The 56,168-nt window shown below is 73.8% G+C and carries 48 protein-coding genes and 2 tRNA genes (2 of these 50 only partly in view); 32 read left to right on the top strand and 18 right to left on the bottom strand.

Translation table 11 applies throughout. The features are described from left to right. From NPS70_RS21270 to NPS70_RS21255, 4 genes are all read left to right on the top strand, one after another. Window positions 1-52: the 3' end of a SpdD-like protein gene (locus NPS70_RS21270; RefSeq protein ID WP_256525945.1), read on the top strand. 284 nt of this gene lie to the left of the window's left edge; the window shows 52 of its 336 coding nt (coding positions 285-336); the start codon falls outside the window, past its left edge; the stop codon is at window positions 50-52. Between the two features lie 90 nt (window positions 53-142). After that, window positions 143-1,510 (top strand): replication initiator protein RepSA, encoded by a 1,368-nt coding sequence (repSA, locus tag NPS70_RS21265; RefSeq protein ID WP_256525944.1) that lies wholly within the window; start codon window positions 143-145, stop codon window positions 1,508-1,510. Next, window positions 1,507-1,695 carry a helix-turn-helix domain-containing protein gene (locus tag NPS70_RS21260; protein WP_256525943.1) on the top strand — a complete coding sequence of 63 codons (189 nt, stop codon included), beginning with the start codon at window positions 1,507-1,509 and terminating at the stop codon, window positions 1,693-1,695. The genes repSA and NPS70_RS21260 overlap by 4 nt, the downstream gene beginning before the upstream one ends. Next, window positions 1,695-2,846, top strand: a complete 1,152-nt coding sequence (locus NPS70_RS21255) for a site-specific integrase (RefSeq protein WP_256525942.1) — start codon at window positions 1,695-1,697, stop codon at window positions 2,844-2,846. The genes NPS70_RS21260 and NPS70_RS21255 overlap by 1 nt, the downstream gene beginning before the upstream one ends. Window positions 2,847-2,917: 71 nt before the next feature. On the opposite strand, the gene NPS70_RS21250 is transcribed toward NPS70_RS21255, so the two are convergent. Further along, window positions 2,918-2,990 (bottom strand) — tRNA-Arg (locus NPS70_RS21250). Between the two features lie 316 nt (window positions 2,991-3,306). On the opposite strand from NPS70_RS21250, the gene NPS70_RS21245 reads away from it, so the two are divergent. From NPS70_RS21245 to NPS70_RS21230, 4 genes are all read left to right on the top strand, one after another. Beyond that, on the top strand, window positions 3,307-3,813 hold the full coding sequence (locus NPS70_RS21245; RefSeq protein WP_256525941.1) for a hypothetical protein: 507 nt from the start codon (window positions 3,307-3,309) through the stop codon (window positions 3,811-3,813). A gap of 60 nt (window positions 3,814-3,873) precedes the next feature. After that, complete coding sequence (locus NPS70_RS21240) at window positions 3,874-5,355, top strand: flotillin family protein (RefSeq protein WP_256525940.1); 1,482 nt, start codon at window positions 3,874-3,876, stop codon at window positions 5,353-5,355. A 512-nt stretch (window positions 5,356-5,867) separates the two neighbouring features. Beyond that, window positions 5,868-7,880 carry an NAD-binding protein gene (locus NPS70_RS21235; RefSeq protein ID WP_256525939.1) on the top strand — a complete coding sequence of 671 codons (2,013 nt, stop codon included), beginning with the start codon at window positions 5,868-5,870 and terminating at the stop codon, window positions 7,878-7,880. Window positions 7,881-8,061: 181 nt separating this feature from the next. Further along, complete coding sequence (locus tag NPS70_RS21230; protein ID WP_256525938.1) at window positions 8,062-9,798, top strand: class I adenylate-forming enzyme family protein; 1,737 nt, start codon at window positions 8,062-8,064, stop codon at window positions 9,796-9,798. Here the strand turns inward: NPS70_RS21230 and NPS70_RS21225 are convergent. Further along, window positions 9,785-11,083, bottom strand: coding sequence for a M6 family metalloprotease domain-containing protein (locus tag NPS70_RS21225; RefSeq protein ID WP_256525937.1), 1,299 nt, complete (start codon window positions 11,081-11,083; stop codon window positions 9,785-9,787). The genes NPS70_RS21230 and NPS70_RS21225 overlap by 14 nt on opposite strands. Before the next feature lie 412 nt (window positions 11,084-11,495). On the opposite strand from NPS70_RS21225, the gene NPS70_RS21220 reads away from it, so the two are divergent. From NPS70_RS21220 to NPS70_RS21210, 3 genes are all read left to right on the top strand, one after another. Further along, window positions 11,496-12,152, top strand: a complete 657-nt coding sequence (locus NPS70_RS21220) for a TetR/AcrR family transcriptional regulator (RefSeq protein ID WP_256525936.1) — start codon at window positions 11,496-11,498, stop codon at window positions 12,150-12,152. Between the two features lie 229 nt (window positions 12,153-12,381). Next, window positions 12,382-13,905, top strand: a complete 1,524-nt coding sequence (locus NPS70_RS21215) for an MFS transporter (RefSeq protein WP_256525935.1) — start codon at window positions 12,382-12,384, stop codon at window positions 13,903-13,905. Between the two features lie 579 nt (window positions 13,906-14,484). Further along, the gene (locus tag NPS70_RS21210; RefSeq protein WP_256525934.1) at window positions 14,485-15,480 is read left to right on the top strand and encodes an RNA polymerase sigma factor RpoD/SigA; all 996 of its coding nucleotides are present in this window, start codon (window positions 14,485-14,487) and stop codon (window positions 15,478-15,480) included. 209 nt (window positions 15,481-15,689) lie between these two features. Here the strand turns inward: NPS70_RS21210 and NPS70_RS21205 are convergent, their stop codons facing one another. Then, on the bottom strand, window positions 15,690-16,658 hold the full coding sequence (locus NPS70_RS21205; RefSeq protein ID WP_256525933.1) for a YafY family protein: 969 nt from the start codon (window positions 16,656-16,658) through the stop codon (window positions 15,690-15,692). A gap of 62 nt (window positions 16,659-16,720) precedes the next feature. Between NPS70_RS21205 and NPS70_RS21200 the strand changes: the two genes are divergently transcribed. After that, complete coding sequence (locus NPS70_RS21200; protein WP_256525932.1) at window positions 16,721-18,298, top strand: MFS transporter; 1,578 nt, start codon at window positions 16,721-16,723, stop codon at window positions 18,296-18,298. Window positions 18,299-18,447: 149 nt separating this feature from the next. Here NPS70_RS21200 and NPS70_RS21195 read toward each other — a convergent pair whose 3' ends face one another. Together NPS70_RS21195 and NPS70_RS21190 are read right to left on the bottom strand one after the other, a co-directional pair. Then, window positions 18,448-19,230 carry a DUF6227 family protein gene (locus NPS70_RS21195; protein ID WP_256525931.1) on the bottom strand — a complete coding sequence of 261 codons (783 nt, stop codon included), beginning with the start codon at window positions 19,228-19,230 and terminating at the stop codon, window positions 18,448-18,450. 306 nt (window positions 19,231-19,536) lie between these two features. Beyond that, the gene (locus NPS70_RS21190) at window positions 19,537-20,631 is read right to left on the bottom strand and encodes a P1 family peptidase (protein WP_256525930.1); all 1,095 of its coding nucleotides are present in this window, start codon (window positions 20,629-20,631) and stop codon (window positions 19,537-19,539) included. Between the two features lie 411 nt (window positions 20,632-21,042). On the opposite strand from NPS70_RS21190, the gene NPS70_RS21185 reads away from it, so the two are divergent. Beyond that, entirely contained in the window at window positions 21,043-21,243 is a 201-nt protein-coding gene (locus NPS70_RS21185; RefSeq protein ID WP_256525929.1) for a hypothetical protein, read from the top strand. A gap of 55 nt (window positions 21,244-21,298) precedes the next feature. Here the strand turns inward: NPS70_RS21185 and mscL are convergent, their stop codons facing one another. From mscL to NPS70_RS21155, 6 genes are all read right to left on the bottom strand, one after another. Next, window positions 21,299-21,787, bottom strand: coding sequence for a large conductance mechanosensitive channel protein MscL (mscL, locus tag NPS70_RS21180; RefSeq protein WP_256525928.1), 489 nt, complete (start codon window positions 21,785-21,787; stop codon window positions 21,299-21,301). Window positions 21,788-21,925: 138 nt separating this feature from the next. Then, window positions 21,926-22,375 (bottom strand): hypothetical protein, encoded by a 450-nt coding sequence (locus NPS70_RS21175; protein ID WP_308315036.1) that lies wholly within the window; start codon window positions 22,373-22,375, stop codon window positions 21,926-21,928. A 541-nt stretch (window positions 22,376-22,916) separates the two neighbouring features. Continuing rightward, the gene (locus NPS70_RS21170) at window positions 22,917-23,786 is read right to left on the bottom strand and encodes an S-methyl-5'-thioadenosine phosphorylase (RefSeq protein WP_256525926.1); all 870 of its coding nucleotides are present in this window, start codon (window positions 23,784-23,786) and stop codon (window positions 22,917-22,919) included. Window positions 23,787-23,959: 173 nt separating this feature from the next. Continuing rightward, a complete protein-coding gene (locus NPS70_RS21165; protein ID WP_256525925.1) occupies window positions 23,960-24,268 on the bottom strand; it encodes an FmdB family zinc ribbon protein in 309 nt (102 codons plus the stop codon). Between the two features lie 67 nt (window positions 24,269-24,335). After that, complete coding sequence (locus NPS70_RS21160) at window positions 24,336-25,601, bottom strand: MFS transporter (protein WP_256525924.1); 1,266 nt, start codon at window positions 25,599-25,601, stop codon at window positions 24,336-24,338. Between the two features lie 335 nt (window positions 25,602-25,936). Continuing rightward, window positions 25,937-27,430 carry a potassium/proton antiporter gene (locus NPS70_RS21155; protein ID WP_256525969.1) on the bottom strand — a complete coding sequence of 498 codons (1,494 nt, stop codon included), beginning with the start codon at window positions 27,428-27,430 and terminating at the stop codon, window positions 25,937-25,939. 217 nt (window positions 27,431-27,647) lie between these two features. Here NPS70_RS21155 and NPS70_RS21150 point away from each other — a divergent pair, with 217 nt between their 5' ends. Then, complete coding sequence (locus tag NPS70_RS21150; protein ID WP_256525923.1) at window positions 27,648-30,428, top strand: penicillin acylase family protein; 2,781 nt, start codon at window positions 27,648-27,650, stop codon at window positions 30,426-30,428. Here the strand turns inward: NPS70_RS21150 and NPS70_RS21145 are convergent. After that, window positions 30,394-31,011: a 5-formyltetrahydrofolate cyclo-ligase gene (locus NPS70_RS21145; RefSeq protein WP_256525922.1), complete on the bottom strand. Its 618-nt coding sequence runs from the start codon at window positions 31,009-31,011 to the stop codon at window positions 30,394-30,396. The genes NPS70_RS21150 and NPS70_RS21145 overlap by 35 nt on opposite strands. A gap of 94 nt (window positions 31,012-31,105) precedes the next feature. Here NPS70_RS21145 and galU point away from each other — a divergent pair, with 94 nt between their 5' ends. The 7 genes from galU (at window position 31,106) to NPS70_RS21110 (ending at window position 36,626) form a co-directional block, all read left to right on the top strand. Continuing rightward, window positions 31,106-32,020 carry a UTP--glucose-1-phosphate uridylyltransferase GalU gene (galU, locus tag NPS70_RS21140; protein ID WP_256525921.1) on the top strand — a complete coding sequence of 305 codons (915 nt, stop codon included), beginning with the start codon at window positions 31,106-31,108 and terminating at the stop codon, window positions 32,018-32,020. 5 nt (window positions 32,021-32,025) lie between these two features. Next, window positions 32,026-33,327 carry a gephyrin-like molybdotransferase Glp gene (gene glp / locus NPS70_RS21135; RefSeq protein ID WP_256525920.1) on the top strand — a complete coding sequence of 434 codons (1,302 nt, stop codon included), beginning with the start codon at window positions 32,026-32,028 and terminating at the stop codon, window positions 33,325-33,327. Window positions 33,328-33,401: 74 nt separating this feature from the next. Next, entirely contained in the window at window positions 33,402-33,893 is a 492-nt protein-coding gene (gene moaC / locus NPS70_RS21130) for a cyclic pyranopterin monophosphate synthase MoaC (protein ID WP_256525919.1), read from the top strand. Further along, on the top strand, window positions 33,890-34,432 hold the full coding sequence (locus tag NPS70_RS21125) for a molybdenum cofactor biosynthesis protein B (protein ID WP_256525918.1): 543 nt from the start codon (window positions 33,890-33,892) through the stop codon (window positions 34,430-34,432). The genes moaC and NPS70_RS21125 overlap by 4 nt, the downstream gene beginning before the upstream one ends. Window positions 34,433-34,446: 14 nt before the next feature. Then, window positions 34,447-35,151 (top strand): GNAT family N-acetyltransferase, encoded by a 705-nt coding sequence (locus NPS70_RS21120; RefSeq protein WP_256525968.1) that lies wholly within the window; start codon window positions 34,447-34,449, stop codon window positions 35,149-35,151. 136 nt (window positions 35,152-35,287) lie between these two features. Beyond that, the gene (glpR, locus tag NPS70_RS21115; RefSeq protein WP_256525917.1) at window positions 35,288-36,379 is read left to right on the top strand and encodes a gephyrin-like molybdotransferase receptor GlpR; all 1,092 of its coding nucleotides are present in this window, start codon (window positions 35,288-35,290) and stop codon (window positions 36,377-36,379) included. Between the two features lie 173 nt (window positions 36,380-36,552). Then, a tRNA-Ala gene (locus tag NPS70_RS21110) sits at window positions 36,553-36,626 on the top strand. A 374-nt stretch (window positions 36,627-37,000) separates the two neighbouring features. Here NPS70_RS21110 and NPS70_RS21105 read toward each other — a convergent pair. The 3 genes from NPS70_RS21105 to NPS70_RS21095 all read right to left on the bottom strand — a co-directional run bounded on the left by NPS70_RS21105 (window position 37,001) and on the right by NPS70_RS21095 (window position 40,286). Then, window positions 37,001-38,428: an MFS transporter gene (locus NPS70_RS21105; RefSeq protein ID WP_256525916.1), complete on the bottom strand. Its 1,428-nt coding sequence runs from the start codon at window positions 38,426-38,428 to the stop codon at window positions 37,001-37,003. Between the two features lie 284 nt (window positions 38,429-38,712). Then, window positions 38,713-39,714 carry a DMT family transporter gene (locus tag NPS70_RS21100; protein ID WP_256525915.1) on the bottom strand — a complete coding sequence of 334 codons (1,002 nt, stop codon included), beginning with the start codon at window positions 39,712-39,714 and terminating at the stop codon, window positions 38,713-38,715. A gap of 92 nt (window positions 39,715-39,806) precedes the next feature. Further along, window positions 39,807-40,286, bottom strand: coding sequence for a GNAT family N-acetyltransferase (locus tag NPS70_RS21095; protein WP_256525914.1), 480 nt, complete (start codon window positions 40,284-40,286; stop codon window positions 39,807-39,809). 111 nt (window positions 40,287-40,397) lie between these two features. Here NPS70_RS21095 and NPS70_RS21090 point away from each other — a divergent pair, with 111 nt between their 5' ends. Next, the gene (locus tag NPS70_RS21090; RefSeq protein ID WP_256525913.1) at window positions 40,398-41,195 is read left to right on the top strand and encodes an exodeoxyribonuclease III; all 798 of its coding nucleotides are present in this window, start codon (window positions 40,398-40,400) and stop codon (window positions 41,193-41,195) included. 85 nt (window positions 41,196-41,280) lie between these two features. Here the strand turns inward: NPS70_RS21090 and NPS70_RS21085 are convergent, their stop codons facing one another. After that, the gene (locus NPS70_RS21085) at window positions 41,281-41,916 is read right to left on the bottom strand and encodes a MerR family transcriptional regulator (RefSeq protein ID WP_256525967.1); all 636 of its coding nucleotides are present in this window, start codon (window positions 41,914-41,916) and stop codon (window positions 41,281-41,283) included. Between the two features lie 197 nt (window positions 41,917-42,113). On the opposite strand from NPS70_RS21085, the gene NPS70_RS21080 reads away from it, so the two are divergent. The 3 genes from NPS70_RS21080 to NPS70_RS21070 are packed head-to-tail and all read left to right on the top strand — an operon-like array spanning window position 42,114 to window position 45,456. Next, the gene (locus NPS70_RS21080) at window positions 42,114-43,673 is read left to right on the top strand and encodes an NAD(P)/FAD-dependent oxidoreductase (RefSeq protein WP_256525912.1); all 1,560 of its coding nucleotides are present in this window, start codon (window positions 42,114-42,116) and stop codon (window positions 43,671-43,673) included. Then, the gene (locus tag NPS70_RS21075) at window positions 43,670-44,578 is read left to right on the top strand and encodes an alpha/beta fold hydrolase (protein WP_256525911.1); all 909 of its coding nucleotides are present in this window, start codon (window positions 43,670-43,672) and stop codon (window positions 44,576-44,578) included. The genes NPS70_RS21080 and NPS70_RS21075 overlap by 4 nt, the downstream gene beginning before the upstream one ends. Continuing rightward, the gene (locus tag NPS70_RS21070; RefSeq protein WP_256525910.1) at window positions 44,575-45,456 is read left to right on the top strand and encodes an SDR family oxidoreductase; all 882 of its coding nucleotides are present in this window, start codon (window positions 44,575-44,577) and stop codon (window positions 45,454-45,456) included. Before NPS70_RS21075 ends, NPS70_RS21070 begins: the two co-directional genes overlap by 4 nt. A 61-nt stretch (window positions 45,457-45,517) precedes the next feature. Here the strand turns inward: NPS70_RS21070 and NPS70_RS21065 are convergent, their stop codons facing one another. Continuing rightward, window positions 45,518-48,907, bottom strand: coding sequence for a S41 family peptidase (locus NPS70_RS21065; protein WP_305886148.1), 3,390 nt, complete (start codon window positions 48,905-48,907; stop codon window positions 45,518-45,520). A gap of 177 nt (window positions 48,908-49,084) precedes the next feature. Here NPS70_RS21065 and NPS70_RS21060 point away from each other — a divergent pair, with 177 nt between their 5' ends. Both NPS70_RS21060 and NPS70_RS21055 read left to right on the top strand, forming a co-directional pair. Beyond that, a complete protein-coding gene (locus NPS70_RS21060) occupies window positions 49,085-49,657 on the top strand; it encodes a TetR/AcrR family transcriptional regulator (protein ID WP_256525908.1) in 573 nt (190 codons plus the stop codon). 236 nt (window positions 49,658-49,893) lie between these two features. Continuing rightward, a complete protein-coding gene (locus NPS70_RS21055) occupies window positions 49,894-52,125 on the top strand; it encodes an MMPL family transporter (RefSeq protein ID WP_256525966.1) in 2,232 nt (743 codons plus the stop codon). Window positions 52,126-52,370: 245 nt separating this feature from the next. Here NPS70_RS21055 and NPS70_RS21050 read toward each other — a convergent pair whose 3' ends face one another. Next, window positions 52,371-52,718, bottom strand: coding sequence for an SsgA family sporulation/cell division regulator (locus tag NPS70_RS21050; RefSeq protein WP_256525907.1), 348 nt, complete (start codon window positions 52,716-52,718; stop codon window positions 52,371-52,373). Between the two features lie 172 nt (window positions 52,719-52,890). On the opposite strand from NPS70_RS21050, the gene NPS70_RS21045 reads away from it, so the two are divergent. The 5 genes from NPS70_RS21045 to NPS70_RS21025 form a co-directional block, all read left to right on the top strand. Beyond that, on the top strand, window positions 52,891-53,964 hold the full coding sequence (locus NPS70_RS21045; protein ID WP_256525906.1) for an energy-coupling factor ABC transporter permease: 1,074 nt from the start codon (window positions 52,891-52,893) through the stop codon (window positions 53,962-53,964). 1 nt (window position 53,965) lies between these two features. Continuing rightward, a complete protein-coding gene (gene cbiQ, locus NPS70_RS21040) occupies window positions 53,966-54,727 on the top strand; it encodes a cobalt ECF transporter T component CbiQ (protein WP_256525905.1) in 762 nt (253 codons plus the stop codon). Further along, on the top strand, window positions 54,724-55,482 hold the full coding sequence (locus NPS70_RS21035; protein ID WP_256525904.1) for an energy-coupling factor ABC transporter ATP-binding protein: 759 nt from the start codon (window positions 54,724-54,726) through the stop codon (window positions 55,480-55,482). Before cbiQ ends, NPS70_RS21035 begins: the two co-directional genes overlap by 4 nt. After that, window positions 55,479-55,937, top strand: coding sequence for a MarR family transcriptional regulator (locus NPS70_RS21030; protein ID WP_256525903.1), 459 nt, complete (start codon window positions 55,479-55,481; stop codon window positions 55,935-55,937). Before NPS70_RS21035 ends, NPS70_RS21030 begins: the two co-directional genes overlap by 4 nt. A 126-nt stretch (window positions 55,938-56,063) precedes the next feature. Then, a protein-coding gene (locus tag NPS70_RS21025) for an organic hydroperoxide resistance protein (protein ID WP_256525902.1) crosses the window boundary here: on the top strand, window positions 56,064-56,168 show its 5' end (the start). Its footprint extends 345 nt past the window's final position; 105 of the gene's 450 nt are visible here — the first part of the coding sequence; the start codon lies at window positions 56,064-56,066; its stop codon lies off the right edge, out of view.

The raw sequence follows: 56,168 nt of genomic DNA, 5'->3' as shown, positions 1-56,168 counted from the left end.
CGCGGTCGTCGTCCGCTCGCTGCTCACGTCCCCGAACAAGCGCCGCCGCTGACCGGCCCCCGGGCGGCCTCGATACCGCCAAGCATCCGCCGCCCGGGAGCCGTACCCCTCGCCGATCTCTCGACCGGAAGGAAGACCCATCATGGCCCAGCCCAACGCCGCGACCGCGGCGGGCCTGGACCCGGCCACCCTGCACGACGTCCTCCGCGTCGCCGCGAACCTCGACTTCGACCGCTGGAAAGACCAGGTGCACCGCACCGGCGGCTGCTCCGACCCCGTCCACCTCACCGGCTGGTCCCTCGCCAAGGACCGGACGTCCGGCGAGACCCTCCGCCGGTACTCGACGGAGAACGAGCCCGGCGGACGCCTCCGCGTCGCCTGCGGCAACCGCCGGGCCTCCCGCTGCCCCTCCTGCGCCCACACCTACGCGGGAGACACGTACCACCTGATCCGCGCCGGCCTCGCCGGTGACGAGACCAAGGACATCCCCGCGACCGTCCGCGACCACCCCCGCGTGTTCACGACCCTCACCGCCCCGTCCTTCGGGCCCGTCCACAACCGACCCGACCGGGGCACCTGCCGCTGCGGCACCCGGCACCGGGACGACGACCCCGCCCTGGGCACTGCCCTCGACCCCGACTCGTACGACTACGCCGGCGCCGTCCTCTTCAACAACCACGCCGGACAGCTCTGGCAGCGCTTCACCAACCGCCTCCGCCGCGAACTGGCCGCCCGCGCCGGACTCACACAGCGCGCCATGAAGGACGTCCTGCGGGTCTCGTACGGGAAGGTCGCCGAGTTCCAGAAGCGCGGCGCCATCCACTTCCACGCCGTCATCCGGCTCGACGGACCGGACGGGCCCGGCAGCGCCCCGCCCTCCTGGGCCACCGTGCCCCTGCTGGACGACGCGATCCGGGCCGCCGCCGTCCACGCGTACACCACCGTCACCGTCCCGGCCGCCGGGGACCAACCGCGCCGGCGGTTCCAGTGGGGACGACAGCTCGACGTCCGTCCGGTCAAGGCGTTCGGGGACGGCTCCGACATCACCGAACAGGCCGTGGCCGCGTACGTCGCCAAGTACGCCACCAAGGCCGCCGAGACCACCAGCAGCCTTGACCGCCGGATCGGCAACCGGGAGGTGCTCGACCTCCTCGACATCCCCGACCACCCCCGCCGCCTCATCGAAGCCTGCCTCGACCTCGCCCCGCTCTACCCGGACCGCAAGCTCACCGCCTGGGCTCACATGCTCGGCTTCCGCGGCCACTTCTCCACCAAGTCCCGCCACTACTCGACCACCCTCGGCGCCCTCCGCCAGATCCGCGCCGACTACCGCGCCGCCCAGGAGGGCCACGCCGACCCGGACACCGTGCTCGTCCTCGCCTCCTGGCAGTACGCGGGCCACGGCCACTCCCCCGGCGAGGCCGCCCTCGCCGCCACCATCGCCCGGGACATCCACCTCAACCGCCAGACCGCACGGGAAGCACTCCGCCTGGAAGGAGCCGCCGCATGACCACCGCCACCGCCGAACTCCTCACCGTCCCGGAGGTCATGGAGCGGCTCAAGCTCGGCCGCTCGACCGTCTATGACCTCATCCGGTCCCGCCGCCTTGTCTCGATCACCGTCGGTCGTTCCCGCCGCATCCCGGTCGACGCCCTTCGTGACTTCATCTCGTACGAGATCGGGGAGGTCGCCTGATGGCCACCCAGCGCAAGCGCAACCCCAACGGCGCCGGCACCATCACCCAGCGCAAGGACGGACGCTTCCAGGCCGCCGTCTACGTCCTCCAGCCGGACGGCACCCGCGCCCGGAAGTTCGCCTACGGCAAGACCTGGGCCGAGTGCGACGCCAAGCGCCGCGCACTCCTCGACGCGGTCGACAACGGCGTCCCCGTGCCGACCCGCTCGGCGAAGCTCTCCGAGTGGCTTCCGTACTGGCTCGACAACGTCGTGAAGCCGTGCCGCAAGCTCAGCACGTACGACAAGTACGAGGCGCACGTCCGGCTCTACCTCGTCCCGGGGATCGGCTCGAAGCGGCTGGAGTCCCTGAGCGTGGCCGACGTCCGGCGCTTCCTCGTCCAGCTGGAGAAAAAGACCACCGCGGCCACCGCCAAGGAGTCCCACCGCGTCTTGCGGACCGCCCTCACCGCCGCCTGCCGCGAGGAGCTGATCTCGCGCAACGTGGCCTCCCTCGTTGAGCCGCCCCGGCCGAAGGCGCGAGAGCTGAGCCCCTGGTCCCTGGACGAGACGCTCGACTTCCTCGCCGCCTCCCGCCGGGACCCGTTGTACGCGGCCTTCGTCCTCGCCATCGCCATGGGGCTGCGGCGGGGCGAGCTGGTCGGGCTGCGCTGGGCGGACGTCGACCTCGACAAGCGCGTCCTCTACGTCCGCCAGCAGACCCAGCGCCGCCGAGGGGTCCTGTACGACGACGATCCCAAGGGCCGTCGCCGACGGACCGTGCCCCTGCCCGCTATGTGCGTCGCGCCTCTGCGCTGGCACCGGATGCGGCAGAACGAGCAGCGGTCCAAGGCGGGGGAGAGGTGGGAGGAGGGCGGCTACGTCTTCACCACCGCCAGCGGTCGGCCCGTCGAGCCGCGGAATGTGTACCGGTCCTTCACCCGCGTCGCTGCCTCCGCCGGCCTCCGCGTGATCCGGCTGCACGACGCCCGGCACGGTACGGCGACCCTGCTCACCGCCGCAGGCGTCGCGCCCCGCGTCGTGATGGAGATCCTCGGGCACAGCCAGATCAGCATCACGATGGACGTGTACACGCACGTGGTCCAGGACACCCAGCGTGAGGCGATCAGCCACATGGACCGGCTGCTCAAGAGGCGTCCCGGTCGTGAGTGACCGCCGCCGTTGATGTCAGCCGTGGATGTCAAAAGGGCACCTACTGAATCAGTAGGTGCCCCTTTGCCGTGTGCCCCCGGCAGGATTCGAACCTGCGACACCCGCTTTAGGAGAGCGGTGCTCTATCCCCTGAGCTACGAAGGCCGGGGCCCGTGGGTGCCGGGAAGAACCGTGGGGATCTTCGTCGGCGGACGGGGCCCGTGGTCAGGCGGTGGGGTGGCGGTCTGCCCGGGATGCCCCGGGCGGGTACCGCCGGGATCACCGGCCGACCGACTGACAGCGTAGCGGATGCGGTGTGCAGGCACGGAGCGAGTTGCCCGCCGATGTCCGGAGGTGATGCCCGCGCTGCACCGAAGGTGGCCGAAGACTGCCGGGTCTCGGCAGTGATGCATGGCACAGGGATGTGAAAAAATCGCTGTATAGGCAGCCGTTCGGCGACTGGGACGGGGTGACGACGGACATGGGATGGTTTCTCGGTCTCGGTATCGCCGGTCTGGTGGTGCTTCTGCTGTCGCTGGTCTTCGACGGGTTCCTGGAGGGCGCCTTCGACAGCCTGCCGGGGGGCCTGGACGGTTTCCTGTCACTGCCCGTGATCGCAGGCTTCGTGTCCATGCTGGGTTTCGCCGGGGCGATCGTGCTCGGGGCGACCGGACTCGGTGTGGGGGCGGCCACCGCGGTGGGCGTGGCCGCCGGTGCCGGGGCGGGGTGGCTGACCTGGAGGTTCAGCCGCGCGCTGATGCGCGACGGCGACGCGGGGACGCCGCGCGGCACCGACCTGGTCGGCAGCGCCGGCACCGTGGTCACCGGGATTCCCGCCGACGGCTACGGCGAGGTGCTGGTCCATCTCGCCGGCCAGCCGGTGAAGCTCTCGGCGCGCAGCCCCGCGCCGGTGGCCCGGGGCAGCGAGGTGTGGGTGGAGGCCGTTCTCACCGCCACGTCCGTCTCCGTCCGTGCCGTGGAGCGGTGAGACCAGGCCCGCCCCGCCCTTCCGATCTGCACTCTCCGTCACCACCGATAGGGGAATCGCATGAGCCCGGTACTCATCGCAGTGGTGGGAGTCGTCGTACTCCTGGTCCTGCTCGCCCTCGTCGTCGTCACGCGCTACAAGGTCGCCGGCCCGAGCGAGGCGTTCATCGTCACCGGGCGGCGGGGGAAGACCTCGACCGATCCGCAGACGGGACGGGTGTTCACCGACAACAGCGGCCAGAAGGTCGTGGTCGGCGGCGGGGTCTTCGTCGTCCCGTTCGTCCAGCAGCGGTTCTCCCTGGACCTGTCCAGCCGGCACATCCCGGTCGCCGTGCGCGGTGCCGTGACGCTTCGGGGGGTGAAGGCCCATCTCGAAGGCGTGGCCATCGTCAAGGTGGGCGGGACGGAGGACTCGATCCGGGCCGCGGCGCAGCGCTTCCTGATGCAGCAGAACGGCATCGTCGGGTTCACCCAGGAGGTGCTGTCCGGCGCGCTGCGCTCCATCGTGGGCCGGATGTCGGTGGAGGACATCATCCGCGACCGGGCCGCGTTCGCCGGGCAGGTCGCCGAGGAGGCCGAGGCGAGCCTGTCGGGGCAGGGACTGGTGCTGGACGCCTTCCAGATCCAGGACATCACCACGGAGGGCTCCTACCTGGAGGACCTGGGCCGTCCCGAGGCCGCCCGGGCCCGGCAGGAGGCGGACATCGCCGAGGCCGTGGCGCGCCGTGCGTCGGAGCAGGCGCGGCTGAAGGCCGAGGAGGAGATCGCGATCGCCGAGCGGACCTTCGCCCTGAAGCAGGCGGAGATCAAGGCGGAGACGGACGAGGCTGCGGCCCGGGCCGCAGCGGCCGGGCCGCTCGCCGAGGCGGACCGCCGCCAGGAGATCCTCAGCCAGCAGGAGAAGGTGGCGGTACGGCAGGCCGCCCTGACCGACCGCGAGCTCGACACCAAGATCCGCAAGCCCGCGGACGCCGCCCGCTACCAGGCGGAGCAGGAGGCGGAGGCGCGCAGGGTCGCGCAGGTCAAGGAGGCCGAGGCGGACGCCCAGCGTTCCCGGTTGACGGGTGAGGGCGAGAAGGACCACCGTGCCGCGCTCGCCGATGCCGTGCGCATCGAGGGCGAGGCGCACGCCGCCGCGATCGCCGCACGGGGATCGGCCGAGGCCGAGGCCATGCGCAAGAAGGCGGACGCCTTCGCCCAGTACGGCGACGCCGCCGTGCTGCAGATGCTGGTGGAGGTGCTTCCGCAGGTGGTCGCCAAGGCCGCGGAGCCGCTGACGGCCGTGGACAAGATGACGGTGATCTCCACCGACGGCGCGGGCAGGCTGCCGCGCGCCGTGGCCGACAACGTCGCCCAGGGGCTGGAGCTGCTGGGCTCCACCACCGGTGTGGACCTGGCGGAACTCCTTCAGGGCATCACCCGCAGGGCCGCGGAGACCGCCTCCCCGGCGGGCGGGCCGACGGCGGATGCGGGCGGTGCGGAGTCGGGCGCTGCGCCGGAGGCGGACGGCGTGATCGAGGTCCGGGACGACACGTCCTCCTGACGCCGGGCCGCCTGCGGGCGGTCGCGACGGGCAGGTGGTCCGGGGAGGTGCGCGGTGTCTCGGCGTGCGGGGGAGCGCACCGCGCGGTGAGGGGGAGGCGGTGACGGGGACGTGCCTGTCATGGGCATGCCTGCGCGCCTCGTCCGGGCCCGGCCGGAGCGGGCGCCACCGGTCCCGTGAGCACGCCTCCCGTGGCGGTCTCCCTCCGGCGCGGGGGTGACCGGGCCGCCGCTCCTGTGAAACGATCATGCGGGCCGTGGCCGGGGCCCCGGCCACGGTGCGGCCCCGCCCCGTCGGCACCCGAGCCGGTCCCGGTGCGCCCTCGCGGGTCCGGTGGCGCGCACCACCCAGCATCACCACGCACCACGCACCACGCACCACGCACCACGGATCGCGGGACGCCGGGCGCGAACCCGGTCCGCGTGCCCGCAGCACCTGCACGGTGGCGCCGGTGACGGCCCCGTCGCCGCCCGCCGACCGGCCGTCGTGACGTCGCCCCAGGGGGAGCAGGCATGATCAGATCCGCACGCCCGCAGCCGCACGCGGACGGAATCCCGGTCGAGCACATGATCGTCTGCGGCGACGACGGCCTCGCGCACCGGCTCGCCGACGAACTGCGCGACGTGTACCAGGAGTCCGTCACCCTGGTCGTCCCGGAACCGCGCAGCGTCGGCGGGCTCGGACCGGACCCGTCCGGGACGCGCCGCTCGGCGCGGCTGCTGGGGCGCTTCGGGGCCGCCGTCACGCGGTCCGCATCCGATCCGCGGGTGGTCGTCGGCCCCGCCGCGCCCCCGGACGGCGACGCCGTCCCGGACACCATCGGCCGCGGGCTGGTGCCTCCCGTGCGCGAACTGACCGCCGCCGAGCCCTCCGAGGCGGTGCTCCACGAGGCGGGCGTGGACACCGCCGCCGCGCTCGCCCTCGTCTACGAGGACGACGAGACCAACATCCGCGCCGCGCTCGCCGCCCGCCGGCTCAACCCCGGGCTGCGGCTGGTGGTCCGGCTCTACAACCGCAAGCTCGGCCAGCATCTGGAGGAGCTGCTCGACCAGGCCGCTCTCGTCGCCCGCCCCGGCATGGACCCGGCCTCGCTCGACGCGTCCACGACCGTGCTCTCCGACGCGGACACGACCGCCCCCTCGCTCGCGGCCACCGCCGTCACGGGCACCGGCAAGGTGGTCCGGGCGGACGGTCTGCTGCTGCGCGCCGTGGAGCGCCCCCCGGCCGGCGACGGAGGGCCGCCCGCGGACCGGGGCATCGCCACGCTCGCCCTGCTCTCCTCGACCACCACCGACCCGGCAGGCGAGGAGGGCTCCGACCGCAGCGGCGGCCGGGCGCCCGACCTGCTCCCGGACGAGGAGACCGTGCGCGCCTCCCAGGGGCGCGGCACGGTGGTGCTGGAGACCGTCACGCGCCAGGACCCGGTGCGCCCGCCGCGGCGCAGGGCGGGCCGCTGGGCACCCCTGAGCGCCTTCTTCTCCGCCCGTCTGCGCTGGGCGCTGGCGGGGGTGCTGACCGCGGTGGTGGTGCTCACGCTGGTGGCCTGGGCGCTCGACGACGAGCCGCTGGTCCACGCCGTCTATCTGACACTGCTGGACCTGATCGCGATCGGTGACCCGGCGCACGGCGAGGACGTCACCCGGCAGCTGCTCCAACTCCTCACCAGCCTGGTCGGGTTGGCGCTGCTGCCGCTGCTGGTGGCGGGCGTCCTGGAGGCGCTCGGCACCTTCCGCGGCGCGAACGCCACACTGCGTCCCCTGCGGGGGCTGTCCGGGCACGTGGTCCTGCTGGGGCTGGGCAAGATCGGCACCCGGGTCCTCGCCAGTCTGCGGGAGCTGGGCATCCCGGTGGTGTGCATCGAGGAGGACCCGGAGGCGCGGGGCATCCCGCTGGCCCGCAGCCTGCGGGTCCCGGTGGTCATGGGCGACGTCACCCAGGAGGGGGTCCTGGAGACCGCCAAGGTGCACCGGGCGCGCGCTCTGCTCGCGCTCACCAGCGAGGACACCACCAACCTGGAGGCGGCCCTGTACGCCCGGTCCGTCAAGCCCGACCTGCGGGTGGCCCTGCGGCTCTACGACGACGACTTCGCCACGGCCGTCTACCGGACCCTGCGGGCCGCCCACCCGGAGGCGCTGACCCGCAGCAGGAGCGTGTCCCACCTCGCCGCGCCGGCGTTCGCCGGGGCGATGATGGGGCGCCAGATCCTCGGCGCGATCCCGGTGGAGCGCCGCGTGCTGCTCTTCGCGGCGGTCCCCGTGGCGGGCAATCCGCAGTTCGAGGGCCGCACCGTCGGCGAGGCCTTCCGGCCGGGCGTCTGGCGTGTCCTGGCCCTGGACACGGCCGACCCGGGCGCCCGCCGCCCCGACCTGGCGACGGCGCGCCGCGCGGGCGACGGGCCCCGCCTGCTGTGGGACCTGCACCCGGGGCAGGTGCTGCGGCCCGAGGACCGCGTCGTCATCGCGGCCACCCGGCGCGGGGTGGCCGAGCTGCTGGGGCGCCGCACCCGCACCCGGACGCACCTCTGACCCAGCGGCGCCGTCCCGCCGGAGTCCCTGGTCGCGGGCGGTCGCGGGCGGTCGCGCGGTCCGCGGCCGGGCCCGTACGGCCACCGGTCCGCGCGGGCCGGGGACCGCCTTGACCGGTGCCGGGGCCGCGCATAGCGTCGCCGGGTACCGAGTCCTGAGCGAGTGCGGGGAGAGACGGCCGATGACCCGTGCCGAGAGCGCCGAGCAGGTGGCCGCCCGGCTCACCGCCCCCGGCGCGCCCTTCGCCGTGGTTCGGGCCGAGGACGGCACCCCCTCCTACGCCTCGGGGCCGCGGACCCTGCGGGAGTTCGCGGAGACCACCTGGGCCTACGCGGACCGGCCGTTCCTGATCTCGGAGAGCGGCACCCTCGGCTACGGCGCCTTCTTCGCCGCGGCGAGCGCCCTCGCGCGCCGGTTCACGGACGACTACGGGCTCACCCCGGGCGACCGGGCGGCGATCGTGATGCGCAACCACCCGGAGTGGCAGGTCGCCTTCTGGGCCGCCCAGCTCGCCGGACTGGTCGCCGTCCCGCTCAACGCCTGGTGGACCCGGTCCGAGCTGGCGTACGCGCTCGACGACTGCACACCGCGTGTCCTGCTCGTCGACGGCGAGAGGCTGCCCTCGGTGGAGCCCTGGCGGCGGCGCAGCGGTGCCCGCTGCCTCGTCGTCCACGCCTCCGCCGACGCGCTGCCGGAGGGGGTGGAGCGGTACGAGGACCTCGGCGCGCCCGATCCGTCCGCGGCGCCCCCGGACGTGGACGTACCGCCCGAGGCGGACGCCACGATCTTCTACACCTCGGGGACCACGGGCCGTCCCAGGGGCGCGGTGGCGACCCACCTCGCCCAGGCGGGGGCCGCCGTGCACCCCCGCTTCCACGCGGCGGCCTCCGCCCTCGGCCGGGGCCTGCTCCCGGGGCAGGGGGCCGACCCGGTCGCGCTGATGACCTTCCCGTTCTTCCACGTGGCGGCCTTCACCACGGTCTACTCCATGATGGGCACCGGCGGTGCGGTGGTGCTGATGCGCAAGTGGGACGCCGAAGAGGCGCTTGCGCTCATCGCCCGGCACCGGGTCACCCACTACTCGGGGGTGCCGACGACCGCCGTGCAGCTGCTGGAGGCCGCCGAGCGGACGGGCGCGGACCTCGCGACGGTCACCCATCTCGGCACCGGCGGCGCCCCGCCCCCGCCCGGCCTGGTCGCCCGGCTCACCGCCGCGTACGGCCGCCGGATCGAACCGCGCAACGGGTACGGGCTCACCGAGACCAGCGGAGGCGTGCTCGCCGCCTTCGGCGACGCCTACCGGGAGGACCCCGCCTGCGTGGGCCGCCCCGCCCCGGCGATCGACGTGCGCATCGCCGGGCCGGGGGGTGCGGCGGTGCCCGCGGGGCAGGCGGGCGAGCTGTGGCTGCGGGGGCAGGGGGTCGTCCGCGGGTACTGGCGCGACGAGCGGGCGACCGCCGAGGCCTTCCGCGGGGGCTGGTTCATGACGGGTGACGTCGCGTTGCTCACCGAGGGGGGCGTGCGGATCGTCGACCGGGTCAAGGACGTGGTCCTGCGCGGGGGCGAGAACGTGTACTGCGGGGAGGTCGAGCGGGAGCTGCTCGGGCACCCGGACGTCGCCGAGTGCGCCGTACTCGGTGTGCCGCACGCGCACCTGGGCGAGGAGGTCGCCGCCGTCGTCCGGCTGCGGCCCGGCGCGACCGCCGGACCCGCGGAGCTGAGGCGGCACGCGGCCCGCGCACTCGCCGCCTACAAGGTGCCAGCCCGGGTGGTGCTGGCGGACAGGCCGCTGCCGCGCAACGCGACCGGCAAGGTGCTCAAGCGGAGGCTTCGCGGGGAGCTGCACCCGGAGGGTCCCCGCCCCGGCGCGGATGCCGAGGAGGGCGGTTCCGGCGGGGCGGGCGTCACGAGCGGGTGACCCGGACGCGGTAGGCGTCCCCGTCCTCCTCCGCGACGACGGAGATGGACAGGCCGTGCCTCTCGTCGCCGAAGCTCTGGCCGGGCCGGTAGGTGGCGTCGGACAGTTCGGCGTGCACGTTGGGACTGCGGGTGCAGCCGCCGCTGCCGCGCGCGCTGTCCGCGACCGCGATGGGCCCCTGCCCGGTGTCGACGCCCGAGGCGACCCGGTAGATCAGCACACCGGGACGGCACACGGCCTCGTCGTTGCCCGCGCGCGTGCGGACCTCGACCGCGTAGCCGGAGTCCTCGGTCAGCGGGACGATCGCGAGCTTGGGGCCGCCCGGTTCCGCGAGCGGGGTGAGCAGGTACTCGACGGTGCCCGGTGCCGAGGCGCAGCGGACCTGCTCGTTGTCCAGCCAGCCCAGCTTCCACTTGTGCCAGCCCAGGAAGTCGTTGTTGGCGCCCCAGTCCTCGGACATGATGTCCCAGTGGCCGACGGCGCCGCCGCCCTCCGCCGTGTAGAGGTCGGGCAGGCCGAAGACATGGCCGTTCTCGTGCGGCAGCACCCGGTAGCCGGTCTCCTCGTACGAGCCCGAGCCGTCGTCCTGGCGGCTGTAGACGAACGAGGTGTTGGCCAGCGGCACCCCGTCCGCGTGCGGTGCCTCGTCGTTGCCGGAGAAGGTCACGGACAGCACGGTGTCCAGGGCCGACGGGCCCGCGTTGGGGGTGACGAGCACGTTGACGAGGTCGTAGGCGGCGAAGTCCACCACCGGGTCGGCGACCTCGACCAGGTCCTCGACGAGCTCCCGGTAGCCCGGCTCGTAGGGGGACCCGCGTTCTATCCCGTAGGCGGCGAAGGGCTTCGGCATCCGCAGCCACTCGTCCACCGGTGCGTGCGGACGGTAGTCCAGCCGCCCGTAGGAGCTGGTGGTGAACCACTGGGAGGTCTGGGGGAAGAACTCGGCGAGCCGGTCGAGCGCCGGGCCCTCGCCCTCCGCGTCGGGAAAGTCGATCATCAGGTTGAGTGCGCTGACCTCGCCGGTCGAGGGGGTGTAGCCCGGCGGGGTGGGCATCCCCTCCGACATCTGGACCCCGAGCACCGCCGGCAGGCGGCAGGGGCCGAGCCCCGGTGCGTCGGGGGCGGCCACCGGACCCGAGGCGGGGGAGGGGACGGGCAGCGTGGCGCTCGCCGTCGTGAGCGCCGCGAGCCCGAACGCGGCGGCCGCGGCGGCCGCGCCGAAGCGCCTGCTCCGCAGGGACGAACGGCCGCTCCCCGTGCGTATCCGGTGGTGAGGCTGCTGCATGCGCGCACCTTCGGCTCCGCGGCAGCAGGCCGGCCCTCGCTGCGCTCTGCGGTCAGCCTGCGCTCGGCGGAGTGCGGGCCGCTCGCCGGAATGGGCTGTTCGAGGGGTCTTTCCGCAGGTGGGATTGGTTGGCCGCCGCGACGGTGCGCCGGGTGACGCGGGTCACATGGCGGGCGGGAAATATCCGGGGACCCTTTCCCCGTTTGGCATGGTGCCCGCCGAAACGGGGAGGGCGTCCCCGCTTCGGTGGGGACGTCCTCCGGGGCGAAGGCCGCGCCCGGCTCCCGGGCGGCGGCCGGGGCAGTACCGCACCGAACCGCACACGATGGACCCGTGAACCGGCCGAGGGCCGCAGGACGGGGCGCCCGCGCCCCGGCCGGGTCGGCAGCTCGACCGGAAGGACAGAGAGCACATGAGCGCCGCAGCCACCGAGACGTCCCGCAGCACCCGCACCCCGCGCCCGAGGGCCGACGCCCTGCGCAACCGCGAGCGGATCGTGTCGGCCGCCCGGGAGATGTTCGTCGAGCACGGGCCGCAGGTCCCGCTCGACGAGATCGCCCGGCGCGCCGGTGTCGGCAACGCCACGCTCTACCGCCACTTCCCCGAGCGGAGCGACCTCGTGCGCGAGGTCGTCGTCTCGGTGATGTCCCGCACCACCGAGCAGGCCGGATCCGCGGCCGCCACGGAGGCGGACCCCTTCGCGGCCCTGCGGCACTTCGTGCATGCCGCCGCCGACGAGCGCATCGGCGCCCTGTGCCCGATGCTCTCCGGCGCCTTCGACGCCGACCACCCTGATCTGCACGCCGGGCGCGGGGAGCTGGAGGCCGCCGTGCAGGGGCTGGTGGAGCGGGCTCAGAAGGCCGGCAGGATGCGGTCCGACGTCGCGGTCGGCGACCTGCTGGTGGCGCTCTCGCAGCTCACGCGCCCGCTGCCCGGTACCGCCTGCCCGAACATGGACCGCTTCGTCCACCGCCATCTGCAGCTCTTCGTGGACGGGCTGGAGGCGCCGGCCCGCTCCGAGCTGCCGGGGTCCGCCGCGACCCTCGACGACCTGCGGGGCGACCTGTGAGCGACCGCCCGGGCTGCGGGCCGGACCGTACGGGGCCGGACGACCGTACGGGGCCGGACCGCCGGCCCCCGGCCGTAGGCGCTCTCCCGGCCGCCCTGCCCCTGCCCGGGGCACCCCGAACCATGGCGTGACGCCCGCCGGACCACCCGGCACCCGCCCCTCCCGCCTCCCACTTCTCACCTCCCGTCTCTTCCCGAGTGACCTTTCACGTTCTCTAGGTGGCCAGATCATGCCGAAAAGCCCTGAAATCTCCCTCCCCGACCCGAGCCGCTGGAAAGCTCTGGTGTTCATCGCCCTGGCCCAGCTGATGGTGGTGCTGGACGCGACGATCGTGAACATCGCCCTCCCGACCGCCCAGCAGGACCTGGGGATCTCCGACGGCAACCGGCAGTGGGTCATCACCGCCTACGCGCTGGCCTTCGGCGGGCTGCTCCTCTTCGGCGGCCGGATCGCCGACCTGTGGGGGCGCAAGCGCACCTTCGTGGTGGGCCTGCTCGGCTTCGCCGCGGCCTCCGCGCTCGGCGGCGCGGCGACGGGCCAGGCGATGATGCTCGGCGCCCGTGCCCTGCAGGGCGTGTTCGGCGCCCTGCTGGCACCCGCCGCGCTGTCGCTGCTGGCCGTGATGTTCACCGACGCCAAGGAGCGGGCCAAGGCCTTCGGCATCTACGGCGCCATCGCGGGCGGCGGCGGCGCCGTCGGCCTGATCCTCGGCGGCGTCCTCACCGAGTACCTCGACTGGCGCTGGACCTTCTTCGTGAACATCCCCTTCGCGATCGTCGCCGCCGCCGGTGCCTACTTCGTGATCCGTGAGCCCGCGGGCGCGCGGAACCGCTCCCCGCTCGACATCCCGGGCGTGGTCCTGTCCACGCTGGGTCTGGTCGCGCTGGTCTACGGCTTCACCCGCGCCGAGTCCGCGGGCTGGTCGGACGGTCTGACGGTGGGCATGTTCGTCGCCTCGGCCGTGCTGCTGCTGGCGTTCGTGGCCACCGAGGCGAAGGTCGCCTCGCCGCTGCTGCCGCTGCGTGTGCTGACCGAGCGCAACCGCGGTGGGGTCTACCTCTCGCTGGGACTGGCGGTGATCGCCATGTTCGGGCTGTTCCTCTTCCTGACCTTCTACCTCCAGGTGGTGAAGGACTACTCGCCGGTCATGACCGGATTCGCCTTCCTGCCGATGATCGCGGGCATGATCACGGGCTCGACGCAGATCGGTGCCCGGCTGATGACCCGGGTCGCGCCCCGCCTGCTGATGGCCCCCGGCTTCACCGTCGCCGCGCTCGGCATGCTGATGCTCACCCAGCTGGACGTGGACAGCTCCTACGCGGGGCTCATCCTGCCCGCGCAGCTGCTCCTCGGCCTGGGCATGGGCACCGCCTTCATGCCGGCGATGTCGCTGGCGACGCACGGGGTCGACCCGGCCGACGCCGGGGTGGCCTCGGCCATGGTCAACACCTCGCAGCAGGTGGGCGGAGCGATCGGCACGGCGCTGCTGAACACGATCGCCGCGTCCGCCACCAGCTCCTACATCGCCTCGCACAGCGCCGCCGCGACCGACGCCCGGCTGCTCCAGCTCCAGGGCATGGTGCACGGGTTCTCGTCCGCCATCTGGTGGGCGGTCGGCATCCTGGTCCTCGCGGCCGCGATCGCCGGGACGCTCGTCAACACCGGACGCCCCGGGGCGGGCCGGACCGTCGCCGGCGGCGGCGCCGACGAGGGCACCGAGGGGGAGGTGCCGGTTCCGGTCGTCGCGCACTGAGCCCGGCGGCCCGAGCGCACCCACACCACCGCGGGCCCGGTCCGGAAGAGCATGCGGCTCTTCCGGACCGGGCCCGCGGCCGTCCTGTGCCGCTTCCTCGCCCCTTCCCGTGTCCGGCGGGCGACCCGGTGCGGGTGGAGGGGCGGCGGAGTCGCGCGGGGGTGTCCGGCGTGCGGATGCGGTGGGGGCGCGGGACGGGGTGAATCCTCCGCCGCGCAGTGGGCAGCCTCAGCAACCAGAGGGCGGCGGGAGCCGTCTTCAGGGGAGAGGGGCGCCCGCGGACGATGTGGTCCGGGGCTCGATGCGGCCCCCGCGACGGCGCCGGGGGTGTGACGGCAGTCTCACCCGGCGTGGCGGCCGGTGCGGTGCCCGGAGCCGCCGATCGGCGCCCGTGAGGGGCTGACCTGCACGTCCGCGGCCCGAAGTGATACCGGTCGCGCCGGATCGGGCGCACAGGGTACTGCATGATCGCGGAAATCCATGTACCGCATGGGAATTCTGTCCTGATTCCAGTCGTTGTTTCCATCGGATGCAGGGCACCCGGGAGGGTGTCGCGACCTACTCAGCAAGGGAGCTCGCATGGCAACCCGTGCCGTCGCCCGTCGGCAGTCCGAGTCCGCAGGGACCGACCGGGCAGGCAGCGCTCGCGCCGTGAGCGGGGAGATCGCCGACCGCGACCTGGTCGGCATGTACCTCGACGAGATCGCGCGCACGCCGCTGCTCGACGCAGCCAAGGAGGTCGAGCTGTCCCAGACCATCGAGGCGGGCGTCTACGCCCGCCAGATCCTCGACGGCGGGGCCGAGACCGCGAGCGAGGCGTCCAGGGAGGAGCTAGAGGCGCTCGCGGAGGCCGGTGAGCGGGCCAAGGACGTCTTCATCCGCTCCAATCTCCGTCTGGTGGTCGCCGTCGCCCGGCGCTACCCGCGCAGCGGGCTGCCGCTGCTCGACCTGATCCAGGAGGGCAACGCGGGCTTGGTGCGCGCCGTCGAGAAGTTCGACTACGCCAAGGGCTTCAAGTTCTCCACCTATGCCACGTGGTGGATCCGCCAGGCGATCACCCGGTCCATAGCGGACCAGTCCCGCACGATCCGGCTCCCCGTCCACCTGGTCGAGGAGCTGGGGCGCATCCGGCGCGTACAGCGTGAGTTCAACCGCGAGCACGGCAGGGAGCCGGAGGCGGCGGAGATCGCCGAGGACCTGGGGTCCACCCCCGAGCGGGTCACCGACGTCCTCGACTGGGCCCGCGACCCGGTCAGCCTGAACATGTCCGTGGACGACGCGGGCGAGACCCAGTTCGGCGACCTGCTGGAGGACACCTCCGCCGTCTCACCGGAGCAGTCGGTGCTCACCCTGCTGCGCAGCGAGGAGCTCGACGACCTCATCGACAAGCTGGACCACCGCACGGCCTCCATCATCCGGATGCGGTACGGCATTGAGGACGGCCGGGAGCGCACCCTCACCGAGGTCGGCAAGGAGCACGGCCTCACCCGCGAGAGGATCCGCCAGATCGAGAAGCACGCGCTGCTGGAACTGAAGAAGATGGCCCGCGACACCGGGTTCGACGCCGCGGCCTGACCTCGCGGCCGGGAGCCGTGCCGACCGGGGCGCCGCGCGGTCCTCGGGGAACCGGTGCCCTGCCTCTGCGGACCCGCGCCTGCCCGAGCGGCCCCGTCCGCACGGGCGTCGGCCCGCGTCTCCTGCGTCGGCTCTGCTGCGTCGGCGCGGACCGCCGGGAGGCGGCCCGGCGGCCGGCGGGGCGGACGGCCTCCCGGCGGGACCGAGCGTCAGCCTCCCCCGGAAGCGGCACGCGACAGGCGCCCGGACAGCTCCGCCATGTGCGCGGTCAGCTCCGGTGGGCCGTGGACGGTGAACTCGCAGTCCACCAGGGCGAGTCGCAGGGCCAGCCACTCCACGGTGTCCGTCGAGCGGCAGCGCAGGCGGCACCGGTCACCGCCGAGGGCCACCGGCGTGCCCAGGTGCCCGGGGAGCCGGGACGCCACCCGGGACGCCGGGGCGTCGAAGACGACGTCCAGCTCCCGCTCCCGCTGCAGGCGCGACATCGTGTGGTTGAGCAGTTCCACCGCATCGCCCACCGGAGCGTCGCGCGGAGTGAAGCGCGCCCCCGTGGCGAAGGGTTCCGTCACCCGGTCCATCCGGAAGGTGCGCCATGCCTCCCGCTGGAGGTCGTAGGCGACCAGGTACCAGCGGTGTCCCGTGGACACCAGGCGGTACGGCTCGACCTGCCGCCGCGTCTGCGCCCCGTCCCCCGCCCGGTAGGCGAAGCGCAGGCGCTCGCGGTTCGTGACCGCGCCTGCCGTCACCGTCAGCGTGCTGGGGTCGATCCGCGGTCCGTCGCCTCGGGTGAGCGCCAGGGTCGCCCCCTGGAGCACGCTCACCCGGTGCCGCAGCCGGGAGGGCAGCACCTGCTCCAGCTTGGCCAGCGCGCGGACCGCCGCCTCCTCGATCCCCTCGATGGCATGGCCCGCCCCGGCGCGCAGGCCCACGGCGATGGCCACCGCCTCCTCGTCGTCCAGGAGGAGGGGCGGCATCGCCGCACCGGCGACCAGCCGGTAGCCGCCCTCGGCACCCTTGCTCGCCTCCACCGGGTAGCCGAGCGCACGCAGGCGGTCGATGTCCCGGCGGATGGTGCGCGGGCTGACCGCCAGTCGTTCGGCGAGCTCGCTGCCGGGCCACTCGCGGGGTGTCTGGAGCAGTGAGAGCAGGTGCAGGAGCCGTGCCGGTGTGTCCGCCATGCGCTCCAGGATGCGGCACAACTAGGACATGATCAGACCTACACGGCCACCAGACTTCCGGCATGAGTTCACAGCAGCCCGCCGTCACGGGGACGGCATCGGACCGCCGGAGATGGATCGCGCTCGCCATCGTCATGACCGCCGCGTTCATGGACCTGGTCGACGCCACCATCGTCAACATCGCCATTCCGAGCATCGAGCGGGACCTGGGGGCCTCGTTCGGCGCGATCCAGTGGATCACCGCCGGGTACGCCCTCGCCTTCGCCGCCGGCCTGATCACCGGTGGGCGCCTCGGCGACATCTACGGGCGCAAGCGGCTGTTCCTGATCGGCATCACCGTGTTCACCCTGTCGTCCGCACTCTGCGGGCTCGCCCCGGACTCCGGGACCCTGGTCGCCGCGCGGCTGATACAGGGTGCCTCGGCCGCGTTGATGGTGCCGCAGGTGCTCGCCATCGTCCATGTCACCTTCCCGGCGCACGAACGCGGAAAGGTCTTCGGCCTGTTCGGCGCCGTCGTCGGCCTCGGAGCGGTCTCAGGGCCGCTGCTGGGAGCCCTGCTGACGCAGTGGGACCTCTTCGGCCTCGGCTGGCGGCCGATCTTCCTGATCAACCTCCCGGTCGGTGTCGCGGGCATCCTGCTGGGGCGCCGGTTCATCAGCGAGTCCCGGGCGCCGAAGGCCCTGCGGCTCGACCTCGTCGGCGTCGCCCTCGTGACGCTCGCGCTGCTGATGCTCGTCTACCCCCTCACCCGGGGCAGGGAGCTGGACTGGCCGCTCTGGGGGCACCTCTGCATGGCCGGCAGCGTGCCGGTGTTCGCGCTGTTCACCGCCTACGAGCGGTACAAGGCCCGCAAGGACGGCTCCCCGCTGGTCGAGCTGTCGCTGTTCCGGGTGAAGAGCTTCGCCGCCGGTATCGCCGTGCAGCTGACCTTCGGCGTGGCCCTGGGCATCTACTTCCTCGTCTGGACGCTGTACATGCAGTACGGGCTGGGGTGGACACCTCTGCGTGCGGGACTGACCGGGGTGCCGTTCTCCCTCGCGGTGTCGGTGGCGGCCGGTGTCTCGGTCCAGATGCTGGTGCCGCGCTACGGACGGAAGGTGCTCCAGGCGGGAGCCCTGACGATGGCGGTCGGACTGCTGCTCTACCTCTGGGAGGCCGACCGCTACGGCATGGCCGTCCAGTCCTGGCAGATGGCACTGCCGCTGGTCGTGATGGGCACCGGCATGGGACTGATCGTCGCCCCGCTGACGGACGCGGTGCTCTCCGAAGTCCCGCGGGAGCATGCCGGGTCGGCTTCCGGTCTGGTCAACACGACCGCCCAGATGGGCAACGCGCTCGGACTCGGACTGGTCTCGGTGGTCTTCTTCGGAAAGGTCGACGAGCGGGCGGCGCCGCCCGCACTGCGCGCCTCGTACCTGGAGGGCTTCCAGCACTCCCTGTGGTGGGTGGTCGCGGTGCTCGGTGTCATCTTCGTGGTGATGTTCGCCCTCCCTGCCCGGAACGGGCACCGTCCGGAGGCGGAGGGCGCGAACTCGGTCGCGGGAACGGGTGCGGAGGCCGGGACGACGGCGGGCGGGACCCCGGCGCGCCCGGACGCGGCGGAGGAGACGGCCGAACCGGAAGCGACACTCGTCGGCTGAGGGCCCTGCCGCTGCCGATGGTCCCGCGGTGTGCCCGCCCGGCCCGGCCGGGCGGGCACACCGTGCCGTGGCCCGTCCCCCGTACGTGCACGGGCCCACGGGCGAGCCGGAAGCCCGAGGACGCGGCACCCGGGCCGGTCACCCGCGGGTCAGCGGACCCGTGCGCGCAGCTCCATCGCCTGCCGTGCCGCCCCCTCCCGCTCGTAGACCTCGCACATGTGGCGGCCGTCAGGCGTCGCCGTGTGCTCGATCTCCCAGAGGCTGGTCTCCGTGCCGTCCAGCAGCAGGAACGCGTGCTCGTAGAGGGTGAACCCCGCGTCCTTGCCTCCCACGCGGTACTGGCGCCCGAAGACCTGGGTGATGTGGTGGGCGAAGGCTGACCGCAGGCGCCGAGCGGTCCGCTCACCGGGCCGGTCTCGGTTCTCCGCGCGGCGCAGCACACGCCGGGCGTGGTCCGCCGAATCGTCGAGGACGTACACCGGAGGGAGAGGGGCCGGTGCCGGTGTCAGCAGGGAGGAGAGGAGTTCCAGCCCGGTGTCCAGGTCCGGGGAGAGGCCGTCGTCGAAGGAGCCCGGCCTGTTCTCGGCGAAGCCCGGGAAGCCCGCCGGAAGCCGGGATGCGGCAAGGCGGGCCTCGGACTCCTCCTCGTAGAGCTCGCGCTGCTCCGCCCCCTCCGCGCCGGGCGTACCCGTGGTGTGCACGAGCTCCCAGAGGGTCAGGGGGCTGCCGTCGGCGAGGAGATAGGTGTGGCGGTACAGCGAGCGGTGCAGCCGCGCCGTGTGGTGCGAGGAGTGCAGCGAGCTGTCGTGGGCCAGGGCGGAATCGAGCCGCTCGACCGTCGCATCGGGCAGGTCGAAGGAGTTGAGCGCCCGGCCGAGGAGCCGTGCGATCTGTGTCCCGGTCGTCTCGTGCAGATCGATGGGATCGTTCAAGAGGGTCTCCAGGCCGTCGCCACACGTCACTTGCTGGTTGCTAAACGTAGCGCTTGGGTCGGACAGCGCGGTCAAGGTTCGGGTAAAACGACGGGCGGGTGGTGGTGAGTTCCCGGGCTTTGCCCGCCGAGTGCCCCGGGCCCGCTGCCGCACGCCCCGCTCAGCCGCGACCGCCCCCCGCCCGCCGGTCGCGCCGCTCGGCCGTCCGGGGCGGCCGACGGGCCCCGGGCCCCCGGCGGACGGGAGCGCGCCGGGCCGTGCGCCGCCCCCGACCGGGGCCGCCGGAGGGCGGCCGGCCGGGAACCGTCATCCGCCGCCCGGCGACCCGTACAGCTCGGTGTACGAGGGGAACCAGCCCCCCGGCCCGTCCACGGTCTCCGCGGCCCGCACCGCGCGGACGATGGCCTCCGTCACGGTGTCCGCGCCCGCGGCAAGGACGCCGTTCAGGGCCAGCGGGTCGGTCCGGTCCAGCGGCCTGTCACCCGTGGCCAGGGCGAACACGGTGTCGCCGTCGTGCAGCAGGTGCACGGGGCGCACCGCCCGGGCGATGCCGTCGTGCGAGGTGCCGGCGAGCTTGTGCGCCTGGGCCCGCGTCAGCTCGGCGTCGGTGGCGACGACGGCCAGGGTGGTGTTCAGGGGCGGGGCGACTTGCCGCGCCTCCGCCTCGGCCAGCTTCTCCCGGGCCGCCGCGTGCACCGCCGCCGGGGGAATCACGGGCCCGTCCAGGACGTAGTCGCCGTACAGCGCGCCCGTCCGCGGATCGACTACCGAGCCCACCGCGTTGGCCACCACCAGCGCGGCCACCGTGACGCCCGAGTCGAGGACTCGCGAGGCGGTGCCGACGCCGCCCTTGAGGGAGCCCGCCACCGCGCCCGTGCCCGCCCCGACCGCGCCCTCCGCCACGGGAGCGCACTCGGCGCTGCGCGCAGCCGCTTCCACCGCCTCGCGGCCCGTGGCGGGCGTGGGCCTGGCGCGCCAGTCGCCCCCGCGGCCCAGGTCGAACACGCAGGCAGCCGGCACGACGGGGACGACCTGGGAGGGGTCCGGGCCGACCCGCACGCCGCGCCCGTGCTCCTCCAGCCAGGCCATCACCCCGGCGGCCGACTCCAGGCCGTAGGCACTGCCGCCCGTCAGGACGACCGCCTCCACGCGCTGCACCAGATTGCGCGGGTCCAGAGCGTCCGTCTCGCGTGTGCCCGGTCCGCCGCCGCGGACGTCCACGGCGGCGACCGCGCCGCCCTCGGGGGCGAGGACGACCGTGGTGCCGCTGAGAGCACCCCGACCGCCGACCCGGGCATGGCCGACCCTCAGCCCGCGCACCGCGGTCAGTCCTCGCACCGCCTCCTTCCGCGTACCGCCGTGCGGAGCGGAGACCGGAACGGAACCGTCGTCGACACCCATGACCCCCACGGTAGTTGACGCGCCTGACACACCCGGCTCGTCCGGACCCGCGCGCCGCCCGGCGCCTCGGGCGGGGTGACGGTGGCGCACCCGCGGCCGGGGAGGGCGGGGGAAGAGCCCGTGGCCCGGCCGGCCCGCAGGGCAGGGCCCGCGGTCGCGGGAGTGCCGTGACGGAGGGCCCGATGCCGGTGCCGCTCCGAGCCCCGCCCCCGAGGGGCACGCCACCTCCAAGGCGCCCGCCAGGGCCTGTCGAGCCGGTACGGCGCGAGGCGCCGGCGGTGCCCCGGTGCGGGCACGGAGCCGGGCGCCGGGTTGCGCGTCGGCCGAGCTTCGCCCACGGCTCCCGCTGTGTGGCCGATCCGACCGTGCACCGGCCGGTCCCGCGTGCCCGATCCGCCGTACCCTGGAGAGATGAGCACCGCCCCCGCCCCCGGATCGCGAGTTTCGAAGCAGCCCGGTCCCCAGAATCCCGCGCTTGTCTTCGACGATCCGCTCGACCAGCAGTCGGCGGACGATACGGACCGAGGGTGGGGCGAGCGGCCTCCTGCCGGGGGTGGCAGCGCCGGGGAACTGGCGCGTTTCCTGGACGAGAAGCCGCCGCACCACATGTGAGGCGCCCCCGCCCGGCTCTCGGGACCGGGCAGGGACCTCGTGCACCGGGCGGGCGTCAGCCCCGGTTCTCGCCGGCGCCGGGCCCGGACGGCCCGCCGGAGCGCTGCGCGACCAGCGCGTCCCTGATCTCCTTGAGCACCTCCAGCTCCGAGACCTCGATGACCTCCTGGGTGCCGGCCTTCGCCTTGCGCTGCGCCTCGCGGCGGGCCAGGTACTTGGCCATCGGCAGGACCATCAGGAAGTAGACGACCGCTGCGGTGATCAGGAACTGGAGCGAGGCGCCGATGACCGAGCCCCAGGCGATCTCGATGCCGTCCACCTCGCCGTCGACGACCTCGCAGGTCCCCTTGATGCACGAGGTGTAGGAGTCGAGGTCCTGGGTGCCGAACGCTCCGACGAGCGGATTGATCACGCCCTTCACCACGGCGTTCACGATGTTGGTGAAGGCCGCACCGATCACGACGGCGACGGCGAGGTCGATCACGTTGCCGCGCATCAGGAAGGCCTTGAAGCCTGCGAGCAGACTCGGCTTGCTCTCGCTCACGAATGAGCCTCATTTCACAAGTGCGTTGGAGGGGGACCGGGGGGAAACCTACGGCAGCCCCGGCCCTCCCTGTCCAATCAGCCCATGCGATCGTGTGACCTGACGATACGTCAGTGCGAGGATTCCGCCTGCACTCCGTCAGCACACCGCCACCACCAGTGGCGCGGAGGCCCCGGCGCCCGCGAGGGCCTGCGCGACCTTCCTGGATACGGACAGGACCACCAGCGCGCCCCCGTCGGAGGGGCCTTCGCCCGCGAGTGCGGGCACCCGGTCCACCCGCACGCACGAGGCGACGACCTCGGCCGTCGCGTCCGGGCCGTCCGCGGAGGCGGGGGCGGCGATCACGTCGACGAGATCACCGGGGCGCAGCAGCCTCACCGCCGCCGCGTCGGCGATCCTGACCGGTGCGGAGACGAGCTCCCCGCCCGGCTTCCGCTCCTCGGCGGGTGCCGCGGCCAGTGCCGCCGCGGCGGGGACGTCCCGGGCGAGCCGCCCACCCGGATCGTCCGCCCGCCCCACTGCGGAGGCCGCCAGCGCAGCGGCCGTGACGGCGAGGCCGGCCGCGGCGGCCCTGCGCTGCCTGCCCACCGCCCTGCGCAGCCGCCGCGCACCTGCACGGACGTGTACGGGTGGGAACGGCGGTACGCCGCCGGGGCGGGGCACGGTCGTGGCGTGCGGTCCGCAGCCGGCCGGCGGAACTGCTTCCCTCTGCTCCGCGACCGCCGACCGGTGCGGAGCACCGACCGGAACCTGCCGTGCCGCAGCGGTCGCCCCGGTCGGGCCCGGGGGCCCGGACGGGCCCCGATCCTCGGCCGCCCGGCCCCCGGGGCGGGCGGACCGCCCGGGCGGGGAGGGCGGCGGAGCCGGCACGGGCCGCCCGCGGCCGGAGGCCGCGAGGGCTCCCGAGCCGCTGCCCCCGTCGCGGGGAACCGGCTCGGAGGCACCGTGCGGAGGGGCGGAGCTGTGACGGGGGTGGACGGGGAACGCCATGGCGGACCGCCTTCGTGAGCGCCGGACCGGGCCCGCTGCCCGTGTCCTGTTGCACCCACGATCCCGCTCTCCGGCCGGATCCGCCGGGCCCTGTGGACACCCACCGGACTGTGGACAACCCGGTCACCGCCGCGGGCGACTACGGCAGGACGAACCCCGGGTCCATACCCGCCAGGGCGTTGCGGCAGAGGCAGTCGCGCTCCTCGTTCGCCGGGAGCTCGCCCACGGCGTCGAACAGAACGTCGCGCAGCCGGTCCACGTTCGAGGCGAACACCTTGAGCACCTCCTCGTGGGAGACTCCCTCGCCCGCCTCGGCCCCCGCGTCCAGGTCCGTGACCAGCGTCAGCGACGTGTAGCAGAGTTCCAGTTCACGGGCGAGCACAGCCTCGGGGTGCCCGGTCATGCCGACCACCGACCAGCCCATCGCCGCGTGCCAGCGGGACTCCGCGCGGGTGGAGAAGCGGGGTCCCTCCACCACGACGAGGGTTCCGCCGTCCACGGGTTCCCACAGCCGTCCGCGGGCCGCCGCCAGAGCGGCCTTGCGGCCCCTCGGGCAGTAGGGGTCGGCGGGCGAGACGTGGACGACGTTCGGCAGCTCCCCCGACGGCAGGGGCAGTCCGTCGAAGTAGGTCTGCGCCCGCGACTTCGTGCGGTCGACGAACTGGTCGGGCACCAGCAGCGTGCCCGGGCCGTACTCGGGGCGCAGGCCGCCCACCGCACACGGCCCGAGTACCTGCCGCACTCCCACGGAGCGCAGCGCCCACAGGTTGGCGCGGTAGTTGATGCGGTGGGGCGGCAGATGGTGGCCGCGCCCGTGGCGCGGCAGGAACGCCACCCTCCTGCCGCCGATCTCCCCGAGGAAGAGGGAGTCGCTCGGAGGCCCGTAGGGGGTGTCGACCCGCACCTCCGTCACGTCGTCCAGGAAGGAGTAGAAGCCCGAGCCGCCGATCACCCCGATCTCCGCGCCGGGGGAGCGGTGGCCGGTGTCTGCGTTCGCGTTGGTCGCCATGGCAGGTCACAGTATCCGGCGGTCCGGAAACGGCGAGCCCCGCCGTGGACCGGGGCCGCGACGGGGTGTGGAGTGCCGGTGCCGACATGGGCCGCGGTACGCCGGACCGCGGCGAGGCCCGCAGCTCGGCCGCGGCCCCTCGGCGTCCGGCGCCTGGTGGGCGGCGCGGTCGGTCAGGCGGCGGAGCCTGCGGAGCTGGTGCTCCCGGAGGAGGCGGAGGCGGCGGGAGCCGGCGTGGACGCCTTGGTCTCCGGCGTCTTGCTCTCGGCGGGCTTCGACGCAGCGGGGGAGCTGCTCGACGAGGCGCCGCGGCTGTCGTTGCGGTAGAAGCCGGAGCCCTTGAAGACGATACCGACCGCGGAGAACACCTTCTTGAGACGTCCGTCGCAGCTCGGGCACACGGTCAGGGCGTCGTCGGTGAACTTCTGCACCGCCTCGAGGCCCTCGCCGCATTCGGTGCACTGGTACTGGTAGGTCGGCACTGTCTTCCTCCTGGCACTCTCACTCGATGAGTGCTAACGACGGTCCATAGTGACGTATTCCGTGGAATCAGTCCACCGTCACCGCGGCTCGGTGACCGATGCCACGTGCCGCGACCCGTCCGCCGGCCGAGGGCGAGAGCCGGGAGCGCAGCGCCATCAGGGTCACCAGCGCCAGAGCGGTGCCGGCGAGCGGCACGACGAACCCGGCGCTCGACCCGTAGCCGTCGGCGAGTCGTCCGGCCACGGTCACACCGGCGGCCTGGCCGAGGGCCACGGCCCCCGTCAGCCAGGTGAAGGCCTCGGTGCGCGCCGTCGCCGGGACCAGCGAGTCCACCAGGGTGTAGCCGGTGATCAGCGTCGGCGCGATGCAGAGGCCGACCACCAGGCCGAGCGCTCCGAGCAGCGCCGCGGACTGGGCCGTCCACAGCAGCGAGGCGGCGGCCGTCAGCAGGGCGTAGCCGACGAGCAGGCGCCTGCGCGGCCCGACCTTCCACGCGACGGTGCCGATGGCGACGCCCGCCAGCATGTTCCCGGCGGCGAACAGGCCGTAGAGCAGGCCGTTCACGCCCGGCTGCCCGATCTCCTCGCTGAAGGCGGTGAGGGACACCTGCATGCCGCCGAAGACGGATCCGATGCCCAGGAACGCGACGGCGAGCACGCGTACCCCCGGCACCGACAGGGCGGAGGTCCGCCCGCGCCCCGTGTCGGCGGGGCGGCCGTGGGCGGGCTGGGTGCCGCGCCGGGCGGCGAACAGCAGACCGCCCACGAGGGTCAGGCCGGCCTCGGCGACGAGCCCGGCGGCCGGGTGGACGCCCGTGCACAGGGCGGTCGCCAGGACCGGCCCGACGACGAAGGTGAACTCGTCCGTCACGGACTCGAAGGCCGCGGCGGTCTGGAGCAGCGGGGAGCCCTGGAGGCGGGCGGCCCAGCGGGCGCGCACCATCGGACCCACCTGGGGAACCGATGCTCCCGTGGGGACGGCGGCCGCGAACAGGGCCCACAGGGGCGCGCCCGACAGGGCGAGCGCCACCAGGGCGGATCCGGCGAGGGCATGGACGATCACACCGGGCACGAGCACGGCCCGCTGGCCGAAGCGGTCGGCCAGCTTCCCGCTCTGGGGGGCGAACAGGGCCATCGACACACCGGTGGCCGCGGCGACGGCGCCGGCCTGGCCGTAGGAGCCGGTGGTGTCCTGGACCAGCAGCACGATGCCGATGGTCAGCATCGCGAAGGGCAGCCTGGCGGCGAACCCGGGGAGGAGGAACGTCCAGGCTCCGGGAGTGCGGAGGAGTTGCCCGTAGCCGGAGCGCTTGTCGGCGACCGTGGACGCCACGGCCCTAGCCTTTCTGCCGCCTGGTAGCGCTCACCGGGGTGCCGGGAGGTGCCGAGAGCTGTCCTCTTGCGCGGAACTGCGGTAGATACCGGGGCCCGCTGCGAGGGGACTCCGCGGCCGCCATACGGTCGCGCCAGCTCTGCGTCAGGCAGAGTTGGTCGATCAGTGTGCCTTCAGGGTACAGGGTTCTCGCCGCGTCCACCTGGGAAACGGTGGAGATCGGCTCCCTCGGTCCTGTGATTTCCGCAGCACCGGCCTCCGGTCCGTGACTCTCGGTCGCCTTGCGGGGACCCCGGGTGTCGTGTCAGGCGGGCGGCCTGGGGCGGACCCGGCCGCTAGCGCCCGCCGGTCCCCAGCCAGTAGGCGAGCTTCCCGCCCTGCGAGACCGCCCGCAGCCGCCTTTCGGCCTCGTCCCGCACCGGGTCGGTCGCCACGACCAGCAGCTCGTCGCCCTGCCGCAGCGCTGTCGTGGGGAGGGGCACGAAGCTCGCCCCGTCGCGTACGACGAGGGTGACCGCGGACCCCGGCGGCAGCCGCAGCTCCCCCACCTCGACGCCGTGCATCCTCGACTTCTCGGGGACCGACACCGAGAGCAGGTGCCCCCGCAGCCGCTCCAGCGGCGCCGACTCGACGCCGAGGTCCGCGGCCTCGGCCGGGTCCCCGAGGTGGAGGGCCCGCGCCAGCCAGGGCAGGGTCGGCCCCTGGATCAGGGTGTAGACGACGACCAGCACGAAGACGATGTTGAAGATCCGGTGGCTGTCCGGGACGCCGGAGACCATGGGGATGGTGGCCAGGATGATGGGGACCGCGCCGCGCAGGCCGGCCCAGGACATCAGGGCCTGCTCCTGCCACGGCATCCGGAACGGCAGCAGGCTCACCAGCACGCTCAGCGGCCGCGCCACCACGGTGAGCACCAGGCCCACCACGACGGCCGGCCAGAAGTCGTCCACCAGCTCGTGCGGGGTGACGAGGAGTCCGAGCAGGACGAACATCCCGATCTGGGCGATCCAGCCGAGGCCCTCGGCGAAGCCGCGGTTGGCCGGGGCGTGGGGGAGCCGGGAGTTCCCCAGGACCACCGACGCCAGGTAGACCGCCAGGAAGCCGCTGCCGTGGACCATGGCGCCGGCGGCGTAGGCGACCACGGCGATGGCCATCACGGCGATCGGGTAGAGCCCGGAGGCGGGGAGTGCGACGCGGCGGAGCGCGTAGGCCCCCAGCCATCCGGTGGTGAGGCCGACCGCGGCGCCGATCGCGAGTTCCAGGGCGATCTCCGCCAGGAGCAGGTACCAGGCGTCGACGGGTCCCGAGGTGGAGAACGCGACGACGAGGATGACGACGGGGGCGTCGTTGAAGCCCGACTCCGCCTCCAGGACGCCGGTCACCCGGGACGGCAGCGGCACCTTCCGCAGGACGGAGAAGACGGCCGCCGCGTCGGTCGAGGAGACCACCGCGCCGATGATCAGGGCTTGCTTCCACTCCAGGCCCACGAGGAGGTGGGCGGCTGTGGCCGTGACGGCCACGCTCACCGCGATGCCGACGGTCGCCAGCGCGGCCGCCGCGGGCAGTGCGGGCCTGATCTCCTTCCACTTCGTGCCCAGGCCGCCTTCGGCCAGGATCACCACCAGCGCGGCATAGCCGATCACCTGCGTCAGCTCGGCGTCGTCGAACTGCAGGTCGAACAGGCCGTCCTGGCCCATGGCGACGCCGATTCCGAGGTACAGCAGCAGGCTGGGGAGCCCGCTTCGCGAGGAGATCCGCACTGCCACGACGGCGACGAGCAGGACGAGCGAGCAGACGAGCAGGAGCTCGTTGAGCTGGTGGACAGTCAGCGGCCGATCCTTCCCCTCGCGCCCGGTGCAGGGGGCGGTGGTACCGCCGGGCGCACTTCGTTACCTTACCTAATCTTTAACGCTTTCTTGACAGTAAGACGATCCGATCATCAGGGGACGAACGGTGCCGTGTGGATACCGCGTCCGGGCCGGCCGGGTGCTGCGCCTAGAGTTGCCTCAGCACTGCCAGGACCACCCTGCCCCTCGAAGGACAGCGATGCCCGCCAACACAACAGCCTCTTCCCCCAAGAAGAAGAAGGGGCGACGTGCCCGACTGCTCGTGCTCGTCCTGGTGCTGGCGCTCGTCGCGGGTGTCGGGTACGGCGCCTACTGGAGCGTCGGCACGGTCCGCGCCTCCTTCCCCCAGACCACCGGTTCGCTGGAGGTCGAGGGCCTCGACGGCACGGTGGAGGTGAAGAGGGACGCCTACGGCATCCCGCAGATCTACGCCGACAGCGACGAGGACCTGTTCCGCGCCCAAGGGTTCGTCCAGGCCCAGGACCGCTTCTGGGAGATGGACGTCCGGCGCCACCTGACCGCGGGCCGGCTGTCCGAGATGTTCGGCTCGGCGCAGATCGAGACCGATGCCTTCCTGCGGACCCTGGGCTGGCGCAACGTCGCCCAGGAGGAGTACGACACCCGGCTCTCGCCCGAGACGAAGAAGTACCTCCAGGCCTACGCCGACGGCGTCAACGCCTATGTCGAGGGGCGCTCCGCCGACGAGCTGTCCGTGGAGTACGCCGCGCTGTCCTTCGCGAACGACTACACGCCGGAGCCGTGGACACCGGTGGACTCGGTCGCCTGGCTGAAGGCGATGGCCTGGGACCTGCGCGGCAACATGCAGGACGAGATCGACCGTTCGCTGCTCACGAGCCGCCTCGGCGCCGACCAGATCCGCGACCTGTACCCGGACTACCCGTACGACCGGAACAAGCCGATCGTCCAGGAGGGCGGGATCGACCCGGCGACCGGCGCCTACGACCCGGAGGCCGAGCCCTCGGCCGGCGGTGCGGGAAGCGGCAGCGGCTCCGGCGGGGCCGACGGTGCTCCCGGCACCGGCACCCCTGCGGGAGCGGCGGCGGGGTTCACCACGCAGCTCGGGGCCCTGGCGGACACCCTCGACGACATCCCGGCGCTCCTCGGCCCCAACGGCAGTGGCATCGGATCCAACTCCTGGGTCGTGAGCGGCAAGTACACGACCACCGGGAAGCCCCTGCTGGCCAACGACCCGCACCTCGCGCCGCAGCTTCCGTCGCTCTGGTACCAGACGGGCCTCCACTGCCGCGAGCTCTCCTCGGAGTGCACCTTCGACGTGGCCGGCTACAGCTTCTCCGGCATGCCCGGTGTCGTCATCGGCCACAACCAGGACATCGCCTGGGGCTTCACCAACCTCGGGGCGGACGTCACCGACCTCTACCTGGAGAAGCTCGACGGTGACAGCTACCTGGTGGGCGGCAAGGAGAAGGCGCTGACCGTCCGCGAGGAGGTCATCAAGGTCGCCGGGGGGGCGGACAAGACCATCACCGTCCGGTCCACCGAGCACGGCCCGCTCGTCTCCGACCGCAGCAAGGAACTGGCGAGGGTGGGCGACCGCGCGCCCGTCTCCAACGCGGCCCCCGACCGGGGCTCCGGCTACGCGGTCGCCCTGCAGTGGACCGCGCTCCAGCCGGGCAGGAGCATGGACGCCGTCTTCACGCTCAACCGGGCCAAGGACTTCGCCGGCTTCCGCGCGGCGGCCAAGGACTTCGAGGTCCCGTCCCAGAACATGATCTACGCGGACACCAAGGGCCACATCGGCTACCAGGCGCCCGGGCGGATCCCGATCCGCGCCGAGGGCGACGGCCGCACCCCCGCCCCGGGCTGGGACCCGCGGTACAAGTGGGACGGCTACATCGACTTCGACGAACTTCCCTACGAGTACGACCCGGCCCGCGGCTACATCGTCACGGCCAACCAGTCCGTGATCGACGCCGAGACGTACCCGTACCTCATCACCGAGGACTACGGCTACGGTGCCCGGAGCCAGCGCATCAACGATCTGATCGAGTCCAAGATCCGGGGCGGGGGCAAGATCTCCACCGAGGACATGCGCACCATGCAGATGGACAACAGCAGCGAGATAGCCAAGCTGCTGACCCCCTACCTGCTCAAGATCGACGTCTCCGACGCCTATGTCCGTGAGGCGCAGAAGCTGCTGGAGGGCTGGGACTACACCCAGGAACCGGACTCGGCGGCCGCCGCCTACTTCAACGGCGTGTGGCGCAACGTCCTCAAGCTGGCCTTCGGCAACAAGCTCCCCAAGGAGCTGCGGATCGAGGGCGAGTGCCTGAGCGTGCTGCCCGCGGACAGCACCGCACCGGACGACGACCTCGTGGAGCGGGTGCGTGAATGCGGCCAGCGGGACGCCGACTCCGCACAGCCCGACGGGGGCGACCGGTGGTACGAGGTGGTCCGCCGGCTGCTCAAGGACGAGGACAACGCCTGGTGGCGCAGCCCCGGTACGCGGACGGACGAGCCGACCGACACCCGGGACGAACTGCTCGCCCGCGCGATGGAGGACGCGCGCTGGGAGCTCACGGCCGAGATGGGCAAGGACGCCTCGACCTGGAGCTGGGGCCGACTCCACCAGCTGACCCTGCGCAACCAGACCCTCGGTACCCAGGGCCCCGGATTCCTCCGGTCCATGCTGAACCGCGGCCCGTGGAACCTCGGCGGCGGCGAGGCGGCCGTCAACGCCACGGGCTGGAACGCGGCGGGCGGCTACGACGTGGTCTGGGTGCCGTCCATGCGGATGGTGCTCAACGTCGGCGACTGGGACAAGTCCCGGTGGATCAACCTCACCGGGGCATCGGGCCACGCCTACCACAGTCACTACACCGACCAGACCGACAAGTGGGCCAAGGGCGAGCTGCTGGACTGGGTCTACACCGGAGAGGCGGTGGACACCGCCACGGCCGACACCCTCACCCTGCGTCCGCCGGGCGGCGCGGCCGGGTGAAGCGCCGCACGCCGGCAGGAGTGACCACCGCATGGACGGGGCGGTCGTGGGGTTCCACCGGGACCTGATCGACCACCTCGTCCGTGTAGAGGAGCACCACGAGTGCCGGGTCGGCCCCCGCCGCGGAGAGCCGGGACAGCACCCGGTCGTAGGAGCCGCCCCCGCGCCCCAGCCGCATGCCCCGGCCGTCCACCGCCAGCCCCGGCAGCAGTACCGTCCCGGCCTCCAGCACGGCGTCCGGACCGAGCCGGGTGCCCTGGGGCTCCAGCAGCCCCCGTCCGGCCGAGGCCAGGTGCTCCGCCCCCCGGTAGGGCGCCCAGTCCAGGTCGTTGTCCGGCAGCAGCACCGGCAGCAGCACCCGCGTACCCCGCGCGCGCAGCACGTCGAGCAGGGCCCGGGTGCCGGGCTCGCTCCCCACCGAGACATAGGCGGCCACGGTGTCCGCCTCCGCCACCTCCGGCAGGAGCAGGGCCTGCCGGGCGAGGACGGCCGCGGCGCTCCGGGCCTCCTCCGGCGGCAGCAGGCGCCGGGCGGCGAGCAGTTCGCGGCGCAGAGCGCCCTTCTCGGACATGTCGTTCCTCATTCGCCGACGGTGAACCTCTCGTATGCACTGTTATAAGGAGGAAGTTAACCGGAGCATCATCTTCCCCCCATACTCAGTCGCTAAGGTGCTCCGCATGACTCAGTCGCACCCCAGGATCAGCAAGGCTGTCATCCCCGCCGCCGGTCTCGGCACCCGGTTCCTTCCGGCCACCAAGGCCACCCCGAAGGAGATGCTGCCTGTGGTCGACAAGCCCGCCATCCAATACGTGGTGGAGGAGGCCGTCTCCGCGGGGCTCTCCGACGTCCTGATGATCACCGGGCGCAACAAGCGCCCCCTGGAGGACCACTTCGACCGCAACTACGAGCTGGAGGAGGCCCTGTCGCGCAAGGGCGACGCCGGCCGGCTCGCCCGGGTCCAGGAGTCCAGCGACCTCGCCACCATGCACTACGTCCGCCAGGGGGACCCGAGGGGCCTGGGGCACGCGGTGCTCTGCGCCGCCCCCCACGTCGGCGACCAGCCCTTCGCCGTCCTCCTCGGCGACGACCTGATCGACCCCCGTGACCCGCTGCTGGCCCGTATGGTCGAGGTCCAGCAGCGGGAGGGCGGCAGCGTGATCGCCCTGATGGAGGTCGACCCCGCGCAGATCCACCAGTACGGCTGCGCCGCGGTGAAGCCCACCGGGGACAGCGACGTCGTCCAGGTGACCGACCTCGTGGAGAAGCCCGAGGCCGGGGAGGCGCCCAGCAATCTGGCCATCATCGGCCGCTACGTCCTCGACCCGGCGATCTTCGGGATACTGAGGGAGACCGAGCCCGGGCGCGGTGGCGAGATCCAGCTGACCGACGCCATCCAGAAGCTCGCCGACGCCCACCTCGCGGGCGGGTCTTCGGTGGGGCCGGTCCACGGCGTCGTCTTCAAGGGCCGCCGCTACGACACCGGCGACCGGGGCGACTACCTGCGTGCCATTGTCAGACTCGCGTGCGAGCGTGAGGATCTTGGCCCGGAGTTCCGCGCCTGGCTCCGCCGATTCGTGACCGAGGAGATGTAGACACCGTGAGCAGCACGATCTGGTCGGTCGACGACCACCTGGAGGACATCCTCGCCTCTGTCCGGCCGCTGGACCCGATCGAGCTGCAGCTTCCCGAGGCCCAGGGCTGCGTCCTGGTCGACGACGTCACCGTCCCCGTCGCCCTGCCGCCCTTCGACAACAGCTCCATGGACGGCTACGCCGTCCGCGTCGCCGACCTCGCGGGGGCCGGCGAGGACTCCCCGGCGGTCCTGGCCGTGATCGGCGACATCGCGGCCGGGAGCGAGGGGCTGCCGACGGTCGGTCCGGGCCAGGCCGCCCGGATCATGACCGGTGCGCCGCTTCCGCCCGGGGCGCAGGCGGTCGTCCCCGTCGAGTGGACCGACGGCGGCACCGGCGGCGGGGCCGCGACGTCGATGCTCCCCGCCGGGCAGGCCCCCGAGGGTGCCGCGGGCGAGGTCCGGGTGTACCGGCCGGTCGAGGAGCACGCCCATGTGCGCGCCCGCGGCAGCGACGTGCAGGCGGGCGACCTCGCGCTCGCGGCCGGTACCGTCCTCGGCCCGCCCCAGATCGGGCTGCTCGCGGCGATCGGCCGGGGCACCGTCCGGGTGCGCCCCCGTCCCCGGGTCGTCGTCCTCTCCACCGGAAGTGAACTGGCCCAGCCCGGCGAGGAGCTGACCACGGGAAGGATCTACGACTCCAACAGCTTCGCGCTCGCCGCCGCCGCCCGGGACGCCGGTGCCATCGCCTACCGGGTGGGGGCGGTCACCGACGATCCGGAGCTGCTCCGCGCCGCCATCGAGGACCAGCTGCTCCGCGCCGACCTCCTGGTCACCACGGGAGGTGTCAGTGTGGGCGCCTACGACGTGGTCAAGGAGGCGCTCGCCCCCACCGGGGACGAGGACGTGCCCGGCAGCGGTGTCGACTTCCGCAGGCTCGCCATGCAGCCGGGCAAGCCCCAGGGCTTCGGTTCCATCGGTCCGGAGCACACGCCGCTGCTCGCCCTGCCGGGCAACCCGGTCTCCAGCTACGTCTCGTTCGAGTTGTTCGTCCGGCCCGCGATCCGCACGCTGATGGGGCTCGACGACGTGCACCGCCCGACGGTCCGCGCTCTGCTGGACGCGGAGGGGCCGCTCACCTCGCCGGACGGCAAGCGCCAGTTCCTGCGCGGTCGCTACGACGCCGAGGCGGGGCGCGTGGCACCGGTCGGCGGTGCCGGATCCCACCTCGTTGCCGCGCTCGCGCACGCCGACTGCCTCATCGTGGTCCCCGAGAGGACGACGTCCGTGGAGCCCGGAGCCGGGGTCGACGTGGTCCTCCTGGGGTGAGGGGCCCGCGGTGGCGGTAGCGTGTCTGCCCACACACGGCCCGTACGGGTCCCTACCGGGAGCACACAGCGCACATGAGTACGCAGAGCAGGCTGACGCACATCGACGAGGCGGGAGCGGCCCGCATGGTCGACGTCTCCCAGAAGGACGCCACGGCCCGCACCGCGCGGGCCACCGGCCGCGTCCTGGTGTCACCGCGGGTCGTGGAGTTGCTGCGTGGTGAGGGCGTGCCGAAGGGCGACGCCCTGGCCACGGCGCGCATCGCCGGGATCATGGGCGCCAAGCGGACGCCCGACCTGGTCCCGCTCTGCCACCCGCTCGCCGTTTCGGGGGTGAAGCTGGACCTCTCCGTCGCCGACGACGCCGTCGAGATCGCGGCCACGGTGAAGACCACCGACCGCACCGGGGTCGAGATGGAGGCCCTGACAGCGGTGTCGGTGGCCGCTCTCACCGTCGTCGACATGGTCAAGGCCGTCGACAAGGCCGCCGTCATCACGGACGTCCGGGTGGAGGAGAAGACCGGCGGCAAGTCCGGCGACTGGCATCGAGAGCAGGCGGGCTCATGACCGCCGGGGAACATGCCGGCTCCGCGGCCCCCTACCGCGCCCTCGTCGTCACGGCGTCCAACCGCGCCGCGGCGGGCGTCTACGCGGACCGCGGCGGACCGGTGATCGCCGAGGCGCTGACGGCCCTCGGCTTCACGGTCGACGGCCCCCGGGTGGTGCCCGACGGCGCGCCCGTCGAGGAGGCCCTGCGGGAGGGAGTCCGGGCCGCGTACGACGTGGTCGTGACCACCGGCGGTACCGGGATCTCACCCACCGACCGCACCCCCGAGGCCACCCGCGCGCTCCTCGACCGCGAGGTGCCGGGCATCGCCGAGGCCATCCGCGCCCACGGCCGCGGCAAGGTCCCCACGGCGGCCCTCTCCCGAGGCGTCGCCGGGGTGGCGGGCCGCACCCTCGTCGTGAACCTCCCGGGGTCCACCGGAGGGGTCCGCGACGGGCTCGCCGTGCTGGAACCGCTGCTGCGGCACGCGGTCGACCAGCTGCGCGGCGGTGACCACCCGGGCCCCGCAGCCTCCCCAGAGCCGTCCCCCGCGTCATGAACGCGACCTGGCCGGTGGTGCTGGCGGACGGCGACGTCGTCCTGCGGCCCATAAAGCTCCGCGACCAGCGGGCCTGGCGTGAGGTCAACCGGCGCAACCGCGACTGGCTCAGACCCTGGGAGGCCACGATCCCGCCGCCGGCGCCGGGCGGGCCGGTCGCCCAGCGGCCCACCTACCGCCAGATGGTGCGCCACCTTCGCTCCGAGGCCCATGCGGGGCGGATGCTGCCCTTCGTGATCGAGTACCAGGGACGGCTGGTCGGGCAGCTGACCGTGGCCGGGATCACCTGGGGCTCGATGTGCTCGGGCCATGTCGGCTACTGGGTCGACCGCGAGGTCGCGGGCCGCGGTGTGATGCCGACCGCCGTGGCGCTCGCCGTCGACCACTGCTTCCGTACCGTGGGGCTGCACCGGATCGAGGTCTGCATTCGCCCGGAGAACGGCCCGAGTCGCCGGGTGGTGGAGAAACTCCGCTTCCGTGAGGAGGGGCTGCGCCCGCGCTATCTCCATATCGACGGGGCCTGGCGGGACCACCTCGTCTACGCGCTCACGGCGGACGAGGTGCCCGAGGGGCTGCTGCGGCGGTGGCACCGCTCGCGCCCGGCGGCCCCGACCGAGCAGGGAGGCCCGGTCGCGGGTTCCCGCCCGGAACCGGGCCCGGCACCGGGGACGGGCTCCGCACCGGGGACGGGACCCGGAACGGCACAGGAAATAAAATAAATGTTCGATATTGGTCTCGGGGTATCCGTGTGCGATCCCGGTAATCACAAAAAAAGTCCGTGATATCAGCCAGATCGTGCGACACACCGGCCCAATTGGCGGATGCCGCCGGGCGTATCCCTCTACGGTGTGAGGCGTGAGCAGCAGCGGCCTCATCTACGCAGTCATCGTCGGGGCCTGGGCCGCCTACTTGGTGCCGATGTGGCTCCGCAGGCAGGACGAGTTGAACGAGGCTCGTCCGACGGAACGCTTCTCCACGGCCATCCGGCTGCTCTCGGGCCGGGCGGGAATGGAGCGGCGGTACGCCAAGGACCAGCGGGGCCGCGCGGCCGAGCAGCCCGAGTACGACGTGGACCCGGATGCGGCCACGGACCGGATGGGTTCCGTGGACGTCCGGGCCTTCGCCGCGCCCCGAACCGAAGCCCCCGCGCCCGAACGCGCGCCCGAACGTGCGCCCGCACCCGCCGCCCGGCCGCGGCAGCCGCGGATGCAGCGCCAGGGAGGCAGGGCGGGAGCGGAGCGGGCCGCCGCCGAGCGGGCCCGCCGGGGCAAGGTGCTCGCCCGCCGCAGACGGACCACCTCCGTCCTCTTCGTGGCGTTCACCGCGGGTGCGATCGTCGCCGCCGTCGGCGGGATCGGCTTCCTCTGGGCCCCCGCCGCCCCCGCGGCTCTGCTGACCACGTACATCGCCCACCTGCGCAAGCAGGAGCGCCGGAGGTTCGCCTACGTCATGGACCGGCGGCAGGCCGAGGCCGCCGCCCGGCAGCTGCGCGAGGGCGGGCGCCGCCGACCGCAGCCCCAGCCCGGGGCGGCGGACGCCGACGAGGAGCCCGCCGAGTCGGCCGAACCTCAGCCCGTGTCCGCCGTCTCGCCGCAGGAGGCCGGGCGCCGGGCGCTCGTCGAGCAGACCGACCATGCGGAGTGGGTCGACCAGCAGCGGCGGCAGCGCGGCCCCTCGGCCGCCGGTGACAGCTGGGACCCCGTCCCCGTGCCCCTTCCCACCTACGTCACGGCCCCCGTCGCCCCCCGCGCGGCCGGCGGGGTGGACGTGAACGACCCGGAGACCTGGAGCTCGGCCCGCTCCTCGGCGGCGGAGCCCACCCCGCCGCAGGAGGAGGCGCCCTCGGAGCGGCGGCCGCCCCAGCAGCGGCGCTCCCGGGAACGGGGCCGCACCCCGCTCTTCGACCAGTACGCGGACGAGGACCGGCCCCGCGCGGCCAACGAGTGACTCCGGCCGGACCCACCCCACCGTGCCCCGGCGCCTGAAAGGCGCCGGGGCACGGTCGCGCCGGGCGCCGCGTCCCGGCACGGGCTCGGCACGAGGGCCGTTCGCCGCCGTGGAGTCCGCGGAACGGATTTCGGAGCACCCGGATCGGGATGCTAGAGTTTCACTCGTTGCAAGGGCCTGTGGCGCAGTCCGGTAGCGCACCTCGTTCGCATCGAGGGGGCCAGGGGTTCAAATCCCCTCAGGTCCACGCACAGCTGTTCTTGAGTTCGCTCGGGAATGGTGACGAGATCCCGTCCGATCGCAAGATCGGGCGGGATCTCGTCGTTTGTCGGCTTGCCACGCGGTCAGGGTGGCGCGGCACGCGTGCCGCGCGTGCTCGCCCGGCTTCGGGCATGGGGGAGCGCACCGGGCCGTGGCGATCGGCATGTTGTGATGCGGGGTCGCGAGCTTCCACGGGAGTCGCGCCCTGTCGTGGCCCGCCAGGCGGCACCCGAGTCACTGTCTCCCGGCACGATCAGGCGGGTGGTGCAGTGGTTCGGGGGAGCCCCCCGGCGAGTCGTCCCGCCCGGAAGTGCGTCCCACCGCTCGTCAGGAGAGCTGCCCGTCAGAGGCATCCGGCCGTCAGGAGGTCCCCGCGGTGGTGCGCGGCATCAGGCGTGCGGCGAGTGCGCCGAGGGCGGCCGCCGCGACCGCGCTGCCGATGGCCATCCAGCGCAGCGCGTCCTCGATCGAGGTCCCGAGGCCGACGTCCTCGGCCCTGACCTCGATCAACGTCGCCCCGGCGGCCACGAACATGCCCGCGACGCCGATCACGATGGCGAGGGTGACCCCGGAGGCCTGACCGGCACGCTCGGCCGGGACGACCGTCTGGGTGCCGATGCTCGCCATGGCCCAGCCGATGCCGTAGCCGAGCCCCACCAGGGCGAGGCCGGGCAGGTAGCTGCCGAGGGCGTCGGAGAGCGACACGAGGCCGAGCCCCACGGCGCCGAGGACCGTCGCGGCGGCGATGGTCCGGGGGATGTCGAAGCGCTCGCCCAGCCATCCGGAGACCGGGCCCGCGAAGCCCGCGGTGACGGAGGAGGCCAGGAAGATGACACCGGACACCAGCGGCGAGTGCCCCTCGACCTCCTGGAGGTAGACCGTGACGCCGTACATCGCGACCACGAAGGCGATGTTGGCCACCGTCGCCATCAGGGTCACGATCACGTACGGCGTGTTGCGGAAGAGGTCCAGGGCCACCAGCGGCCATCGGGCCCTCCGCTCCCGGAGCACGAACAGCCCGAGCATCAGCAGCCCCGCCGCCGCGACGGCGACGGTGGCGCCCGCGGGCCAGGCGTTCGCCCGGTCGACCGCGAGCGTCAGTCCGGCGATGCCGAGCACCACGGTGACCAGGCCGGGCAGGTCGATGGTCCGCGGCACGGTCGTGTCCCGGGACTCCCGCACGCCCGCCCGTACGACGAGGATCGCCACCAGGACGGTCGGCACGTTGATCAGCAGGACCCACCGCCAGCCGATCAGCTCCGTCAGCCCGCCGCCGACCAGCGGCCCGAGGGCCAGGGCGAGGGCGCCGATCCCGTAGGCGTTGCCGATCGCGCGCATCGTCCGCTCGCGCGGGTAGGCGTCGGTCACCACGGCGACGGCCAGGGGGAAGAGGATGCCTGCCCCGGTGCCCTGGAGGATGCGCAGCACGACGACCACGGCGGCGGACGAGGAGAGCCCCGCGCCCAGCGAGCAGAGCCCGAAGACGGCCAGTCCGACGATCAGCACCCGCCGGCGGCCGAAGATGTCGCCGAGGCGTCCGCCGGGGATGAGGAAGGCGGCGAGGGCGAGCATGTAGCCGCTGATCACCCACTGGAGATCGGTGGTGCTCGTCCCGAGTTCGGAGGCCATCCGGGGCAGTGCGAGGTTGAGCGCGAGGAAGTCGAGCTGCACCACGAAGATGCACATCGCGGCCGCGGTGAGCGTCAGCCCCAGGCGCGGACTCCCGGGAGCGCCGGCTCCGGAGGCGTCGGCCCGCCCGTGGTCGCGCCCGCGGTCTCCGTCGGGCATGGCGGTCTCCCTGTCTCGCCGTGCGGACCGTCCGGCGTGGGGCCGTGCCGGGGGTGTGCGGACGGCACCGGTCGCTGCCGGAAGGCCGACGGACTCCCCTCGGTCCTCGGTGAGGTGTGCGCCCCGCCGGTCCGGAGCGGCGCGCAGGTCCACCATGCACCACGCCGAGGCTTGTGCGGCGTACATCCGGTGGGGCCCGTGGCGCGTTCCCCCGCCGCGCCCGCGCCCGCGCGGGTGGCCCCTCCCCGGGAGGCGGTGCGGCGCCGGGCCGGGCCGAGGGGCCGTCAGGCAGGCGGCGGCGGGGCGGCCCCGGGCGACGGCAGGGGGTGCTCCCGCGCCACCCGCCCCGGGCCGGGCGCCTGTCCGGCGGGGCCGGCGGGTGCCGGTGCGGGAGGGGCGGCGGCACGGCGGCCCCAGGCCGTCCCGGCGAGCACCAGCAGCGCGCCCAGCAGTCCCGTCCATCCGGGCCGGTCCCCGGCGAGGGCGATTCCCGCGACGGCCGCCCAGACCGGCTCGGTGCCGAGCAGCAGGCTCACCCGGGAAGGGGAGCTCCGTCGCACGGCCCACATCTGGACGAAGAAGGCGAACAGCGTGCAGGACAGGGAGAGATGGAGCAGCCACAGCCACTGCCCGGTCCCGAGGACGGCGGCGGCCTCCCAGGGGGTGCGCCCGGTCCCGGGGGCTGCGCAGAGCACGGCGAAGACGGCCGTCGCCGTGCCCAGCTGGACGGTGGTCAGCGACAGCGCGTCGGCGCCCTGCACCGAGCGCATCCGCGACATGGCCAGGACGTGCACCGTACGGGCGGCCGCGGCCGCCAGCATCAGCAGGTCGCCCAGGGACGGCGCGGTGAAGCCCGCGCCCTGGGTGAGCAGCACGATCCCCGCGACGGACAGGCCCGCGGCGCAGAGGAACGGGCGGGGCAGGGGCACGCCCGTCAGACGGCTTTCGGCGACCGGCGTGATGATCATCGTGAGGCTGATGATGAGCCCGGCGTTGGTGGCCGAGGTGTGCACCACGCCGTAGGTCTCCAGGAGGAAGATCCCCGCCAGGACGAGCCCGAGTACGCCCGCGCCGCGCACCTGCCGGGCGTCGAGGGCCCGCAGCCTGCGCCGGCCGGCGAGGACCAGGACGGGCAGCACCAGGGAGAACCGGAGCACCAGTACGGCCAGTACGGTCTGTGCCGTGGTGACGCCCTTGGCGGCGAGGTAGCTGGAGCCCCAGGCGGCGGCGACCACGAGGACGGGCAGGTCGGTCGGCCAGGTGCGGTGGGGCGCGGCGGCGCGCATGGACCTCCTCGGCGGGCGGGCCGCCCGGGGCGGGCCCGAGGGCCCGGACGGCGCCGCCCGGGCGAAGCGGGGGACGGGGGGCCGGCCCCGGGTCAGGAGAGGGGCTTGGCCATGCAGCGGCTGCTGTCGTACTCCCGGTAGTGGCCGAACTTCCCGCACGCCAGGTAGCCGCTGGAGGCGTAGAGGGCCAGCGCCTCGGGCTGCATGTCGCCGGTCTCCAGCACCATCCGGACGCGCCCTGCCTCGCGCGCGTCGGCTTCGAGGGCCGCCAGGATGCGGCGGGCCAGGCCCAGGCCGCGCGCCTCGGGTATGACGTACATGCGCTTCAGCTCCGCGTCGCCGTCCGCGTAGCCCAGCGGGTTGGCGTCCTGCGACCGCCAGCCGCCGGTCGCCACCGGGCGGTCGCCGTCGTAGGCGATCAGGTACAGGCCGCTCGGCGGGGCGAACATCGAGGGGGCGAGGGGGGTGACGTCGCCTTCACCGTCCCCGTAGCGCTCGACGTACTCAAGCTGTACCCGGTCGTTGAGCTTCACCGCGTCGGGGTGGTCGAAGGCCATGGCTCGAAGCTGCATGGTGAAAAGCGTACGGGCAGGCGAGAGGGGGTCCTACCCGCGGTGCCCTGCCCGGCCCGCTCCGCCGTTCCCTCCCTCCGCCGGACCGGTCGGGCTCGGTAGGGTGCAGCAATGCTCACCGTTTCCTCCGTCAACGTGAACGGCCTGCGCGCCGCCGCCCGGAAGGGCTTCCTGCCGTGGCTCGCGGGGACCTCCGCGGACGTGGTCTGCCTCCAGGAGGTGCGCGCCGAGGAGGACCAGCTGCCCGCCGGGGTGCGCAGCCCCGAGGGCTGGTTCACCCTCTTCGCCCCGGCCGCGGCCAAGGGGCGCGCGGGTGTGGCGATCCTCACGCGACGGGAGCCGGACCGGGTCCGCGTCGGTTTCGGGTCCTCCGAGTTCGACGGCTCCGGCCGCTATGCGGAGGCCGACCTGCCGGGCGTGACGGTCGCCAGCCTGTACCTGCCCTCGGGTGAGGCGGGCACCGGGAAGCAGGACGAGAAGATGCGCTTCCTGGCCGAGTTCCTGCCCTACCTCAAGGAGCTGAGGGAACGGGCGGCCGCCGACGGGCGCGAGGTCGTGGTCTGCGGCGACTGGAACATCGCGCACCGCGAGGCCGACCTGAAGAACTGGCGGGCCAACCGGAAGAACGCGGGATTCCTGCCGGAGGAGCGCGAGTGGCTCTCCCGGGTCTACGAGGAGGCCGGCTACGTCGACGTGGTGCGCGCCCTCCACCCGGGACAGGAGGGCCCCTACTCCTGGTGGTCCTACCGGGGCCGGGCCTTCGACAACGACTCGGGCTGGCGCATCGACCTCCAGGTGGCCACGCCGGGGCTCGCGGACCGTGCGGTGAAGGCGTGGGTGGAGCGGGCCGCCACGCACGGGGAGCGCTGGAGCGACCATGCGCCGGTGACCGCGGTCTACGGCGTCTGAGGCGGCCCGGCCGCTCGGGGCTGCGGCGGGCGGCGCATCCCGGGCCCCGGGGAGGCCCGGCGGACCGGCCCTCCCCGGGCGCGCCCTACTGCCCCGGCCGCTCGCCGTGCAGCCTGCGGTCCATCGCCATCGACAGTTCGGCGTCCACCACGCTCTTGGCCAGGGGGCGCAGCCGCTCGGGATCGGCCGTGCCGGTGCCGCCGTGGGAGCCCAGGAGGTCGAGGAAGAGCGCGGCGAGGGCGTCGGCGTGCTCCCGCACCCGGCGTCCGGCCTCCAGGACGTCGGCGAGCGGGATGCCCTCGCGGACGAGGGCGGCGGAGACGTCGAGCAGCCGCCGGCTGATGTGGACGATCTCGTCCCCGTCGACCGCGAGGTAGCCGAGCCTGAGCGCGTTCGCCAGGTTCTCCGGGGTGACCTGCCCCTCGAAGTAGTCGGCCAGGGCCTCGGGGGTGAGGCGGACCGGGGTCTCCTCGGTCGGTTCGACCAGGCCGAGGGCCTCGCCCACGTCCCGTCCGCTCTCGAACGCGGTGGCGAGGTCGGCGATGCCGTTGAGCGTGTGACCGCGCTCCAGCAGGGCGGCGATCGTGCGCAGCCGGGCGAGGTGGTGCTCGTCGTACCAGGCGATGCGCCCCTCGCGGCGCGGGGGGTCGATGAGCCCGCGCTCACGGTAGAAGCGCAGGGTGCGCACCGTGATGCCGGCCTCCCTGGCCAATTCCTCCATGCGGTACTCGCGCGCTCCGGTCACACGGGAAGCCTAAGGGCAGCCCCGTCAGGCGTACCGCCGGTAACTTGTCGGGCCGGACCCCTACCGCTCGGTATGCCGCTGCTCTACCCTCCCAACCATGCCAGTGAACACTGGCAGCGTTCCCCCGGGGGCGGAGACACGGACGTCCGGCGGTTTCAGCAGGAGGCGGCGGTATGACGGAGCAGCAGCACGAGCAGGTACGCGTGGCGGTGATCGGATCCGGATTCGGCGGCTTGGGCGCCGCGGTCCGGCTGCGCCGCGAGGGGGTCACGGACTTCGTCGTGCTGGAGCGGGCCGAGTCGGTCGGCGGCACCTGGCGGGACAACAGCTACCCGGGGTGCGCCTGCGACGTCCCCTCCCACCTCTACTCGTTCTCCTTCGCCCCCAACCCGGACTGGCCGAGGACCTTCTCCGGGCAGGAGCACATCCGGGCCTACCTGGAGCACGTCACCGACACCTTCGGACTCCGGCCCCACCTGCGCCTCGGCCACGAGGTGCTGAAGGCCGCCTGGGACGCCGCACAGGGCCGCTGGGTGATCGAGACCTCGCGCGGCCGCTTCACCGCGGACGTGGTCGTCTCCGCGACCGGGCCGCTCTCCGACCCCAAGACACCGGACATCCCCGGCCTCGACGGCTTCGAGGGCAAGGTCTTCCACTCCGCCCGCTGGGACCACGACTACGACCTGGCCGGGAAGCGGGTCGCCGTGGTCGGCACGGGTGCCTCCGCGATCCAGATCGTGCCCGCCATCCAGCCCGAGGTCGGGCGCCTGACGCTGTTCCAGCGGACGCCCCCGTGGGTCATGCCGCGGGTGGACCGCAGGATCTCCGCCGCCGAGCGCTGGATCCACCGGCAGCTCCCGTTCACCGGAGCCGCCCGCCGGGGTCTGCTGTGGGGCATCCGCGAACTCCAGGTGCAGGCGTTCACCAAGCGGCCCGAGGAGCTGGGCCTCGTCGAGCGCCTGGCCAAGGCCAACATGGCCAAGGCGATCAAGGATCCCGCCCTGCGCGCCCGGCTCACCCCGTCCTACCGCATCGGGTGCAAGCGGATCCTGCTCTCCAGCACCTACTACCCGGCGCTCGCACAGCCCAACGTGGACGTGGTCGCCTCCGGGCTGAAGGAGGTCCGCGGCTCGACCGTCGTCGCCGCGGACGGCACCGAGGCCGAGGTCGACGCGATCGTCTTCGGCACCGGCTTCCACGTCACCGACATGCCGATCGCCGAGCGCGTCGTCGGCGCCGAGGGGATCACCCTGGCCGAGGCGTGGAAGGACGGGATGGAGGCGCTGCGCGGCGCCACCGCCGCGGGCTTCCCCAACTGGATGACGATCATCGGCCCCAACACGGGCCTCGGGAACTCCTCCATGATCCTCATGATCGAGTCGCAGCTGAACTACATGGCCGACTACCTGCGCCAGCTCGACGTGCTCGGCGAGGGCAGCGTGCTCTGCGCCCGCCCGTCCGCGGTCCACGGCTGGAACCGCAGGGTGCAGGAGCGGATGAGGCGCACGGTGTGGAACACCGGCGGCTGCACCAGCTGGTACCTGGACTCCGCCGGGCGCAACACCACCGTCTGGCCGGGCACCACCACCGAGTTCCGCAACGCCACCCGCCGCGTGGACCTGGCCGAGTACGAGGTCCTCCGGGTCCGCAGGGACCCCCTCCCGGCCGGGGCGCTCCCGGGCGCGGACGGTGCCGCGAAGAAGTCCGGCCGGGGTGCGGAGGCGGCCGCATGAGCCGCCTGACCCGGGGCGCCGGGGCCCCGCCGGTCGCGGACCGGGAGCTCACCGCCGCCTCGGCCGACGGCTCACGCATCCATGTGGAGGTCCACGGGCCCGATGACGCGCCCGCCGTCGTGCTCGCCCACGGGTGGACCTGCTCCACCCGCTTCTGGGACGCCCAGATCCGCGCCCTCGCCGGCGACCACCGCGTCATCGCCTACGACCAGCGCGGCCACGGCCGCAGCCCCCTCGGCCCGGCCGGCACCGACCGCCTCGCCGACGATCTGGAGGCGGTGCTCTCGACCGCGCTGGCCCCGGGGGAGCGGGCCGTCCTGGCGGGCCACTCCATGGGCGGTATGACGATCATGGCCGCGGCCGACCGGCCGGCCTTCCGGGCCCGCGCCGCCGCCGTGCTGCTGTGCAGCACCGGCAGCGCCCGGCTCACCGACGAGGCCCGCGTCGTCCCGCTCCGCCCGGGCCGGCTGCGCAGCAGGCTCACCCGCGCGGTCCTCGGTGCCCGGGCGCCCCTGGGGCCGGTCACCCCCGTGTCCCGGCGGATCCTCAAGTACGCCACGATGGGGCCCGCGTCCCCGCCCGAACGCGTCGACGCCTGCGCCCGGATCGTCCACGCCTGCCCCCGGGACGCCCGGGTCGCCTGGTCCGAGGTGCTGGCCGGGCTGGACCTCGACAAGGGGGTACGGGCGCTCGACGTGCCGGCCGTCGTGGTCGCGGGCACCGCCGACCGGCTCACCCCCCTGGTGCACGCCAAGCGGCTCGCCCTCGACCTGCCGCGCTGCGTGGAGCTGGTGGAACTCGCGGGCACGGGGCACATGACGCCCGTCGAGGCGCCCGAGGCGGTCACCGCGAAGATCCGCGAACTCGTCGACACCCACGGCAGCACGAAGGAGGAGGCCGCATGAGCAGGCGGAGTCTCGAAGGGCAGGTCGCCGTCGTCACCGGCGCCGCACGCGGCGTCGGCGAGCTGCTGGCGCGCAAGCTGTCGGCACGCGGCGCCAGGGTGGCCCTCGTCGGCCTCGAACCGGACGAACTCAAGAGGGTCGCCGGGCTGCTGCACACCGACTGCGACCACTGGCACGCCGACGTGACCGACCACGAGGCCATGGCCCGGGTGGCGCAGGAGGTGAAGGAGCGCTTCGGCAAGGTCGACATCGTGGTCGCCAACGCCGGTGTGGCGGCGGGCGGTCCGTTCCTGGACTCCGACCCGGTGGCCTGGCGCCGGGTGATCGAGGTGAACCTCGTCGGCAGCGCGGTGACCGGCCGGGCCTTCCTGCCCGTGCTCGTCGAGAGCCGCGGCTACTTCCTGCAGATCGCCTCGCTGGCCGCCCTCACCCCGGCCCCGATGATGTCCGCCTACTGCGCGTCCAAGTCGGGCGTGGAGGCCTTCGCGCACAGCCTGCGGGCCGAGGTCGGCTACCGGGGCGTGCGGGTCGGCGTCGGCTATCTGTCCTGGACGGACACCGACATGGTCCGCGGCGCCGACCAGGACGAGGTGATGGCCGAGCTGCGCTCGCGGCTGCCCTGGCCCTCGAACCGGACCTATCCCCTCGGCCCGGCGGTGGACCGGATCGTGGCCGGCATCGAGCGGCGCTCCGCCCATGTGTACGCCCAGTGGTGGCTGCGGGGCATGCAGTCGGTGCGCGGCTACCTGCCGGGGCTGATCGCCACCGTGGGGCAGCGCGAGATGCGCCGCTTCGCCCCCCGGCTGGAGGGCGTCACCAGGGGGCTGGTGGGAGCCGGGGGAGCGGCCGACGAGAAGGGCCGCGCCCCGCGCCGCTGAGGGCGGCGGGCCCGGCGTGCCCGGCGGCGCGCCGGGTGCCCGGCCCCGCCGGCCGGGCGCCTCACCCCCTGGGCGGCAGCGGTGGCCTGCGCAGGTCCGGTACGGAGGAGTAGTCCGGGGGCTCCGCCGCCGGTGAGGACTCCAGCAGGTCGAGGGCCAGGCGGATGGCGTCGTCCATGTCCGTGTGCCGGCCCTCCGCCCAGTCCAGCGGGGTGCGCAGGGCGTGCACGTCGGGCTCCACTCCGTGGTTCTCGACCGACCACCCGTAGGCGTCGAACCAGGCGGCGTTCATCGGCACGGTGATGACCGTGCCGTCGATCAGCCGGTGGCGGCCCGTCATCCCCACGACCCCGCCCCAGGTCCGGGTGCCCACCACGGGGCCGAGTCCCAGCAGCCGGAACGCCGCGGTGATCATGTCGCCGTCGGAGGACGTGGCCTCGTCCGCGATGGCCACCACGGGTCCGCGCGGGGCGTTGGAGGCGTAGCTGACGGGCTGCGCGTCGCGCGTGAGGTCCCAGCCGAGGATCCTGCGGGTGAGCTTCTCGACCACCAGCTCGCTGATGTGGCCGCCCGCGTTGCCGCGCACGTCCACGATGAGGGCCGGGCGGGACATCTCCAGGCGCAGGTCGCGGTTGAACTGGGCCCAGCCCGAGCCGCCCATGTCCGGGATGTGCAGATAGCCGCAGGCGCCCCCGCTCAACTGCCGCACCACCTCGCGCCGTTTGGCCACCCAGTCCTGGTAGCGCAGCGGGCGCTCGTCCACCAGCGGCACCACCGCCACCCGCCGGGTGCGCCCCCCGGCGCGCCGCTCGGCGGGCGCCGAGGCCGCCGCGAGGGCCTCCGCCGCGGTCTCCACCGGGATCTCCTCGTCCTCCTCGGCGGGCAGGAAGGCCAGCTCGACCGTGGTGCCCCCGGCCGCCGAGAGCATCGGGTACGGCCCGGCCACCGGGTCGACCGGCCGGCCGTCCACATGGGTGAGGACCGCGCCCTCCCGGATGCCGGTACCCGCCAGCGGGGAGCGCGCCTTGGAGTCGGAGGAGTCGCCCGGCAGGATCCGCCTGACCACCCACCGCCCCTCCCGGCAGACGAGGTTGGCGCCCAGCAGGCCCATGGCGCGCTGGTAGTGGGGCGGCCCCTCGTTGCGCCGCGCGGGGGTCACGTAGGCGTGGGAGGTGCCCAGCTCGCCCAGCACCTCGCGGAGCAGGTCGGCGAACTCGTCCGGCGAGGCGACCCGCTCCACCAGCGGCCGGTACTGCTCCAGCACGCCGTCCCAGTCGATCCCGCACATGCCGGGCTCCCAGAACAGCGCGCGGATGAGCCGCCCCGCCTCCCGGTACGCCTGGCGCCACTCCGCCGCCGGCTCGACCTCGTGCAGGATGCGGCGCATGTCCAGGTAGACCGTGGAGTCCCCGTCGCCGGCCTCCGTGGCGGGCACCGCGCGCAGCTCGCCCTCGTCGACGACGACGAGCCGGGTGCCGTCGCCGCTGACCGCGAACCAGTCGAGATGGTCGACGAGTTCGCTCCGGCGCGCCTTGGACAGGTCGAAGTGCTCCAGGGTCGGGCGGCCCGAGGTGTCGGCCGGGTTCGCGAAGGTCTCGCCCAGTGCGCCGGAGATGGGCCAGCGCAGCCAGACCAGGCCGCCGCCGCTCACCGGGTGGAGGGCCGAGTACTTGGAGGCGGCCACGGGGAAGGGGACGACGCGGCTCTCCAGGCCCTCCGTCTCCACCATCACTGTGCCGTCGCCGGTGCCCTGGAGCGGGTCGAGCCCGCCCGCGGCCGGACGCCCCTCGGGGGTGAGGGCGAAGGGGGAGGGGGTGGCGGAGGAGAGCGGCACCAGGTAGGGCCGGCAGCCCAGCGGGAAGGACAGGTCGCCGGTGTGCACGTCGTAGACGGGGTCGAAGCCGCGCCAGGACAGGAAGGCGAGGAAGCGGCCGTCGCTGGTGAAGACCGGGTTCTCGTCCTCGAAGCGGCCGTTGGTGACGTCCACGACCGCCCGGTCGGCGATGCGGGCCATCCTGATCTGGCGCAGTGAGCGGCCGATGCCCGGGTGGGACCAGGTGAGCCAGCTGCCGTCGGGGGAGAAGGCCAGGTCGCGGACGGGGCCGTTGAGGGAGCGGGTGAGCTCGGTGACCTCGCCCTCGCCGTCCTCGGCCGTGTCGACCAGCAGCAGCCGCCCGTCGTGCGAGGCGACGGCGATCCGCTCGCCCTCGGGGTCGGGGACGGCCTCCAGGACGCGGCCGAGCGCCCCGTGGGCCAGTCGGCGCGGCGGGCGGTCCCCGCTGGCCCGGGGGAGGTAGGCGATCTCGACGGCGTCCTCGCCCTCGGCGTCGGTGATGTAGGCGACCTGGCCGCCGCTGCCGAGCATCTGCGGGTGGCGCACCCGCACCCCGGGGGTGTCGGCGATGGTGCGGGCGGGGCCGTCGCGGTGGGTGAGCCAGTAGAGGCTGCCGCGTACGCCGACGGCGCTGGCCCGGCCGGTCTCGTCCACGGAGAGCGCGTCCAGGTGCCCGGCGGCCGGCACCTGGTACGTGCGGCGGCCCGTGCGCGGCCCGCCGAGGCGGATCTCCAGCCGGCGCGGCACCGAGTCCGGGGTGAGGGCGTCGACCGCCCACAGGTCGCCCGCGCACTGGTAGACGATCCGGCGGCCGTCGCTGGAGGCGTGCCGGGCGTAGAAGGCGTCGTGGTCGGTGTGGCGGCGCAGGTCCGTGCCGTCGGGACGGCACGAGTAGAGGTTGCCGACGCCCTCGTGGTCGGAGAGGAAGGCGATCCGGCCGCCGCTCTCCGGCGCCCAGGTGGCGGCGCCGGGACCCCGGACGAACATCGGGCAGTCGAGGTGTCCCTCCAGGTCGGGCAGCAGGCGTCCGCCGTGCAGCCACAGCCGTCCGGTGGCCCCGCCGCGGTAGCGCTTCCAGGCGGCGGGCTCGTGGGGCGGTTTGCCGGTCAGCAGCAGCGTGCGGCGGTCGACGCCCTCGCCCTCCGGCGCCGGGGCCCGGACCGCGTCGGCCATGGCGATGTCGGAGACCGGCCCCCAGGGCAGGCGTCTGCCCGGGGAGCCGTCCACCGGGAGGCTGTAGGCCCAGGAGAAGTACGAGAAGGGCTGGTTGTGGGAGGAGACGGCGAGGATCTGCCCGTCGGGGGTCCAGCCGCAGACGCGGGTGTCGGTCGAGCCCCAGTAGCTGAGCCGCCGGGCCGGACCGCCGTCGACGGGCACCAGGTGGACCTCCGGGTCCAGGCTGCGCCAGCTGGTGAACGCGATCCGGGTCCCGTCGGGGGAGAAGCGGGGGTGGCCCACCCGGGTGCGGTCCACCGTGAGCCGCCAGGCCCGGCCGGGCCGCCGCCCCTCCTCCGCCAGCGGGGCGACCCACAGGTCGTCCTCGGTGGCGAAGCAGACCACGTCGTCGTGCAGATGCGGGAAGCGCAGGTACGCGGCGTGCTCACTCACCCCACCCATGGTTTCCGCGGCGCGGGGGTGCGGCAACTCGTGCCGGCGCCGGCCGGCGGGCCCCCGGCGGCGGGCCGCCGCGTGACCCAGCCCACAAGCGAAACGACTTCGTTTCGCTCCGCCCCTGGGGTACGGTCGTCATGTACGAAACGGTTTCGTTCCCTTCGATCGCCGAGGAGGCGGGTCATGACGCGCAGCCGGCTCACCCCCGAGCGCGAGGCGGAGATCTACGAGGCCGTGCTCGACCTGCTCCGCGAGGTCGGCTACGACGCCCTCACCATGGACGCCGTGGCCACCCGCACGCGCTCCAGCAAGGCCACCCTCTACCGCCAGTGGGGGAGCAAGGCCGAACTCGTGGTGAAGGCGGTGCGGCACGACAAGCCGGTCCAGGCCGCCGAGATCGACACCGGCACGCTGCACGGCGACTTCCACGCGATGCTCGACCGCTCGGACGACTGCCGGATGGAGAAGGACTGCGCCCTGATGCGTGGGCTCGCCCAGGCGATCCACACCAACCCCGACCTCCACCAGGCGCTGCGCGAGCACCTCGTCGCCCCGGAGATCACCGGGCTGGACGTGGTGCTCCGCCGGGCGGTGGACCGGGGGGAGATCCGCCCGGACAACCCCGCCCTGGGCTATGTGATGCACATGATGATCGGCGCCTTCGTCGCCAGGGAGCTGATCGAGGACCGGGTCCCCGACCGGGCCTTCCTGACCGACTACCTCGACGCCGTGGTCCTGCCCGCCCTCTCAGCCTGACCCGGGGCCTGCTTCCCGGGCCACCCCGTCCCCCGCTCCGGCGTCCGCCGGAGCGCCCCCGCCGGAGCGCCGCTCCGGTGCACGGAGTCCCCGCTCCGGAACGCGCAGGTCCCCCGCCCGCGCGTGCCCCTCCCCGGGTCCCGCACGATCCGCTCACCCGCAGCTCCTGACGCGCCGCTCTCGTCGTCGGGCCGACTCCCCCTGTCCTGTTCGCCTCACACATGGGAGTAGCCCTCGTGGCCTCGTTCCTGTACAAGATCGGACGGTCGGCGTTCCGGCGCCGCCGCCTCGTCGCCCTGCTGTGGGTGGCCCTGCTGGCCCTCGCCGGATTCGGCGCGGCGACCGCACCGGCCGCCACCTCCTCGTCCTTCTCGATCCCCGGCACGGAAGCCCAGCGCGCCTTCGACCTGCTGGAGGAGCGCTTCCCCGGCAGCAATGCCGACGGCGCCACCGCACGGGTCGTCTTCAAGGCCCCTGAGGGCCGCTCGGTGAACGACCCCGACCTCAAGGCCGAGGTCACCGAGGCGGTCGCCGACCTGACCTCGGGCTCCGGCCAGGTCGCCTCCGTCTCCGACCCCTACGCCTCCCAGGCCGTCTCGCAGGACGGCTCCACCGCGTACATCTCCGTCACCTACAAGACGAACCCCTTCGAGCTGACCGAGTCGACGCGCTCCGCCCTGGAGCAGACCGGCGAGGCCGCGCGCGAGGGCGGGATGACCGTCGAGATCGGCGGCGACGCGCTCCAGACCATCCCGCACACCGGCGCGGGCGAGATCGTCGGCGTGGTGATCGCGGCGATCGTGCTGGTCATCACCTTCGGCTCGCTGGTCGCGGCGGGTCTCCCGCTGGTCACCGCGCTCATCGGCGTGGGCATCGGCATCTCGGGCATCACCGCCCTGGCCAGCACGCTCGACCTGGGCACCACCACCTCGACGCTGGCCATGATGATCGGCCTGGCCGTCGGCATCGACTACGCGCTGTTCATCGTCTCCCGCTACCGCGTCGAGCGCGCCGAGGGCCGGGACGCGGAGGAGGCCGCCGGACGGGCCGTCGGCACGGCCGGGTCCGCCGTGGTCTTCGCCGGCCTCACCGTGATCATCGCCCTGGTGGGCCTCGCCGTCGTCAACATCCCGATGCTCTCCAAGATGGGCTTCGCCGCCGCCGGCACCGTGGCCATCGCGGTGCTCGTCGCGCTCACGCTGATCCCCGCGCTGCTCGGCTTCGCCGGGGACCGGGTGCTGGGCCGTGCGGTGCGCAAGGCACTCGCCGCGAAGGACAAGGACGCCGAGGGCGGCTCGGCGGCGGCGGACGGGGCCGCCGCGGGCGGGGAGACCGCCAAGCCCAACGCGGGCACCCGCTGGGCGCGCTTCGTGCTCCGCCGCCCGGTCGTGGTGCTGCTCGCCGGAGTCATCGGCCTCGGCGCCGTCGCCGTCCCGGCGGCCTCGCTCGAGGTGGGCCTGCCCGACGACGGCTCGCAGCCCGTCAGCACCACCCAGCGCAAGGCGTACGACCTGCTCTCCGAGGGCTTCGGCCCGGGCTTCAACGGCCCGCTGGTGGTCGTGGTCGACGGCGACGCGGACGCGGCCGAGAGCGCCGCCGAGACCATCCGGGGGATCGAGGGCGCGGCGGCGGTCACGCCGCCGACCCCGAACAAGGCGGGCGACGCCGCGATGATCACGGTGATCCCCGAGGACCGCCCCTCCTCCAAGGCCACCGAGGACCTGGTCCACGACATCCGCGAGCAGTCCGGCGACGAGGTGTACGTCACCGGCGCGACCGCGATGAACATCGACTTCTCCCAGCGGATGAACGACGCGCTGCTGCCCTACCTCGGGCTGGTCGTGGGCCTCGCCTTCCTGCTGCTGATGGTGGTGTTCCGCTCGATCCTGGTGCCGCTCAAGGCCGCGCTCGGCTTCCTGCTCTCGGTGGTGGCGGCGCTCGGCGCGGTCGTGGCCGTCTTCCAGTGGGGCTGGCTCGGCTCGCTCTTCGGTGTGGAGCAGACCGGCCCGATCATGTCGATGATGCCGATCTTCATGATCGGTGTGGTCTTCGGGCTGGCCATGGACTACGAGGTCTTCCTCGTCACCCGGATGCGGGAGGCGTACGTCCACGGGCAGCGGCCGGGCGAGGCGATCGTCACGGGCTTCCGCCACGGCGCCCGGGTGGTCACCGCGGCGGCGGTCATCATGATCGCGGTCTTCGCGGGCTTCATCGGCTCCAGCGAGCAGATGATCAAGATGATCGGCTTCGGCCTGGCGATCGCCGTCGTCTTCGACGCCTTCGTCGTCCGGATGGCGATCGTGCCCGCGGTGCTGGCGCTGCTCGGCGCCAGGGCCTGGTGGCTGCCGCGCTGGCTGGACCGGGTGCTGCCCGACGTGGACGTCGAGGGCGACCGGCTGCGGGGCTCCGCGTCCGCGTCCGACGGCTCCGGCGAGGGTGACGCGGACCGCGAGCTGGCCCGGGTCTGACGCCCGAGAGGCTCCGGGGGCGTCCGGCGGGCCGGTGTGCGGGAAAGCGCACCGGCCGCCGGGGCCGGTGCGGGTGCGCCGGGTGAGCGAGCCCCCGGACAGCGGCGGCACCGTGGGGACGGGGGCCGCCGCACACGGTGAGGCCGCTGCCGCCGGGAACTCCCGGCGGCAGCGGCCTCCGCGCGTCCGGCGGCCGCCCGGTGGGTCCGCCGAAGTCCCTTGGTGGCCCGAGGGGGCCGCGCGCCTCAGGCGGTGGGGGCCGCGGCGGCCTGCGCGTAGGTGTGGCGCAGGAAGCGCCGCAGCGTCTTCGCCTCGAACTGGACGACCGCGACACCGTCCGCGGTGTGGAACTCCACGACCGCCTGGACCCGCCCGCACGGCCAGACCTCGACGTCACCGCGCCGGACCGGGGTGGTCAGCCCGCTCTCCAGCACCTCGCGGGGGAAGGTCCACTCCTTCCCGCTGGGGAAGGCGAAGCTGACGGACTGGGGGTCCTCGGCGGGGTCGTAGCTGAGGGACACCCGGACGGGGCGGTACTGGGGAGCGTCGGTGACGATGCGGCCTCGGGCGTGTTCCTTGACGGTGGGGGACATCGGCCTTGCTCCTCACACTCGTCCGCTTTGTCCTCTAATGTCCCATATTTCGCGGTAGCGGCTCGACCGCTTCTCGGGACGTATACGCATGTGTGGTCGCTGCGCTCTTGCAAGTCATTTGCAGCGGGCCCATTCTTGGACGGTTCTTCTCCTGTCCTGAGTGGGGTTCTCCATGCACGTGCCTGACGGATTCATCGACGCACCCGTGTCCGTGGCCGCCGGTGTCGCCGCCGCGGGCGCCGTCGCCGCCGGGCTCCGCGGGGCCCGGCGGGAGCTGGGGGGCGCGAGGGCCGGCTCCCTCGGCGGTGACGACCGCACCGCGCCGCTCGCCGGCCTGGTCGCCGCCTTCGTCTTCGCCGCGCAGATGCTGAACTTCCCGGTCGCCGCGGGAACCAGCGGCCATCTGCTCGGCGGCGCGCTCGCCGCCATCCTGGTCGGGCCCTGGACCGGGGTGCTCTGCATCTCCGTCGTGCTGCTGATGCAGGGCATCCTCTTCGCCGACGGAGGGCTCAGCGCCCTCGGCGTCAACATCCTGCTCATGGGCGTCGTCACCGTGGTCGTGGCCTGGGCGGTCTTCCGCGGGCTGACCGCCGTCCTGCCGCGCGGCCGCCGCACGGTCACCGCCGCCTCCTTCGTCGCCGCCCTGGTCTCGGTCCCGGCCTCGGCCGCCGCCTTCACGCTCCTCTACGCCCTCGGCGGTGTCACGGAGGTGCCGATCGGCTCGGTGCTCACCGCGATGGTGGGCGTCCATGTGCTCATCGGCATCGGCGAGGCCGCGATCACCGCGCTCACGGTGGGCGCCGTCCTCGCGGTCCGCCCCGACCTGGTGTTCGGCGCGCGGGGCCTGACCGCCCCCCTGAAGCTGAGGGTCGGCGGCGAACTGGTCGACGCCCCCGCCCCCGGGCCGGCGCCCGCCCGCTCGCCCCGGGGCGTGTGGATCGCCGGGCTCGCCGCCTCGCTGGTCCTGGCCGGGTTCCTCTCCTTCTACGCCTCCGGCGACCCCGACGGCCTGGAGCGCGTCGCCTCCGACAAGGGCTTCGACGCCTCCGCCGAGGAGCACGCGAGCGCCGGCTCCCCGCTCGCCGACTACGGGGTAGAGGGCGTCGGGAACACCCGGCTCTCCGGAGGTCTGGCCGGAGTGATCGGCGTCGGCGCCACCGTCGCCGTCGGCACCGGGGCCCTCTACGCCGTGCGTCGCCGCAGCGCCCCGCGGGAGCGCGACGAGGCCCCCCGGAGCGCGGCCTGAGATGGGGGCCGGCCACTCCCACCGGCTCTACCGGGCGGGTGACTCGCCCGTCCACGCCCTGCCCGCGCACTGCAAGCTGGTCGCCGCGCTCGGCTTCGTCCTCGTCGTGGTCTCCACGCCCCGGGAGGCGGTCTGGGCCTTCGGCGCCTACGCGGCCCTGCTCGCCGCCGTGGCGGCCGTCGCCCGGATCCCGGCCGCCTTCCTGCTCAAACGGCTCCTGGTCGAGGTGCCGTTCGTCGCCTTCGCCCTGCTGATGCCCTTCGTGGTGCCCGGCGAGCGCACCGAGGTGCTGGGCGTCGCGCTGAGCGTCCCCGGGCTGTGGGGCGCCTGGAACATCCTGGCCAAGGGCACGCTCGGCGTCGCCGCGTCCGTGCTGCTGGCCTCCACCACCGAACTGCGCGCGGTGCTGCTCGGCCTCCAGCGGCTGCGGCTGCCCTCGCTGCTCGTCCAGATCGCCTCGTTCATGATCCGCTACGCGGACGTGGTCACCGAGGAGATGCGCCGGATGTCGGTGGCCCGGCGCTCCCGGGGGTTCGAGGCCCGGGGCGTGCGCCACTGGAAGGTCCTGGCCGCCTCGGCCGGGGCGCTGTTCATCCGCTCCTACGAACGCGGCGAGCGGGTGCACCTGGCGATGCTCAGCCGCGGCTACACCGGCACCCTGCCGGTTCTCGACGACACCCGGCCCACCTCCGCCCAGTGGGCCTTCGCCGCCGCACTGCCCGTGGCCGCGCTCGCGGTCTGCCTGCTGGGATGGACGCTATGACCCACACGCCCCCCTCACTGGAGGTACGCGGCCTCGCGTACGCCTACCCCGACGGCCACCAGGCCCTGTTCGGCGTCGACCTGACCGTGGGGCGCGGCGAGCGGGTGGCGCTGCTCGGCCCCAACGGCGCCGGCAAGACCACCCTGGTGCTCCACCTCAACGGCATCCTCACGGGCGGCGTGGGGACGGTGTCGGTCGCCGGGCTGCCCGTCGGCCGCCGGGACCTCGCGGAGATCCGGCGCCGGGTGGGGATCGTCTTCCAGGACCCCGACGACCAGCTCTTCATGCCGACCGTCCGGGAGGACGTCGCCTTCGGCCCGGCCACGGCGGGGCTGCGCGGAGCCGCGCTGGAGGAGCGCGTGGCGGCCGCGCTGGAGCGCGTGGGGATGGCGGACTTCGCCGACCGGCCCCCGCACCACCTGTCCTTCGGCCAGCGCCGCCGGGTCGCGGTGGCGACCGTGCTGGCCATGGAGCCGGAGATCCTGGTGCTCGACGAGCCCTCCTCCAACCTCGACCCGGCCTCCCGGCGCGAACTGGCGGACATCCTGCGCTCGCTGGACGTCACGGTGCTGATGGTCACCCACGACCTGCCGTACGCCCTGGAGCTCTGCCCGCGCGCGGTGGTGCTGAGCGAGGGGGTGATCGCGGCGGACGGCCGGACGCAGGAACTGCTGTGCGACGAGGACCTCATGCGCGCCCACCGCCTGGAGCTTCCCTTCGGCTTCGACCCGGCGTCCGTGACAATGGGGACGTGACGAACGACCACGACCGCGCCCCGGAGGCCTCGCTCCTCCTCGACGAGCAGCTGTGCTTCGCGCTGTACGCCGCGCAGCGCGCGGTGACGGCCGCCTACCGGCCGCTCCTCGCCGACCTGGGCCTCACCTACCCCCAGTACCTGGCCATGCTGGTGCTGTGGGAGCGCGGCGAGGTGCCCGTCAAGGAGCTGGCCGCCGCGCTGCGTCTGGACTACGGCACGGTGTCGCCCCTGCTCAAGCGGCTGGAGTCGGCGGGCCTGGTGCGCCGCGAGCGCTCCGCGGCCGACGAGCGCTCGGTGCACCTGGTGCTGACCGAGGAGGGCGCCGCGCTGCGCGGGCGGGCCGAGCGGGTGCCCGCGGAGCTGGCCCGCAGCACGGGCCTGGACGGCGCCGAGATCACCCGCCTGCGGAGGGAGCTGCACCGCCTGGCCCGGGCCGCGGACGCCGAGCGGTAGCGGAAGGGCCGGTCGGAGCGTCCCGCGCCCGACGGGGCTTCCCTCGTGGCGGGGCGCCTCCCCGGATCCGATACGTTGTGCACGATGCAGTTTCGGCGGTGAACGCGACAGATCCGGGGACGCACCGTGAGCGAACAGACCGACCCCCTCGACACCCGGCCCACCCGGATCGTGTACGTGGCCGAGGCCACCGCCCACGGCGGCCGCGAGGGCTATGTCACCAGCCACGAC

Source organism: Streptomyces sp. C10-9-1, from assembly GCF_024497955.1.
Classification (GTDB): Bacteria; Actinomycetota; Actinomycetes; order Streptomycetales; family Streptomycetaceae; genus Streptomyces; species Streptomyces sanyensis.
The sequence above is the reverse complement of the archived record's forward strand: the minus strand, read 5'-3'. Positions and strand labels throughout refer to the sequence as shown.

What these genes read in the sequence shown, in the direction of transcription:
- repSA (WP_256525944.1), top strand. Translation starts at nt 143, where the DNA reads ATGGCCCAGCCCAACGCCGCGACCGCGGCGGGCCTGGACCCGGCCACC.
- NPS70_RS21260 (WP_256525943.1), top strand. Translation starts at nt 1,507, where the DNA reads ATGACCACCGCCACCGCCGAACTCCTCACCGTCCCGGAGGTCATGGAG.
- NPS70_RS21255 (WP_256525942.1), top strand. Translation starts at nt 1,695, where the DNA reads ATGGCCACCCAGCGCAAGCGCAACCCCAACGGCGCCGGCACCATCACC.
- NPS70_RS21245 (WP_256525941.1), top strand. Translation starts at nt 3,307, where the DNA reads ATGGGATGGTTTCTCGGTCTCGGTATCGCCGGTCTGGTGGTGCTTCTG.
- NPS70_RS21240 (WP_256525940.1), top strand. Translation starts at nt 3,874, where the DNA reads ATGAGCCCGGTACTCATCGCAGTGGTGGGAGTCGTCGTACTCCTGGTC.
- NPS70_RS21235 (WP_256525939.1), top strand. Translation starts at nt 5,868, where the DNA reads ATGATCAGATCCGCACGCCCGCAGCCGCACGCGGACGGAATCCCGGTC.
- NPS70_RS21230 (WP_256525938.1), top strand. Translation starts at nt 8,062, where the DNA reads ATGACCCGTGCCGAGAGCGCCGAGCAGGTGGCCGCCCGGCTCACCGCC.
- NPS70_RS21225 (WP_256525937.1), bottom strand. Translation starts at nt 11,083, where the DNA reads ATGCAGCAGCCTCACCACCGGATACGCACGGGGAGCGGCCGTTCGTCC.
- NPS70_RS21220 (WP_256525936.1), top strand. Translation starts at nt 11,496, where the DNA reads ATGAGCGCCGCAGCCACCGAGACGTCCCGCAGCACCCGCACCCCGCGC.
- NPS70_RS21215 (WP_256525935.1), top strand. Translation starts at nt 12,382, where the DNA reads ATGCCGAAAAGCCCTGAAATCTCCCTCCCCGACCCGAGCCGCTGGAAA.
- NPS70_RS21210 (WP_256525934.1), top strand. Translation starts at nt 14,485, where the DNA reads ATGGCAACCCGTGCCGTCGCCCGTCGGCAGTCCGAGTCCGCAGGGACC.
- NPS70_RS21205 (WP_256525933.1), bottom strand. Translation starts at nt 16,658, where the DNA reads ATGGCGGACACACCGGCACGGCTCCTGCACCTGCTCTCACTGCTCCAG.
- NPS70_RS21200 (WP_256525932.1), top strand. Translation starts at nt 16,721, where the DNA reads ATGAGTTCACAGCAGCCCGCCGTCACGGGGACGGCATCGGACCGCCGG.
- NPS70_RS21190 (WP_256525930.1), bottom strand. Translation starts at nt 20,631, where the DNA reads ATGGGTGTCGACGACGGTTCCGTTCCGGTCTCCGCTCCGCACGGCGGT.
- NPS70_RS21185 (WP_256525929.1), top strand. Translation starts at nt 21,043, where the DNA reads ATGAGCACCGCCCCCGCCCCCGGATCGCGAGTTTCGAAGCAGCCCGGT.
- NPS70_RS21170 (WP_256525926.1), bottom strand. Translation starts at nt 23,786, where the DNA reads ATGGCGACCAACGCGAACGCAGACACCGGCCACCGCTCCCCCGGCGCG.
- NPS70_RS21150 (WP_256525923.1), top strand. Translation starts at nt 27,648, where the DNA reads ATGCCCGCCAACACAACAGCCTCTTCCCCCAAGAAGAAGAAGGGGCGA.
- NPS70_RS21145 (WP_256525922.1), bottom strand. Translation starts at nt 31,011, where the DNA reads ATGAGGAACGACATGTCCGAGAAGGGCGCTCTGCGCCGCGAACTGCTC.
- galU (WP_256525921.1), top strand. Translation starts at nt 31,106, where the DNA reads ATGACTCAGTCGCACCCCAGGATCAGCAAGGCTGTCATCCCCGCCGCC.
- moaC (WP_256525919.1), top strand. Translation starts at nt 33,402, where the DNA reads ATGAGTACGCAGAGCAGGCTGACGCACATCGACGAGGCGGGAGCGGCC.
- NPS70_RS21125 (WP_256525918.1), top strand. Translation starts at nt 33,890, where the DNA reads ATGACCGCCGGGGAACATGCCGGCTCCGCGGCCCCCTACCGCGCCCTC.
- NPS70_RS21105 (WP_256525916.1), bottom strand. Translation starts at nt 38,428, where the DNA reads ATGCCCGACGGAGACCGCGGGCGCGACCACGGGCGGGCCGACGCCTCC.
- NPS70_RS21100 (WP_256525915.1), bottom strand. Translation starts at nt 39,714, where the DNA reads ATGCGCGCCGCCGCGCCCCACCGCACCTGGCCGACCGACCTGCCCGTC.
- NPS70_RS21095 (WP_256525914.1), bottom strand. Translation starts at nt 40,286, where the DNA reads ATGCAGCTTCGAGCCATGGCCTTCGACCACCCCGACGCGGTGAAGCTC.
- NPS70_RS21090 (WP_256525913.1), top strand. Translation starts at nt 40,398, where the DNA reads ATGCTCACCGTTTCCTCCGTCAACGTGAACGGCCTGCGCGCCGCCGCC.
- NPS70_RS21085 (WP_256525967.1), bottom strand. Translation starts at nt 41,916, where the DNA reads ATGGAGGAATTGGCCAGGGAGGCCGGCATCACGGTGCGCACCCTGCGC.
- NPS70_RS21080 (WP_256525912.1), top strand. Translation starts at nt 42,114, where the DNA reads ATGACGGAGCAGCAGCACGAGCAGGTACGCGTGGCGGTGATCGGATCC.
- NPS70_RS21075 (WP_256525911.1), top strand. Translation starts at nt 43,670, where the DNA reads ATGAGCCGCCTGACCCGGGGCGCCGGGGCCCCGCCGGTCGCGGACCGG.
- NPS70_RS21070 (WP_256525910.1), top strand. Translation starts at nt 44,575, where the DNA reads ATGAGCAGGCGGAGTCTCGAAGGGCAGGTCGCCGTCGTCACCGGCGCC.
- NPS70_RS21065 (WP_305886148.1), bottom strand. Translation starts at nt 48,907, where the DNA reads ATGGGTGGGGTGAGTGAGCACGCCGCGTACCTGCGCTTCCCGCATCTG.
- NPS70_RS21060 (WP_256525908.1), top strand. Translation starts at nt 49,085, where the DNA reads ATGACGCGCAGCCGGCTCACCCCCGAGCGCGAGGCGGAGATCTACGAG.
- NPS70_RS21050 (WP_256525907.1), bottom strand. Translation starts at nt 52,718, where the DNA reads ATGTCCCCCACCGTCAAGGAACACGCCCGAGGCCGCATCGTCACCGAC.
- NPS70_RS21045 (WP_256525906.1), top strand. Translation starts at nt 52,891, where the DNA reads ATGCACGTGCCTGACGGATTCATCGACGCACCCGTGTCCGTGGCCGCC.
- cbiQ (WP_256525905.1), top strand. Translation starts at nt 53,966, where the DNA reads ATGGGGGCCGGCCACTCCCACCGGCTCTACCGGGCGGGTGACTCGCCC.
- NPS70_RS21035 (WP_256525904.1), top strand. Translation starts at nt 54,724, where the DNA reads ATGACCCACACGCCCCCCTCACTGGAGGTACGCGGCCTCGCGTACGCC.